The sequence below is a fragment of the Bacillus sp. z50 genome, assembly GCF_058313585.1.
Window position 1 is genome coordinate 1,038,088 of sequence record NZ_JBZFQL010000001.1, and the last position, 57,671, is coordinate 1,095,758.

Sequence of the window (57,671 nt, forward strand, 5' to 3'; positions counted from 1 at the left end):
ATACTCATACGGTAATTGTGGTAAAGAATAAGTCATAATTCTCTCCTCCTAATAATTGTAAGAATAAGTACTTTCGGGCAATTCTGTAAGTTCGTGTGTTACGAAAGTCTTTATCTTTAGATTAGCAATTGAAACCGTTTATTTCAACCTTTATGCCTTATCAAAGCACTCGGATAAAGAAATACACAATCATAATGGTCTGAATGATAAATTTGGTTATCACACTGCCGACAAATCCAACGACAGAACCCATACCAATTTTCACTGCATTTTTTAGCGACTGTTTATGTACCAACAATTCAGCTATGACTGCACCTAAAAACGGCCCCAGTATAATACCAAGAAAAGGAATAACAAACGGTCCAATCAGCAATCCTATCGTACTACCCCAAACACCTGCTTTTGAACCCCCAAATTTCTTAACACCAAAAAGATTAACCAAATAATCTGCACCAAACAAAAGTAAAACAAACATTCCCTGTACAATCCAAAAAAACCACGAAAACGGTTCAAATGAAAAGAATACCCCATATAAAAGCATTCCACCTACTATAAATAGAACGCTTGGAATAATAGGATATATCAATCCTACAAACCCAATAATAAATACCAGCCAAATAATAAGCCAATTCATCCAATCCATCTTCGACACTCCTCTCAAATACCCTAATTCAATACACACTTAACACTTTTTCGATTTGTTTCGCTATAATAAGCAGAACTTTCTTGTCTTATCGACATAAGCCAGATAGAATAAAGAATGAATTTAAAAAAAGGTGTTGTAGCCCATGAATATATTCTCACAATTTATTAAAAGTCTATACTCGCCAAAGCATATTGCGTCCTTTCGCTTTCAGGGTATAGGGAAAGCCATCCTCTATGCTTTTTTATTATCTCTAATAACTATTTTACCATCATCGATCTATCTTACAAATGCAATCCTAGATGGGGCAAATCATATGGCAAAAACATTAACAACAGATTTTCCTGAATTTGAAATTAAAGATGGCAGACTTCATTCAGATGAATCATTACCTGTCATTATTAATGATGATGTAGCTACGTTCCATTTTGACAGCACCGGTAGTTTGAATGCAAATGATATCACCAGCCCTACCGGAGTAGACTTTGGAATTCTAAAGGATGAATTTGTCATTGCTGCAGACGGGGAATCACAAACAATTCCTTATTCTATGATACCCGGTCTTGAATTAACCAATGAAAAGGCCAGCGATTATATTAAATCTGCAAAAACATCTTTATACATAATAATCGGTCTATGTATGTTAGTCATGTATCTATTTACAACAGCAATATTCTTCTTGGAGATTACACTTCTAGCCTACCTTACCGGCTTATTTGTAACTTCCATGAACAGAAAAGCTACTTTTGGACAGCAGTGGAGGATAGCCACTTACAGCTTTACATTAGCCGTAACGTTCTTTACGTTTATGAATTTTATTCAGGTTCCTGTAATAGGTGATGTTTATGTCAAATGGTTTATTACACTAATGATGATCTACCTGACTATTAAAGAAATGCCTATTCCAAAAAGTAAACAAAAGACCATACAATCATAAAGTGTAGCCCTTCCGAATTTCTGCGGAAGGGTTTATCTTTAGCCTCTAGTATTAAATGCGGGTCAACATTTCCTCTATTCTATCTAAACGTTAGCTCTAAAAAAATCCTTCAAAATCAATTCTATTATCTCTACTAACTTCATATACTCTAGTAAAAGATGGAGGGAGTGCTAAAAGAGATGAAAAGAATAATCCTGTTTATCGGCTTTTGTATAGTAGCTTACTCGATATATTTTGATATAAGTGTAGGCACCCTTCCTGCCTACTCCTCCGAGAATATGGATAAAATGAATGAAAACTACTATAATATAAAAGTAGAGCCGGGAGATACCGTTCTTTCTATAATAGAGAAAAATGAAGGTACTATCCCAGTACCGATTGATCAAATGATTGAAGACTTTTCTTTATTAAATAACGGAATGAAACCGGAAGAAATAGAAATCGGACAAACTTACCGATTTAAAAATTACTAAAGCCAATTCATAATCAACTTTATTGTTATTTTAGCTAAAACGCTGATACAATAATTTAGAAGATAATATATTTATTGGTATTGAGGCAAACAGCCTAAAAGGAGAGAATGACCAGTGAGTGAACTAATACATCGTACAAAAACCCGCCCCGTAAAAGTGGGACCACTGACTATCGGTGGCAACGATGAAGTTATAATACAAAGTATGACGACAACGAAGACACATGATGTAGAAGCAACAGTCGCGGAAATAAATCGTTTAGAAGAAGCGGGCTGCCAAATTGTACGTGTAGCTTGTCCTGATGAACGGGCTGCTCATGCAATTTCTGAAATAAAAAAACGCATTAATATACCTTTAGTAGTTGATATTCACTTTGACTATCGTCTTGCTTTAATCGCGATTGAAGGCGGAGCTGATAAAATCCGTATTAACCCGGGCAATATTGGCAGACGCGAAAAAGTGGAAGCCGTTGTAAAAGCAGCTAAAGCGAAAGGGATTCCAATTCGTATCGGGGTCAACGCAGGATCTTTAGAACGTAAAATCCTTGAAAAATACGGTTACCCAACTGCAGACGGTATGGTTGAGAGTGCTTTACATCATATAAAAATTCTAGAAGACTTAGACTTCCATGACATCATTGTATCAATGAAAGCATCTGATGTACGCTTGGCAATTGAAGCCTATGAAAAGGCAGCACAGGCCTTTGATTATCCACTTCACCTTGGAATCACAGAATCCGGCACGTTATTTTCAGGAACGATTAAGAGTTCTGCCGGCATAGGTGCCTTATTAAGTAAAGGTATTGGGAATACTTTGCGTATTTCTTTAAGTGCTGATCCGGTTGAAGAAGTCAAAGTAGCCAGAGAGCTGTTAAAAGTATTTGGTTTATCAGCCAATTCCGCTACCTTAATATCATGTCCGACGTGCGGACGTATAGAGATTGATTTAATTTCCATTGCTAACGAAGTGGATGAATATATTCAAAAAATTAAAGCTCCAATTAAAGTGGCGGTATTAGGATGTGCCGTTAACGGACCTGGCGAAGCAAGAGAAGCAGATATCGGCATTGCTGGTGCTCGCGGAGAAGGTCTATTGTTCCGCAAGGGTAAAATCGTTCGTAAAGTACCAGAAGAAATAATGGTTGAGGAACTAAAAAAAGAAATCGATATCCTTGCTGAAGAGTATTACGAAAAACAAAGAATTGAAAAAGAAAAAGCAAGCCTGTCTTAAATTAAGCAGAAGCAATTCAGGTTCGAACCAAAAACTTTAAACTTTATTAAAGGTATGAGAATTTATTCTTTTGCCTAGTATATGTAAACAAAGAACTTCAAAATAATAATTATTTTGAAGTTCTTTGTTTTATATCTGTTATTTATGATTGGAGGGATTGGATAAAAATCCAATCCCTAAACTATTTGAGATTTGAAAGCCCATAAACGATAGCAGGCCTACTGTATTAGAAAAAGGGATATACCAAAAGACCAGCAACAACAGAAAATACACCAATTACTATTGCTGCTATCCCCATCATACGCGATTCAGTTTTCATCGCAAAAATCCCTGCGACAATGCCAATTGTTCCAAAAATCACCGGCATAAAAAATAGAGAGGCAATTGACAAGGCTAACGCCACTATACCAAAGCTGCTAGCTTTAGAAGTGGTCTTATTATTATTTCCTGTTTGACTATGACGTCTGTATTCAGCAGAATCCATAAATTCTGCTCCGGTCTCCTCATGATAATTTAGCTTTTGACACACGACTTCATTTTTAAATTTATCTCTTTTATTTCTTGCATTCCAATGTCTTTTTGAGGCTGACAATAGCATTCCCTACCTTCCTTTATTGAAGCCTTCCTAGTTTGCTCCATAAAAGGCTTACTCATAAGCAGAGATTGTTGCATGAATCTACAAAATTTAGAAAAGCAATTTGTCGCATTTTGATGTAAACTACATACAAACATATTTTGGAGGAAATGCTTCATGTCAAAACCTAAACGTTTTGGAATAGATATTGATGGTACCATCACTACACAGGATTCCATGCTTCCTTATATCAACAAAGCCTTTCGCTTACAATTAACATTAGAGGATATTAACCAATATGAATTTTATCCGTTTGTAAATGTTCCAGAGCATGAATTTGATCTTTGGTTTCAAAAACACGAACCCATCATCTATTCTGAATCACCTATGGCAAAGGATGCCAAACGAGTTTTACAGGAATGGAAAGAAATATATGAACTGTTTTTCATCAGTGCCAGAAATCAAACTTTATTGCCGGTTACAAAGGAGTGGTTCAGTAAAAACGATTTACTGTATCACCACATCGAATTAATCGGTACGCATAATAAAATTTCAACGGTTAAAAAACACGAAATCGATCTTTTCTTTGAGGATAAGCACGATAACGCTGTTGCAATTGCTGAAGAATGTGAAATTCCAGTCATCTTATTTGACGCACCTTATAATCGAATGGCTATCCCAAACAATGTGATCAGGGTGGAAAATTGGGCAGAAGCCTATCAGTGGGTAAACCATTGGACTAAGGAAAATCGGTAATAAAAAGGAGCCACTCTCCAATCGCAGAATGGCTCCTTTCTAGTTACTTTGTTGTATATTCTCCTGCAAACAATCTGGACATCTTCCGTATATTTCAAATTTATGTCCTGAAATATCATATCCTTTAAAATCCTCTGTTATTTTTTCCATTGGACATAACTCTACATTACGAGTTTTTCCGCATTCCATACAAATGAAATGATGATGATGATGATTTCCAACACAAGCAAATCGGAATCTTTTTTCACCAGATAACTCAGTGGTTTCTAGAATCCCTAAGTTTGCATACAAGGATAAATTTCGGTATATCGTGTCATAGCTCATACCTGGGTACGAACTTTTCAATTTTTCAAGGACTTCTTTGGCTGTTAAATAACGATTGCTCTTCGAAAAAAGTTCAAGCATGTCTTCACGCTTCTCAGTGTATTTGTAGCCCTTATCTTTCAAGAGTTGTATTGCTTCTTTAACATCCATCTTCAGATACCTCCTTACGCAGTCATTCTCCATTTCTTGATAAAAATTGTGATTAAAAGAATGATAATTGCCAATACAACGATTGTACCACCCGGAGCAAGATTTAAGTAATAGGATGTGAATAATCCGCCTATTACAGCCAATTCTCCAAACAGAATGGAAATAAAAATGGTTTGTTTAAACCCCTTCGCCACTTTTAAGGCAGCCGCTACCGGTAAAGTCATTAATGAAGAAACAAGCAGGACACCCACAATTCTCATAGAAATGGCAATGACCAAAGCAACGAGCACGATAAAGATAAAGTGAATCGCTTTAGCCGGTATTCCGGAAGTTTTAGCATGCTCCTCATCAAAGGATAAAAGGAATAATTCTTTATATAAGAATATAACAATTGCGATAACAGCAATACTGATTGCCAAAACAATCCATAAGTCTGTCCGACTTACCGCACTGACACTCCCAAATAAATATCCAAATAAATCAGTCGTGAAGCCATTAGCGAGCGAGATAAAAATCGCTCCCAACCCTACTCCTCCGGAAAGAATGATTGGAATGGCAAGTTCCTGATAATGTTTATAGACTGAACGCAGTCGCTCTATAAAAAGCGATCCCGTTACCGAGAAGGCCATCCCCATATATAAAGGGTTGATAGGACCCAGTGCAGGCACTTCCTTACTTAGTAACAAACTGAATGCAATTCCAGTCAGGGTTACATGGCTAAGGGCATCTGCAATTAAGGAGAGTTTTCGAACTACAATAAATACACCCAACAGCGGAGCAATAATACCAATCACAATCCCCGCTAGAAAGGCATTTTGTAGAAATTCATACTGAAACATTGATAACATACTACTTCCTCCAAATTAATGATCATGTGTTAATGTATAAACATCATGGCCATAAAAAGCTGACATATCCTTATCATCTAAATGTTCATATTCACATGTATTCCCGTGAAAATGCAATTGTTTATTTAGACATGCAATATGAGTGACCTTTTCTGTAATGGTACCAGTATCGTGAGTAACCAAAATAAGTGTCAATCCAAGGTTACGGTTTAAATCGTAAAGCAGGTCATAAAAATTAGTAACATTCTTTACATCTACACCAACTGTAGGTTCATCCAGTATTAACATAGCAGGATCGCTGACCAGTGCTCTTGCAATGAATACCCGTTGTTGCTGACCGCCCGATAATTCTCCAATTGGTCTTTTGATGAAATCCTGCATTCCTACTTCTTTGAGCGCTTTCACCACTTTTTGGCGATGAGTTTTATTATAGAAACGAAAAAGTCCTATTTTCTTCGTTAATCCGCTTGCTACAACTTCTTCCACTGTAGCTGGGAAACCACTGTTAAAGGAATTGGCCTTTTGTGATACATAGCCAATTTTCTCCCAATGTTTAAATTTGTTTATTTTCTCACCGAATAAGAAAATTTCTCCTTGCTGTACTTTATTTAATCCAAGCATCAGCTTCAGCAATGTTGATTTGCCAGAACCATTCGGTCCGACAATAGCGAGGAAATCTCCATCCTTGACGGATAAATTAATATCTTCCAGAACGTTTTCTCTCTCATATTTATAAGTAACATGTTCAATTTTAATTAAGTCATTATTCATAATCGGCCACCTGTTAATAAGAATGATTACGATTTATCTCAAGTAGTATACAGGACAATTTCAGTAAAGTAAACACATTTACTTAATATTGTATAATTTAGTTCATTTTTTTCTGTCCTTTTCATATGGTAAACATGGGGTGGTAATTTGAAGCTATTTGAAAGCATTGTTAACTTAAAAATCAATCGTATCACTGCCAGTGAATTGCTTGATTTTGCCGGGCAGAATGGTTTAACTTTAACAAAAACGGAAGCTGAGGAAATAACCAAACTAATCCGGGGGAAATCCGTTAATATTTTTGATCAGACTGAACGAAAACAGCTTTTAAAAAATATCGAGAAAATTACTGGTGCTGAGAAAGCGCAGAGAATCGAGAAAATATTCTATAGCATGACCGGAATTTAAAAAGGAAGCAGTACATCTGTACTGCTTCCCCTTCTCTTTATACCGTTTGTCCAAGCATGGAAGCTTGAAAATCTACCCAAGCTCCATCTCTTAGCATATCAATTTCATGTTTATACGGTGCTTTTTTGTTTGTTTTATCCGTACCCACAAATGGAGTCTCCAATATTTTTGGTACAGAGCTTAATTGTGGATGATGGACAATGTAATGAAGAGGCTGAAAACCAATCTTTCCATACCCGATATTTTCATGTCGGTCTTTTCTCATTCCACATTCATTTTTACTGTCATTAATATGCAGCACTTTAATACGATCTGCACCGACAGTTTTATCAAAATGATTTAAAACGCCATCAAAATCATTCACAATATCATAACCCGCATCATGCGTATGACAAGTATCAAAGCAAACACTCAGCTTATCATTGTGTGTAACTCCATCGATAATCATCGCTAATTCTTCAAAGCTTCTTCCACACTCTGAGCCCTTGCCGGCCATCGTTTCTAATGCGATTTGGACTTTTTGATCAGGGGTAATGACTTCATTTAATCCCTCGATGATCTTTTTAATACCTACTTCTGAACCTTCTCCGACATGAGCACCTGGATGCAATACAATTTGGTAGGCCCCCAGAGCTTCCGTCCGTTCGATTTCCGAACGAAGAAAATCAACACCCAATTGGAAAGTAGCGGGATTTACTGCGTTACCGATATTGATAATATAAGGAGCATGGACAACGATATCGCTCATTCCATTTTCCTCCATATGCAATAGGCCTGCTGCAATATTTAAATCCTCGATTTTCTTTCTTCTTGTGTTTTGAGGAGCGCCTGTATAAATCATAAATGTATTGGCACCATAAGAAGCTGCTTCTTCACTTGCGCCTAAAAGCATTTTCTTTCCGCTCATGGAAACATGTGATCCAATTTTAAGCATCCATTTGCCCCCTTTTATCTTTTCTTTAAGCGTCTTTCTCTCTTTTTGATTTTTTCTACTTCTGCTTTAACTTTCTTTTTATAGCCAGGCTTTACTTTACGTAAATGCTTAGAGAATTTACCATAATTCTTTACCTCACCGGCTGCTTTAGGTGAATTTTTACGTTTTTTACGCTTATTGCGGTCATCAATTTCAACCCATTCACCTTTTACTACGTCACGGTTGCTGAATGTTACACCCATGGATTCGAGTTTATTCAGAGCTTGATCATCCTTCTCTTCATAAAGGGTAACAGCGACTCCGGACATACCTGCGCGCGCTGTACGGCCACAGCGATGGATATAGAAATCCAAGTCCTGAGGAAGTTCATAGTTAATCACATGACTTACACCTTCAATATCAATACCTCTTGCTGCTAGGTCTGTCGCTACAACATATTGATATTTAAGAGCATTAATCTCTTTCATAACCCTTTTTCTTTCTCTTGCCGGTAAGTTACCGTGTAGTCTTCCTACCTGCAATCCCTTTTCAAGGAGGGCATCTGCCAGCTCATCTGCGTTTTGCTTTGTGTTAGCAAAAATAAGCACAAGGAAAGGATTTTGAAGTTCAATAATTGACTTAACCAATTGAACCTTGTCTCGGTGTCTAACAGGAACGAGAATGTGCTCCAATTTTTCTACAGACACTTTTGTCGGATCCACATGGATATGTTTCGGATTGTTCATATACTTTTTCAAGAATGGCTGTAGCTTTTCTGGAATTGTCGCAGAAAATACTAGCATTTGCAGCTTAGGAGCCATCCTTGAAGCGATTTTATCCACATCTTCCATAAATCCTAAATCAATCATTAAATCAGCTTCATCAACTACTAAAATATCGGCAGAAAAAACACTCAACGCATTTTCTTCCGATAAATCTTTAATACGACCAGGTGTACCGATCACAAGCTGTGGTTGAACGGTGAGCTTGTCAATTGAACGTTGTTTATCTGTTCCACCTACATAGCTTTTTATATGAATTTGTTTATCTTCAGGAAATTTCTCATTCAAAGAAACAGCAGCTTTATAAATTTGGGCCGCTAATTCTCTCGTCGGTGCCGTAATTACAGCCTGTACTTCCATCTTTTCCTGATTGATTTTAGCCATGATCGGCAATAGAAAAGAATGGGTTTTTCCAGTGCCAGTTTGTGACTGCCCTATAATACTCTTACCGCTAAATACAGCTGGAATGACTCTTTCCTGTATGATTGTCGGCTCCTTAAATCCTACCTTCTCAACAGCTTCCAATACATATTCGGGTAACTTAAACATTTTAAATGAACTCATTTTTTACCAACTTTCTGACATGCTTACAAGCTTTTTAGCAACTATCCTTCTCATATTACCTTATGTGAAGGACTAATAACAAGTTTTTGTAGATTAAAAGCCTATTCTTTCATATATTCGCACTTTACCGTCCCTAACTGACATATTCTATTATGGGAACTTAAGTAAAATATTGAATAGAAAGGAGGGTTAAATATGCCGCCTATGAGACCACCCATTTTCGGCCCGCCACGAGGACCAGGCTTTATCAGAGGTTCTGCCCCACCACAATTTAATACAAGAGGATTATTCGGTCCACCTATGCCAAGGAGAGGAATTCCTTTTGGAGCAGCAAGTGCTCCCAAGCAAGGAGGAGGATTTCTGGCTTCTTTGTTTGGCAGAGGAGGAGGTTCCGGCTTGGCACAGGGTGCCGGTACAGCTGCTAAAGCTGCCGGAGGAGGTTCCACTTTAACAAATTTTATGAACAGTACGCAAAAGGTGTTAGCAGCAGGGGAACGTGTGGTACCAATGGTTCGCCAAGTTCAGCAATATGGACCTTTAATTAAAAATTTACCATCCATGTGGAAAATTTATCGGGGATTAAATGCAACTACAGCAGAAGATCAAGAAGAAGCTATCGATCAGGTCGACTCAAACATTTTGGAGTCATCCAACCATATAGAATCTTCAGCTTCTCTTAAAAGCTCTAAAAAGGAAAAGAATGAATCTAGCGAAATAGACTATTCACACGAGCTTCCTGGAAGCACAATAATAAAATCGAAACCTCAAAATGTGAAACCATCCCTGCCAAAGCTTTTCATCTAACTATACAGCGCCCCTAAAAGGAGCGCTTTTCTACATATGCAATATCTCCCGAAGGATTTCTTTTTGTAAGTTTTTAATCACTCGCTTATAATATAAGAAACACTCCATCTGTCAAACAGACATGGAGCAAGGAGGTTTTTTTGAATTAATGAAAGTAGTTAAAATTTCCCCAAGAGGATATTGTTACGGCGTTGTTGATGCGATGGTTATCGCCAGAAATGCCGCTTTAGATAAAACTTTGCCACGCCCTATTTATATTCTGGGTATGATTGTTCATAATCAGCATGTAACGGAAGCGTTTGAACAAGATGGGATTATCACCCTCGACGGCAAAGACCGTAAAGAAATAATCGAGAAGGTTGATTCCGGCACTGTCATCTTTACTGCTCACGGTATCTCACCTGAAGTAAGAGAAATTGCCAAACAAAAGGGGCTTGTAACGATTGACGCAACCTGTCCGGATGTAACAGCAACTCATAATTTAATTGAAGCAAAAGAAAAAGAAGGATATGATATCATTTATATCGGTAAGAAAGGCCACCCTGAACCTGAAGGCGCCGTTGGTGTAGCCCCGGATATCGTCCATCTCGTTGAGTCCAAACAAGATATTGATGACCTCACAATTGAAAACGAGAAAATCATTGTGACCAACCAAACAACTATGAGTCAGTGGGATGTTGCCGACTTAATAGATGAAGTTAAGAAAAAATATCCTGCAGCAGAAATTCATAAAGAAATTTGCATGGCTACTCAAGTCCGTCAGGAAGCTGTTGCTGAGCAAGCAAAAGACCTTGACGTTCTTATTGTAGTTGGAGATCCTAAGAGTAATAACTCAAACAGATTGGCACAGGTATCGGAAGAAATCGCCCATACAAAAGCCTATCGAATTGCTGATGTCAGCGAGTTGGAAATAGAATGGATTAAAGATGCTCAAGTAGTTGGTGTAACAGCTGGAGCATCCACACCAACACCTATTACCAAAGAAGTCATTACATTCTTGGAACAGTTCGACCCGGCTGATTCATCGACATGGAAAACGGAAAAGAAAGTACCTCTTTCCAAAATATTACCTAAAGTGAAAGTGAAATAATGCAATAGCTACAAAGAAAAAAGGACCCAGGGGTCCTTTTTTCTTTTTATTACTCTATCTTCAGGCCTTAACCGCTCGAGTCATCATAAGACAGGACGTTTTGGTCACAAAGACGTGGCCACACAACGTGGCGTTCTTAGTCTTTGTTCCTCAACCAATCGTCTCAACTTTTTAGTCAATCCAGCTTCGACGGCTAGAAGCTCAGGACATAAGCATGACCTCTACAGGAGGAAAGAACACCTCCTTCCGAGCCCCTGTCTTATGCTCCTCGCGGGCCTACAGGATGTAGGTCATGAAGACGTTGCCACAGGACGTGGCGCTTTTAGTCTTCGTTCCTTTTACAGCCCTTCAGCCTTTTATGTAATCCAGCTTCAGGGCCTAACCGCTCGAGTCATAAGTGTAGCTGCTGCGGGAGAAAAAAGCGTTCTCCCTACGCACCTCCTCTTATGCTTGTCGCGGCTGAGCAAGGCCCTTCAGCCTTTTATGTAATCCAGCTTCGACGGCTAGAAGCTCAGGACATAAGCATGACCTCTACAGGAGGAAAGAACACCTCCTTCCGAGCCCCTGTCTTATGCTCCTCGCTTCTGGGCAAGCCGCCTCAGCTTTTTAGATTACCTGGAATGGGTTTGTGTCTATTTGAGATGCTATGAATTCTATTTCATAGCCGGAGTTTTTGCATAGGGATGTCATTTTTTTAGCGACGCCCTGTTTCATAATTTTTTCAACATTATGGCCAGGGTCAATGATATTCATGCCTTCTTGTTTAAAATCAACGGCTGTATGGTAATAAATATCTCCAGTAATAAATACGTCAGCACCAGCAAATTGAGCTGTTCTTACAAATTTATCACCGTCTCCACCTAAAACAGCTACCTTCTTCACTATCGCGTCCAGATTCCCGATTACACGAACAGAAGTTACATCCAGTGCCTGTTTGACATGCTCTGCATATTCTCTTAAAGACATAGCCTCTGAGATAGCACCTACTCGACCTAAACCAAATTCCTTACCTGACTCGTTTTCAAGAACATACAAATCGTAAGCGACTTCTTCGTAAGGATGAGCTTTGAGCATTGCTTTTACGACTTTGTTTGTAATAGATTCCGGAACAATTACTTCTATTTTTACTTCTTCTACGTGTTCAAACTCGCCAGAAGACCCAATATACGGATCTGCCTCTTGATTTGGCTTAAATCTACCCGTGCCTGATAGGGTAAAACTGCAATGACTGTAATTGCCCAAATTGCCTGCACCAGCTTTTCCTAATGCTTCACGCACTTCAGTTTCAGCTGAAGTAGGCGTATATACGGCTAATTTGTAAAGTTTTTCTCGATGGGTAACCTTCAAAACAGAAGTATTCTCTAGTCCCAATGCATCAGCAAGCATATCATTGACCCCGCCCTCCGCGATGTCAAGATTCGTATGCGCTGCATACAGAGCAATATCATTTTTAATTAATTTTTCAATCGTTCTCCCTGCAGGCTGATCAGGGATGATTTTTTTTAATGGCCGAAAAATTAACGGGTGATGTGCAATTATTAAATCTACACCTTGATTTACAGCTTCATCAACCACTTCTTCCGTTACATCCAATGCCACAATAACTTTCTTTACTTTTTTAGCAAGACTACCTACCTGCAATCCAATTGGATCTCCATCCTCAGCTAAATATTTGGGAGAAAAGCTTTCAAAAAGCTGGATGACTTCATAACCATTCGGTGTTTTCATTATTGAAGCGCCTCCTCTACCAACTCTATGGATTTTTGGATTTCTTCTTTCTTTTCCTGAGTCCGTTCGTTTTCACTGGACTCTATTTGTTTCAAAATCTTATTCCAATGCTTTAACTCCATTGTCCACTTTTTCATAAAGATAGGATTCTTTTCTTTCAATAAAAATGGCCCCATTAATTCTGCTGCTTCAAAAGGTAATTCTCGATAAGACTTCAATGGCTCTCCTTTTTCCGCTACTAAAATTTCATATATTTTTTCGTCCTCTTCCAGGATTTCTTCCGCTTTCAATTCCCAACCCTCGGCAATCAGCCATTTCCGGATAAACTGAGCACCAATATTGGGTTGAAGAATTAAGGTCTCCCGTCCTGATAGTTTAGATTTTCCGTTTTCTAAAATACTCGTTATTAAAGACCCACCCATACCGCATATTGTAATGGATGTTACTTCTCCATGAGATATGACTTCCAGCCCATTTCCTTTACGAACGGATATAGAGTCTTCTAGCTTAGATTCCCTCACCTGGCTTAACGCAGATTGAAACGGACCTTCCACTACTTCTCCTGCAATAGCTTTTTGCACGATGCCTTCTTTAACTGCATAGCAAGGCAAATAAGCATGGTCAGATCCAATATCAGCCAAAACACTGCCCTTTGGCACATAGGAGGTTACTCGCGTTAATCTTTTTGATAATTTATCTACATTCATTACTTCATACTCCACTCTTAATAGGAATTCATTTATTTCTTTAGTATAAGAAAACTCATCCCCTATTGCAAAGGACTTTCTTCAGAACATATTTTTCAGCCAAAATATTCCTCCTTGTTTCAATATTTTGGTTTAATAGAGATAGGAACGTGAAAACTGAAACTATATCAACATCCAAACTATAGTAAAGCAGGTGCGTAAATGAGAAAAAGGTGGGTAACCGGTACAATCCTTATCATTAGTTTACTGACAACGTTTCTATTACTCGTTGGCTTTATTCAGGGTACCAGGGCAGTTATAAACCCTAAGGAGATTAATCAGTATAAAACGGTAAAAGAGAAAGAGCCGCTTACTAAAAAAGACACCACAAAATTGTCTATTGTTGCTCTTGGCGATTCTTTAACTCGAGGTGTTGGCGATGATAGCGGAGATGGATATGTAAAAAGATTAAGCACCAAATTAACAGAGGACTATAATCAGAAGATTAGCTTGTCCAACCTCTCAATCAGCGGAGCTAAAACAACCGATTTACTAACCCTTCTTGATACTTCAGGCACCAAGCATACTCTTAAGAATGCTGATTTAATAGTTATGACAATTGGAGGAAATGATCTCTTTCCCGGTGTCGAAACATTAACAACCAACCTCGCTGAATATATACCAGATACAAATACTTTTGTTAATAACAGCAAGAAAATTATCGAGATAATCCGGTCAAATAATGCGGATGCACCTATCTATTGGATCAGCCTGTACAATCCCTTTGAAGAATTCAAGGAATTAGGGGACACGTCTAAGTTTGTTATTGACTGGAATCACCAGCTGCAAACATTAGCTACCCAATACCCCGAATTACATATCATTCCGGTATTTGACTTATTTCAGGGTCAAGGAAAAAACTTTTTGTACACGGATCATTTTCATCCAAATAAAAAAGGCTACGAGGCTATATCAGAACGATTAATCCAGTCCATCGCAAGCCAACAACAGTTGGGAGGGGATTGATTAATGAGTCAATCTGTATTAAAAGTAGATCATTTAACCAAAGTCATTAAGGGAAATCACCTTGTTGAAGATATCAGCTTTGAAGTGAAGCATGGAGAAGTTTTTGGTTTTTTAGGGCCTAACGGTGCAGGTAAGACAACTACCATCCGAATGCTGGTCGGTTTAATTAAACCAACAAAAGGAACCATTACAATTGCTGGTTACAACCTGCGAACATCATTTAAGCAAGCCATGCGCCAGGTAGGCTCGATTGTAGAAAACCCCGAGCTCTATACGTATCTGACAGGCTGGGAAAATCTCAAACAGTTTGCCCGGATGCTCGGAGATGTCCCGGATAACAGAATCGAGGATATTATAAGGCAGGTAAATCTTGAAAGCAGAATACACGACAAAGTTAAAACTTATTCTCTTGGGATGAAGCAACGCCTTGGAATTGCCCAAGCGTTACTAGGAAATCCGCAATTATTAATATTAGATGAACCTACTAATGGCCTTGATCCATCGGGAATACGGGAATTACGTGAATTTGTCCGTTATTTAGTTGAAACAGAAGGTATCAGCGTATTTATATCCAGTCACTTATTAAGTGAAATCCAATTAATGTGTGACCGGGTAGCCATTATCAATAAAGGAAAAATGATTACCGTTTCTACGGTTAAGGATTTACTTGATCATTCCAGAGACAGGGTCGAGTGGAAGGTCACTCCTATAAGAGAAGCATATGACCTATTGAAAACAAAAGAAAACATACAAGATCTACAAATAAAAGATAATCTGCTGATTTGCAGTTTACAATCGGATTTAATCAGTACATACAATCGATTATTGATTGAAAATGGGATTAACGTACATTCTGTTTATGAAAAGACATTAACCTTAGAGGATCTATTTATGGAGCTGACAGGGGGAATCAATCATGATTGAGTTCGGTAAACTCGTATTTAACGAAGCAGAAAAAATAATTAAAAAGCGGCGTATTGCGGTTATCATCCTAATCCTGTTAGTTCTGATTCCAATTTTCCTTTATGCTCAAAACCAACAGACAAAAGAAACTGAGAAACGGATGGGTACAGATGACTGGCGCGTTGTTCTTCAGCAGAGAATTGTCGAAGGTCAGAACCGCCTTAGCAGTACCGGGATATCAGAAGAGTGGAAACATTATTTAAGCATTCAGGTTAAACAGCAACAATACTATTTGGAGCATGATATTAATCCAAGCTCTCCGGGTGCTCCAACATTTGTAAGGGAGTTCCTAAAGCAGGGAATCGGCATGTTTATACCTTTACTCGTGATGATAGTGGCGATTGATATAATCAGCGGAGAGCGCAGTGACGGCACAATAAAATTATTGCTAACCCGACCTGTGAAAAGGTGGAAGATTCTTTTAAGCAAATATGTGACACTGCTCCTATTTATTTCATTAATTGTTTTAATTGTTATAGCTATGGCTTATTTGTTAGCTGGAATATTCTTTAATTTTTCGGGCTGGAAATTACCGATAGCGACAGGGTTCGAATATGCTAATGGCAACTTGATTACTGATTCCATCCGGCTCATTCCACAGTGGCAATATATTTTAATGTCAGCAGGACTCGTTTGGTATGTCAGCGTTATCGTAGGTACAATCGCTCTTATGGTCTCTATACTGATTCGTAACACGCCTGGTGGTATGGGGGTTATGTTTGCTTCCCTTATTGCAGGCGCTATTTTAAAAGGATTTGCAACGGCCTGGGATGGGGCAAAATATATTTACAGTGTGAATATGGAATTAATCGACTATCTATCAGGTAGTATGCCCATGGTTGATGGAATGACTTTACCTTTCTCCTTGTCCATTTTAGCAATATGGGGACTTGGCGCCCTGCTTGTTTCCTTTATTGTATTTACCCGACAGGATATGCTTAGCTAATGTAAAGAACTTTCCACTTAAGCAAGCTTATTCTCAAATAACAGAAAAAGACAAAAACAGGCTAAGGAAAACGAAATCGTTTCCTTAACCTGTTTTTAAAATAGGGAACCTCTTTTAGAGTCCCGCTCGTATACTTATTTTAAGCCAGCTATAAACTCAACCATATCGTCAACTTTGTCTTCTGGGACAAGTCCGCCAGGCATCATGCCTTTACCATTTACGATACGATCTTTAATAAGCTCTTTATCCGTAACCCCAGTTAGCTTCGGACCTGCTCCACCTTCATAATTACCGCCATGACAAGATAAGCATTGTGCTTTATAAATGTCTTCAGGTTTATCAGCACTTGCTGTTTCTTCTGTTTTTCCACCTTCTTCTTTCTCCTTGGCCATTTTATCAGCATCCCCAAGGCCCTTAATGGATAAGAAAAAGACTAGTGTAAGACCAATCACCATAATTAAAATGTATGGCATAAATGCATTGTTTTTCATAGTAGTTCCCCTCCCCTATGTAAATACTAATTAACCATCAACTTACATTTACCCTTCTTTATTTTACTGTAAAAACCAATTTTGGAAAAGTTATAACTTGCATTTTCTTCAAAGTTTTCCATAGTTTCTACAATTCAAATCAATTTTCGGGATAACATTCCCAGTCAATGACATGGTATTTCTCTATATTCCACCCCACTGAAAACTCTTTACATACACTCCCCTAAGCCAGTTTATTGATTTCAAACAACATTAATATGTACTGATAAACCGAACCACTCGAGGTCAAAATGAATAGGTCTACTTTATTACAATAAAGGCTCTGTTAAAGGTAAATGTTGATATTTGAAACCTTACCGAAAAGTTTGTATAATTACCATTAGAACAAACATTCGGGAGGCGACAAGGTTGAGCAAAGCGTTCAGTAATCTATTAAAACATATCGGCAATTTGTCACATACAGAAAAAGAACGAGTGTTTCAATGGGTAAAACGCTACGTTGAACCTTCTTCCTCTGTCGGTGGTCGCCTAATCAATGAAATGCGAGAAACTCGTTTTAAAGAAGGCTTTCAATGCCCTCATTGTGCATCTGAACATATTGTTCGATTTGGAAAACACAATGGTCGTCAACGCTATCGTTGCAAGTGTTGTAGTAAAACATTTACTGATACAACAAACACTGTTCTATATCGTACTCGTAAAGGTGATGAATGGATTACGTTTGTTGACTGTATGTTTAAAGGCTATTCTCTGCGAAAATCTGCCGAAATTGTAGGGGTTACTTGGGTTACACTTTTTTATTGGAGACACAAATTGTTAAGTGCATTAAAACAATTGGATTTTGAGCAATTCGAAGGTATTGTCGAAGTTGACGAGACCTATTTCCTATACTCTCAAAAAGGACAACGTGGCATTACAGAACGAAAACCTCGTAAGCGAGGTGGCAAATCTAAGCATAGAGGAATAAGCCACGAACAAGTTTGTGTTCTTGTCGCAAGAGACCGCACCAAAGCAACTGTATCAAAAGTAGCTTGTATGGGGCGTGTTGTTAAAACCAAGGTAGAAAATATGATAGGTTCTAAACTGACACCGAATAATGTACTTGTTACAGACGCTTGGAGAGCCTACAAAACCTATGCTAAAGAGAAAGGAATTGAACATTACAGAATTAAATCAAACGATGGTAAGCACGTTATCAAGGGCTTGTATCACATTCAAAATGTAAATGGTCTCCATTCTCGTATGAAACAATGGATAGACCGATTTAAAGGTGTGGCTACAAAGTATTTAGATAACTACCTTGCGTGGTTCTTGTTTGTAGATAGCAGGAGTAACGAAAGCACAAAACACAACATTAAAGAGTTCTTACTCACATCATTTGTATTTGAAATGACTGATACTTATGATAGTTTACGTTTATCAAAATTCAGAGCTTAGTTTCTTCTCTATTTTGAAAAACCTGTTTATTTAGCACAGCTATCTGAAAGGGAGAATTAACTTATGGAAAGAGAAGAAAGAAAAAGGCGTTTGGAAGAAATACTGAGAGAAAGAAAAAAGAATGAAGAAAAATTAGAAACCGAACGACGAATTACGGAGATGTTAGAACTATTCCCTGATAAAGATAAAGTGGAAATATTAGATGAAAAAGAAAGTGATAAGGTTGAAACTGAAATGACAGAATGCTTTCCGATTGCGTGGTACGGAAGAATTGATTGGGATAAGTTGAGTAACAAAATAGTTATCCCGAACGAAGATATTTCAAATATACCGTTTTTCCTATCACAACAAAGTTTGGAAAATACGTTACCAGTCTATATAATTGTCGGATTATACAAATACCCTGTGGTCAAGACTTCATTAACGACAGCTTTGGACAATATTGAAGAGATTATGAGTATGGGACCAGACCAGTGGATTTACTGCCCTTTATCAAAATATGTGATTGAGTTTTTCCACGATGACATAATATCTGTGGGTTGGTTGTAAAATCGTTCGTGATAAACAGATGGTGGGAAACCTTATTGATAAGGTTTCCCTTTAATCTCACCTAATATCAACATTGAAATTTAACACAGCCACAATAAAAAAACAGCTCTACTTAGAAAATCCAGTAGAGCTGTTTTATTTTCAAACCAATTTATGGTATATTCTATTCTAAGAAATCCTTAAGACGTTTACTGCGACTCGGATGGCGTAATTTACGAAGAGCTTTCGCTTCGATTTGTCGAATACGCTCACGTGTTACACCAAATACTTTACCAACCTCTTCCAATGTACGGGTTCTGCCATCATCTAACCCAAAACGTAAACGAAGAACATTCTCTTCACGGTCTGTTAAAGTATCCAATACATCTTCCAGCTGTTCTTTCAATAATTCATATGCTGCATGATCAGAAGGAGATGTGGCATCCTGGTCTTCAATGAAATCTCCCAGGTGAGAGTCATCTTCTTCACCAATTGGTGTTTCTAATGATACAGGTTCTTGAGCAATTTTTAAAATCTCGCGAACTTTTTCCGGTGTTAAGTCCATTTCTTCAGCTATCTCTTCTGGAGAAGGCTCGCGTCCTAAATCTTGAAGGAGCTGTCTTTGGACCCGGATTAGTTTATTAATGGTTTCTACCATATGCACCGGAATACGGATTGTTCTGGCTTGGTCAGCAATAGCACGAGTGATAGCTTGTCTGATCCACCATGTTGCATACGTACTGAATTTGAAACCTTTACGGTAGTCAAATTTCTCAACTGCTTTAATTAACCCCATATTACCTTCCTGAATCAAATCAAGGAACAACATGCCGCGTCCTACGTATCTTTTCGCAATGCTGACAACGAGACGAAGGTTAGCTTCCGCCAGACGTCTTTTCGCTTCTTCATCGCCTTCTTCTATACGCTCTGCCAAAACAATTTCTTCTTCAGCAGATAATAGATCAACACGACCAATTTCCTTTAGGTACATGCGTACAGGGTCATTAATTTTTACACCTGGAGGAACACTTAGATCATTTAAATCAAACTCTTCTTCTTTTTCAAGTTCTTGAGTCCCTGGATTATCATCAGCATCACTTTCATTCACTATATCAATACCCTGTTCTCCAAGATATTCATAAAATTCATCCATTTGTTCTGAATCAAGCACGAAGCTGGAAAGTCTCTCTGCTACATCCTCATAGGTAAGGCGGTTTCGCTTTTTCCCTAGCTCTGTAATAAATTCTTTTACCTGATCTAATGTCATTTCTGTGTTGTTATCTACTTCTTTTTCTTTGGAACGTGCTGACTTTTCAGCCATTTGTTCCCCTCCTTCTCAATCCACTTCTTATTTAAAGTCATAAAGAATTTCTTAACGAGATGAGCTCGATTCCTAATTCGACAGCACGGCTTGTGTCCTGTCTTCTTGTGGCCTCAAGTAGCTCTGCCTCTTTTTCCTTAATGACTAATAATTTTTGATATTTAGTGATTTGGTGGACATAATCATTTAATTCCTGTTCACTCGGATCGTGATTATAGGTCATCATTTCGATTTCTGTTACAATCTTACGTAAATTTGGATCCGGAAGAAAATGCAGAAACAAACTTGTATCAGCTTCGTGGTCTTCTTCATAAAAAGCAAATAAATACGTAATAATGGCCTGGTGATCATCCACTATCATCTGATTTTCTCCAAGCATTTTTTGAATACGAAATGCAAGTTCACGATCATGGAGCATTAAAGCCAGCAAAGTCTCCTCTGCTTTTATATAAGCAGGTTTCATCCGATTATCCCTACGCACAGTAGTAAATGCTTGCATTTGGTTATTCGGATTAGGAGAGTTTTTTGCCTTCTTATTATGTTTACCCACTTTGCTCTGTTGATTAAGCAAAGAATCAAGAGAAAGTGTGAATTCTGTAGCAATTTGCCTCAAATAAAATTCTCTTTCCACTTCACTATCAAGCTTTGCTGTTTCACGAAGGACTTGATCGATGTAGTCCATCTTATCTCCTTCGTTTGCAAAGTTCTTCCCTCTTTTATGGTAAATCATTTTAAAAGAGATATACGTATGAGCGGCCCCTATTATATCATTTTGGAATTTTTCTTCTCCAAATTCCTTGATATAGTCATCGGGATCATACCCATTAGGCATGACTGCAATTTTCACCTGACAGCCGCTCTCCCGGATCAAATCAGCCGTTTTATTTGCTGCCTCTATCCCCGGGACATCCGAATCATAACAGATGATAATGGTATCTGTACTTCGTTTAAGCAATTGAAGGTGCTGTTCCGTTAATGCTGTACCCATCGTTGCAACACCATTGTGTACCTCTGCACGATCTGCAGATATACAATCAGCAAATCCTTCAAACAAGATAGCTGCGCCTTTTTTTCTTATAAACGGGCGAGCCAGATGATAGTTATATACTATTTTGCTCTTGTTAAATAGAGGTGTCTCAGGACTATTTAAATACTTTGGTTCATCACCGGCTGCAAGCGCTCTTCCAGAAAAAGCAATTGTTTTACCTTGCCTGTCAAAGATCGGAAACATAATTCTATTTCGGAATCGATCGAAATAATTCTGTCCGTCTTCCCGTTTAACCAGCAAACCTGCTTTTTCCATACGTTCGATTGAAAAGTTTCGCTTCTTTAGGAAATTATGCACATAATCCCAGGAATCCAATGAGTACCCTATCTGAAATTTTTCTATGGATTCCATTGTAAATCCACGACTCAGCAGATATTCCAGGGCGTCCTGACCCTGTTTTGTATTTACAAGCAAATGATGGTAAAATTTTCTTAACAGCTCATGTGCTTCCTTCATATCATCGAGTTCATGACGGGGCTTTGTCCCATCCGAAGATTCATTTTCATGAATATCTAATGGTATATTGGCCCTCTCAGCCAAACTTTTTGCAGCTTCTGTGAAGGAATATCCTTCTATGTCCATTAAAAATGTAAATACATTCCCTCCGGCACCACATCCAAAACAATGGAAGATTTGTTTATCAGGGGCTACAGAAAATGATGGACTGTTTTCATTATGAAATGGACATAGACCAAAGTAATTTCGACCTTGTTTTTTTAGCTGAACATATTCACCAACGACATCAGCGATATCATTTTTATTGCGAATTGCGTTCACTGTTTCTTCTGGTATTAATTGGTTTTTCAAATTTTAACACCTGTTTCATAATAAGCATGAATAACTTAATTCTATATCGGTCCCTGAAATCCTTCAATTTTCGACAATATTTTTTGTAATGCTTCCGAAAATTTATTTTTATCAAGGTCCTTTATTTTCCTTGGCCCTTTTTCATACTTGCCGGATCTCCTTGCTTTTGCATTCAAATGCCTGGTTTCAAGAAATGAATCAATTTCATTATCTGTTATCTCTTTACCTCTTGATGTTAAGACGTAAGCATGTTTAGCAAGACATCCTGCAGCCAATCCTATATCTTCAGTAATTACAATATCATGCCGCTTTAAATGATTTAATATATATAAATCTGCCGCATCTCTTCCCGGTTCTACCCATTTCCAGGTAACATCAGGATAACGGTCGGTAGTATTGGTATAGGCTGCCACAAAGTTAATATCTACTTCATATGGTTTGCATACGCTCAAAACCTCTTCTTTAACCGGGCAGGCATCCGCATCTACAAAAACCGTTAAACGACTCTTCCTTTGTATTTCTACATCTCTCATCTTAATCCTTCTTTTTTCCAGGCTGATTATCCATTTGTCGAATTATTTTTTTTAGGACTTCTTGACTTTTTGTTTTTTAAAAGCTTATTCTAGTTTATTCCTTTATAAATAACTCTAAACCTGATGAAAGGTATTTTATCACGATTTTTTATTATAAAATAAATCTTGTCAAATTGCCACACTTTTCACTCGTATAACATAATCCTATATTTTACATGTAAAAAACATGCTTCCGCATGCCTTTTTTATTGTTGTTTATTTACGATATTAACAATAATATTTGCAGTTTCTTCTACGGCCTTATTAGTTACATCAATAACTGGGCAATTTAATTTATTAACAATTGCTTCAAAGTAAGCTAATTCTTCTTTTATGCGATCCATATTTGCATAAACCGCACTATCATTCAATCCAAGAGACTTTAAACGTTCTTTTCTGATATTGTTTAATTTTTCACTGCTAATCGCCAATCCAATGCACTTATTAGGATTTATCTTGAATAATTCTTCAGGAGGTTCAACTTCTGGAACAAGCGGGACATTCGCCACCTTAAATCGTTTATGTGCCAAAAATTGAGATAAAGGAGTTTTTGAGGTACGTGATACACCCAATAGTACAATATCAGCCTTGACAATTCCTTTTGGATCTCTTCCATCATCATATTTCACTGCAAATTCAATTGCCTCAACACGCTTAAAATAATTTTCATCCAGCTTTCTAACCAATCCAGGTTCATTTAAAGCTTGTTCTCCAAACTTATTTTCAAGCGTATCGATGAAAGGTCCAATTATATCAAAGGATACGATCTCTTTTTCTGCAGCTTTTTTAGCCATATACTCGCGTATTTCCGGCTTTACCAATGTATAAGCAATAATTGCATTATCCATTTCAGCTAAGCTCAATACCTCATCAATGGTCGATATATCTTCCACGAATGGTATTCGCTTAAGCGTGATATTATGATTACTAAATTGACTCACTGCTGCCTTTGTCACAAGGTCAGCTGTTTCACCCACTGAATCCGAAACCACATATATGATAGATTGATTCATTGTCTCCTCCAGTAATGAATAATTTCTCTTTTATCTAAAATTGGTTAATGGTCGTCTCTCGCCAAACCAACAAACGCCTTTGTAATGTTTGTTTTAGTTAACCGGCCTGTGACTTCAAAGCCTTTTGGACTCTTTTTAACAACCGGTAGGGCATCAATCTGCTTATCGATTAATTTCTCTGCCACATCAATCAGCAAATCTTCTTTCGTACATATCGTAATATTAGGCATCCTTGTCATAATAATATGTACCGGAATACTGCTTAATTCCTGTTGACCGAGACTAGCTCTTAACAGATCTTTCCTGGAAAGAACACCAACAAGAAGCGACTCTTTATCCACAACAAATAAAGTACCCACATCTTCCAAAAACATGGTGCATATTGCATCATAAACAGATACACCTTCACTGACAACAATCGGTATAGACTGATAATCTCCGACCAATAGCTTTTTAAGATTATCCGTGAGCAATTGGGTTTCCGTCCTGCCTGTGTAGAAATACCCTACACGCGGCCTTGCATCCAAATAACCAGCCATTGTCAGAATCGCTAAGTCTGGGCGCAATGTTGCACGTGTTAAATTTAATTGTTCGGCAATATTTTCGCCTGTAATCGGCCCATTATCTTTAACAATTTGAAGGATCTGTTCTTGTCTTTTGCTTAGTTCGATCTTACTCACCACCCTAAAGTGCCCATATACTTAAATTATATAATTTAATTATAAACTATTTATCCATGAAGTGTAATAAATCCACTTAATTTAAAATAAGCCTGCCCAATAAGGGGACATCGCATTCCTTATTGAGCAAGCTTTACCTTAAAATTTAATTTTTGCTTGTAAAAAGGCTGGAAGTTCTTCGATACTGATACGAGTTTGCTCCATTGTATCACGGTCACGTACAGTTACTTGCTTATCCTCAACTGAATCAAAATCATATGTGATACAGAAAGGTGTTCCAATTTCATCATGACGACGATATCGTTTACCGATAGAACCAGCTTCATCATAGTCTACCATAAAGTCCTCTGACAGTTTGGCAAATACTTCTTTTGCCCCCTCAGAAAGCTTTTTGGACAACGGCAATACTGCAGCTTTGTATGGCGCCAGTGCCGGATGAAGATGCATTACCGTACGGGAAGTACCATCTTCAAGCTGTTCTTCTTCATATGCATCAATTAAGTAAGCCAATGTAACGCGGTCTGCTCCCAGAGATGGCTCAATACAATAAGGAATATACTTTTCGTTTGTCTCAGGATCCAAGTAGTTGAAGTCTTCTCCTGAATACTCCATATGTCTCTTTAAATCAAAGTCTGTACGAGAAGCAATCCCCCAAAGCTCTCCCCAGCCAAATGGGAATTTATATTCAAAATCAGTGGTTGCATTACTGTAATGAGATAGTTCTTCCTCCTCATGGTCACGAAGGCGGAAGTTTTCCTTTTTCATACCTAATGATAACAGCCAATTTTCAGCATAATCTTTCCAATATTGGAACCATTCCAGTTCAGAACCTGGTTTGCAGAAGAATTCCAATTCCATTTGTTCAAATTCACGTGTACGGAATGTAAAGTTACCTGGTGTAATCTCGTTACGGAAGCTCTTACCAACCTGAGCAATACCAAAAGGCAATTTCTTTCTCATTGTACGCTGTACGTTTTTAAAATTAACAAAAATACCTTGTGCTGTTTCAGGACGAAGGAAGATTTCATTTGTACTTGTTTCAGTAACACCCTGGAATGTTTTAAACATTAGGTTAAATTGTCTAATTTCCGTAAAATCCTTTGCTCCACAATCTGGACATGCAATATCATTCTCTTGAATCAATTCTTGCATTTTATCAAAAGATAAGCCATCCACGATCATTTCTGTACCTTTAGCTTGCAATGCATCCTCAATCAATTTATCCGCACGATGACGAGCTTTACATTTCTTACAATCAATCATTGGATCATTAAAGTTTCCGATATGACCGGAAGCCTCCCACGTACGTGGATTCATTAATATTGCAGAATCAAGGCCCACATTGTATGGTGATTCTTGAATAAACTTCTTCCACCATGCTTTTTTAATATTGTTTTTTACCTCTACGCCAAGAGGGCCATAATCCCACGTATTCGCAAGTCCTCCGTAGATTTCGGAGCCGGGAAAAATAAATCCTCTATGTTTCGCGTGTGACACAATTTGATCCATTGATACTGTCATATTCGTTCTCTCCTTTGTACAAATTAAAAAAACTCTCGTCTCTATGCTTTTTAAGAGCATAGGGACGAGAGTTAACCCGCGGTTCCACCCTATTTGCCGGTTTTCCGGCCACTTTGTATGCGTTACTCCAGACTGCCTTCTTTGGTTGATATGTTCCGGCTTACACCAGCCCCGGACTCGCTTGGCATATCGTAATCCAAATACTACTTTCCTTCACTGTAACTACATATTAATTTATCTCACATTCTATACAATAACGACCTACATTGTCAATACAATCATATAAAGGAAATGATTAAAAATTCCCTTTAAATTTATTCATTTGATTTAAAAAACGCTTTGCCTTTAATTCTACACCTAAGTACTCGCCATAGTACGCATCCAGGACTTTTCGGATTTCCTGTTTGGTCTCATCTTTAATAGATATGGTACCAAGGCGATTTAAGTCCATGTAATACAAGATACGCAAAATCCTAACGACAGCCGGTGATATCTTAATTTTATAAGGATCAATATGCTCGCATCGATGACATAATAACCCGCCTTCTCTTACAGAAAAGGAAAATGTACCGTCCTGTGCTCCACAATTCACGCATCGGCTTAACTCAGGTCCGAATCCAAAAACGTTTAACATCTTCAATTCGACTATATTCATAATGACTTCCGGATCATATTCCTCATTGATATAATGGAGCGATAAATAAATTAGGTCATATAAGGATGGGTGAGGTTTTCTCTCCTCTGTTCCTTTATCCAGTAATTCAGCGATAAAGGCAGCATAGGCAGTTAAGAAAATATCCTCACGAATGGAACGGAAGGATTCTTTGGTCTCCGCTTGCTGTAATTGACCCAGCCCACGGCTCGCCTGAAATAAATATGTACCATAATGAAACAACTGAGTGACAGCTGAGAAGCGGCTGTTTGGCTTTTTCGCTCCTCTAGCCATCACTCCAATTTTTCCAAATTCTCTGGTATATAACGTAATAATTTTATTTGTTTCACCATAGTCAGTACTGCGAATGACAATTCCTTCGCACTTTGTTAGCACGTCACTCACTCCAATATGACGGCAAGATTATTAAATTATAGGGATTTCCATTTCTTCGTGATCCTCTTTAATCACATCAGGTTGGCCTTCATTCTGTCTTTCAAGTTCCTTAAAAAGAAGATAAGTATCCACACTGCCGGTTTGTCTAAAAACATTCCAGGTAAAGCTAATCATACTTATTCCACCTTTCGTTCATAGAAACGCTAATTGTCTCCCCTTACCTAACATTAGCTTCACCAACCTGAAAAAAATCATGTGATTAAAAATTTACTAATTCCGTTTCCCTATATTGCCGAATAAAATTATTTTTCAATGGAAAAGCCTGAAGGAAGCAGGTTATGAAGACTTGGCCACAGGATGTGGCGTTTTTAGTCTTTGATCCTTGATTCAGACCCTACGTCCTGCTTTTTACGCAATTGAGCTTCGACTCCTAACTCCTCGAGTCATAAGTGTAGCCACTGCGGAGGCCTACACGATGTTGGTCACAAAGACGTTGCCACACGATGTGGCGTTCTTAGTCTTTGATCCTTGATTCAGCTCCTACGTCCTGCTTTTTATGCAATCCGAGCTTCAGGGCCTAGGAGCTCGAGTCATAAGCAAATACTCTACGGGAGAAAAATCCTCCCTCCGAGTATTCGTCTTATGCTTGTCGCGGGCCTATAGGAAGTAGGTCATGAAGACGTTGCCACAGGACGTGGCGTTTTTAGTCTTCGTTCCTTAATTGAGCCCTTCAGCATCTTGGTTAAAATCGAGCTTCGACGGCTAGGAGCTCAGGACATAAGCATAGCCACTGTGGGGGAGAACCTTCCCCTTCGTGCCTCTGTCTTATGCTCCTCGCTCCTGACCAAGCCGTCTCAGCATCTTAATAATCATCTTCCCTAAATCCAATGTCCCTTAGGTGGGAGGCTTTGTTTCTCCAGTCTTTTTGGACTTTTACCCATAGTTCTAGGAATACTTTGGAGCCTAGTAGGTTTTCGATGTCTGTGCGGGCGCGCTGTCCTATTTCTTTTAGCATCGCGCCTTTTTTTCCAATAATGATTCCTTTTTGGGAATCACGTTCTACAATCACCGTTGCCATAATGTGGACGGTCTCTGATTTTTCTTTTCGCTCAATTTTATCAATCACTACTGCAAGGGAATGTGGGACTTCTTCTCTTGTTAAATGCAGCGCTTTTTCACGAATCATCTCTGAAATAATAAAACGTTCTGGGTGATCTGTTATTTGATCAGCTGGATAATATTGCGGCCCCTCTGGCAAATAAGCATTAATTTGCTTTAATAAAGTTTCTATGTTATTTCCTTCAAGAGCAGAAATAGGAACAATTTCAGCAAAATCGTATTTCTCTTTATACGTATCTATGATGCTGAATAATTCATCGGGATGAATCTGGTCAATTTTATTAATGACAAGGAAAACAGGTGTCTTACATGTTTTTAACTTTTCAACAATAAATTCCTCACCGCGCCCAAAGCCCTCCTCGGCGTTTACCATAAAGAGAATAGCATCAACTTCCTGCAACGCAGTTGAAGCCACTTTCATCATAAAATCACCAAGCTTGTGCTTTGGTTTATGAATTCCCGGTGTATCAATAAAAATGATTTGACTTTCATTTGTTGTTAATACGCCTTGAACTTTATTACGTGTGGTTTGCGGTTTATCGCTCATAATGGCAATTTTTTGCCCAATAACTCGGTTGATAAAAGTCGATTTACCCACATTTGGTCTTCCAATAATAGATACAAATCCTGATTTAAATGGTTTATTAGTTTGATTAGTCATGCATTTCCTCCGGTGTAAGGCTCCGGATAACAGCTCCTGATCTTTCGAATCCTCTTTTGTCACACCTTGTATTAGCTTAAAATTACCTACCGGCAGCTCCACAAGAAGTAACAGGATGATCAGTATCAGCTGCTATCGCCAATTTTTTTATATTTGGTTAATCCATGAGAAAAAGACTGAAAAAATGCTTCTTGCACAGCCATACATAGAATAAGCTGCACTTTTATGTAACAGCAATGAATCAGTCACCTTTTCCGGCATCTGCTTCCAATAGGGTTAGTGCATATATCTTACCGCGCTTTTTACTCAATAATTAAACCTTGATTATCCATATCTTACTTTCTCTTCTTCAATTAAACAAGCATGCTCCAGATCTTAGGCAGAAAAATTATAAAACCGATAATAGCCGAAAGAATAGCATACACCAATACTGCTCCGGCAGCTAAATCTTTTGCTGCCTTTGCTAGCGGATGATATTCTCCTGTTACTAGATCCACCACTTTTTCTATCGCTGAATTAATAAGCTCTAACGTCAGCATACCGCCAATCGCAATAAGGACAAATAACCATTCTATTTTTGTAATAGAGAAGTAAGAAGCCGCTATACAAACAACTATAGCGGCAGTCAAATGGAACTTGAAATTTGCTTCTTTTTTTGCTCCATAGAGGATTCCCTGCCAAGCATAATAAAATCCTTTAAAAAAACGGTACAATGGTTTCTTATCTTGTGAGTCCATACTGTTCCAACAATTCTCTTTGTCGTGAAAACATTACTTTTTCGTCCTCTTCATTCATATGGTCATAGCCCAGCAAGTGAAGGAATCCGTGGATTGCTAAAAAACCAAGTTCACGTTCATAAGAATGGCCATATTCTTCAGCCTGTTCCTTCGTACGGTCAATAGAAATAATAATATCCCCTAAGACTGCCGGAACGTCCTCTCCGATAATTTCAATTTCTCCCTCTCCCATTTCTTCCATAGCAAATGAGATAACATCGGTTGGCGCATCTTTTTGACGGTACTCTTTATTAATTTCATGAATACGTTCGTTATTTACAAAAGTTAGAGAAACTTCGCTGCCTTCTGTCACCTTTTCCTGAATAGCTGCAAATTCAAGCAATTTTGTGACGAGCTCCTGTTGTTCTGGAGTTACTTGCTCCGTTTCATCTAAGATATCAATGGTTAAACTCATTTCTTTCACCTACTCTATTCTTTTTCTAATTCTGGATATTCAATGCGATTATGAAATATACCAGCTAACGTTTCACACAAAGACTGACTTACTTTATTCAATTCCTTAAACGTTAAATCGCACTCATTCAACTGTCCATCATTTAGTCTATCAGCAATTATGGACTTTACAAGCTTTTCGATTGTAGCCTGCGTAGGAGACTTTAAGGATCGCACAGCTGCTTCTACACTATCCGCTATCCCAATAATTGCTGCTTCCTTCGTTTGTGCTTTCGGCCCTGGATATCGGAAGTTTTCTTCCTTAACCTCGCCCCCTGCTTCACATGCTTTGTGGTAAAAGAACTTTAGTAGGGTTGTCCCGTGATGCTGCTCAACAATATCGACAATCTCTTTCGGCATTTTATATTTTTTCACCAACTCAGCACCATCAGTCACATGGGAAACAATAATTTTTGTACTTTTCTCCGGTGATAGATGATCATGCGGATTTTCAATATTGACCTGATTCTCGATAAAATAATACGGTCTCTTCGTTTTCCCTATATCATGATAGTAACATCCAACCCTCGCAAGCAATCCATTGGCTCCAATCGCTTCACAAGCTGCTTCAGCAAGATTAGCAACCATCACACTATGATGATAGGTACCGGGAGCCTCCGTTAATATTTTTCGCAAAAGCGGATGATTCGGATTTGATAATTCAATCATCCTCATAGAAGAGAAAATACCAAACCCTGTTTCAATAAAAGGAAGAATTCCAATCGTAAAGACAGCAGAGATGACCCCTGAGGCAATCGCCGCGACAAGAATCATAATGTGATTAATACCGTTTCCGCCGATCCAGATCAGGCCTAATACCACTATCAAATTAATAATTGCATTAATCATACCTGCTCTTAATATGCTAGTACGCGCTATCCCTTGTTTTAATAGAAGGATTCCCGAGATGCCGCTTACAAGAATATAAATCCCCATCGTCACATGTACAGTTCCCGCTAATTCCTCTTTAAACATTATACTGCCGATAACGGAAAGGACAATAGTTATTCCCACAGCATAGCGCTCTCTCATGAGGATTGTTACAAGCATTGCCGCCATCGCTGCGGGAAAGAAATAAGCGATTGATTCCTGGCTTAACCCAACAAATATATGAATTATCTTCATAAGTAGTAATGCCAGCAGATAAACAATACTGAAGATGAATAGATTATCCCGATAGTCTTCATGTTCTTCGTTTCTGATTGTATTACCAAACATTACATAGACACCAGCAAAAACTAACACAATGACTGCAGCCAATCCAACATACGGAAGAAGGGAATCCTCACTTTTCAGAAGACCAACCAGCTTTAATTGGCGATAAACATCTGCGTCAATTAAATATCCTTCCTCGGCAATGATCTGTCCCTGAAGAATCCTGACAGGTTCAACGGATTCACTTGCATTTTCCCTTGCTCTCTCTGTTGACTCAGGATCAAAAAACACGTTTTGAATGATTGCATACCTTCCTAAATCAATCGAAGCAGATTTTAATCGAACAGGGAGACTTGAGTATTTTATCCCCTCTTCGACCTTCATCTTGGCATTTTCCACCTCATTTGCCCTTATGCCATCCTTCATGGTTTCATTAATGCTGGTCATCGTAATATCCTTAGCTATCGATAAGTCAGATAAGGATGATCCCAGTAGATTAATCAATGTTTCATCAGTTAGATCTTTATTAACATTATCAGATAATTTCCCTCTTAAATCAGATACATAATCTGATGGCTTCAAGAGTGTTTGTGCCGTATTTTTCTCATCTTTCTCCACCTCTTGATTTTTCAAACCGGCACTAACCACACTCTCTGCCGATGTATAGATTTCATTTATTAAATTAACTCTCTTTTTCACATATTCTTTATTAACTGTATAAACATCCTCAACACTATTAACTGCTTTTTGCTGCTTTTCTTTTGTTTCGACTGGATCTTCTATTGTCTTCGGAGACCGAATTGTCGTTTCAGCAACATTGTAAAGTTCAACATTAAGTTTTTCCGGTTTAACACTGTCAAACAAAAAAATAAAGGAAATGAACGCCATTAATAAAAGAACACCTATCTGCGAAACTGGTTTGGATACCCAATTTTTAAAAGAGCTGCCTATGGTTTTGAATTTCATACGTTTCCCTTTCCGGCGGAGGATTTTATTTATATATAATTTTCTAACACTTTCTGTAATAATAACAGGTTTTATTGTTCCTTTCACTTACAATTGTAAGAATAACAAATTTATAATAAAAAAAGCCACAGTTGATTCTGTGGCATGTTTCTTAACTTTATTATCACTGTTGAGTTGGTCCAAAATTTTCATATGCCTGAATGATTTTTGCAACAAGCGGATGCCTGACCACATCAGTTTGATCTAGGTGGATAAACTTAATGCCTGAAACATCTTTTAATATTCGTTCAGCTGCCCTTAACCCTGATTGGACACCACGTGGCAGATCTATTTGTGAAGTATCACCCGTAACAACTATTTTAGAGCCAAATCCCAGTCGAGTTAAAAACATTTTCATTTGGGCCTGTGTTGTATTTTGAGCTTCGTCCAGGATTACAAATGCATCATCAAGCGTTCTTCCCCGCATATAGGCTAAGGGAGCTATTTCGATTGTGCCACGCTCAATCAGCCTGGTTGTTTGTTCTAATCCTAAGATGTCATGAAGAGCATCATAAAGAGGTCGTAAATATGGATCCACTTTTTCTTTTAGATCTCCCGGTAAAAAGCCCAAGCTTTCACCTGCTTCGACAGCTGGCCTTGTTAAAATAATTCGTTTAACATGTCCATTTTTCAACGCAGTCACAGCCATAACAACAGCTAAATACGTTTTTCCTGTTCCGGCAGGTCCAATTCCAAATACTAGATCTTTTGCTCTAATAGCAGAGATGTATTCTTTCTGGCCCAATGTTTTTACACGAATTGATTTACCTTTAGCGCTTCTGGCAATTTCCTCATCATATAAATCAGAAAAATACTCCAATGTACCGCTATTGGATAAATTTATGGCATAAACAACCTCACGAGGTCCGATTTTAATTCCTTTTCGTATAATGACTAAAAGCGTTTGCAGAATCTCATCCGCTTTTTCTAAGTTCTCAGGATTACCGGACACACTTATTGTTTCGCCCCTGGAAACAATACTGACTCCAAGCTCGCTTTCCAATATCTTCAGATTACTATCATGTACACCAAATAGTTCAACTGCCTCATTTGGTGATTCCAATTGTAAATTAATCAATTTAGACTTCTCTGACATTCCTTAGTCTCCTTGAATCATCGGTTGTCCGATTGCAATATTTTCTAAAACTTTATAATGTATAGTCATTTTAACTTTACCATTGTCAAGCTGGTTTTTCAAAATTTTTTCATTCAAAATAGTTGCATCATCAGGGGCATTCTTTAGAACATCCTTTTTCCCCATATTCATCGCCTGCTTCTCCGCCTCGATTTTTGTATAGATCCGTGTCACCTTTTCTTTACTGCGATAGATCTTTTTATGAAAGGCAATAGGAACCTCCCACTTCAAAAATTTAAATGTTTTTTCATCCTCTTCCACTTCATATTCTTTGAAGTTATGTTCACCAAATCCCCATATCGGCACATGGGCATTTCCAAAACTTAGACTGTATTTATTTTTAGCATCACCATTAAACACATATAAATTCGTTTCGAGCGGAACCTCCACGCTTGTTTTATACCAGGCTTCACCCATGACCTTTCCTTTAGCTCCTACAAATTTTTGATTATCCTCTTTACCAATAAAACCGCTAACCAGGATTTGCCCCTTGCTGACAACCTGATGCTTTTCTACTAAGCCTTGTCCTCTTTCAACCATCGTTTGGACAATGGTCGCTTTTTTTGCGGAAATGAGATTCACATATAAATCAGCAGAATTCTTTTTAGGCTGCTTTTTTTCAACAACCTGAAAATGAAAGGTCGTCCCTTCCAGCTGTACGCCAATCCAGGTAATGGACGGTACCCGTTCACTGAGCTCCTTTTGTATATCTTCCATATCCCCAACAGCAAACTGGAGCTTCCCAACTTTTATATTCATATCATCCAATTCTTTACTGATTTGATGTTCAATTGCCGGACTGGCTCCTTCTATTTTTATCCCCCAAATCATATTGGATAGAATAAAAATGATCATAAAAAACATCATCACACCGACCACGAGACCACTGTACCTTTTCAGCTTTAAGGCAAAAAAAGGCCCTCCTCTTCTTTCTAAAAAAGAGACCTTACAGCCGCTGTTTCTTACTGCCTTCCTCAATTGAGGAACGTCAGATAGCTTCATATAAAAAACAACTGTTTCTGTGCCCATATTTTTCGCATCCCAAACTTGAATACCCTCTTTAAGCATTCTGTTTATAAATCGTTCTGTACCTTGTCCCTTTATTTTCACTTTAATATAGCCAGTAATAGTATTCGTCCATTGGTTTTTCATAAGAACCTCCTATTAGGTTATTCTTCGAGGAATATAACTTGATCAATTTTCCCTTCAAGTAAGATTTCTTCCGGAAGAATAGTTTTTAATACAAAAGCCTGACCTTTGACAAGGAGTTGTCCGTTCTTAAGCAGCAATCTTAATTCCTGGTCTGAAAATGTAAGTAAGCCTTTATGATTCTCTATGTAAATATGAATTTGACCCACCATCGTAATCCTTGGCAAATCCATCATGATATCCTGGGGCAGGTCCATTGCGGCCGTGACCCACCTCTTCAAACGATACCCCCATGCACGAGCCATAAGGAAACCTCCCTTTCCGCCGGTTAATATCTTCGTAATCGTTACAGGCTGTTCTGTAAAATCACCTCATAATCATACTTATTCGTTAAGAGGTCATTAAATGCTTAATTAAAACGTTCCGTTATCAATAATCTGACGGAGAGAAGACGTTGTTATCATTTATAATCCGATGTACATTCTAACGTTTACTTGATTAGCAAATAGTGTTGTAGAGTTTGATTGGTCAGATTTCATCTGTTTAAATCAATCAAGTAAAAGCTATGACCAATTACCATAGAAAGAATTGGGATTAAATGTTAAAATATTTTGTAAAAGTTAATTCAGACTATTCAATTAAATAACCTAAATCATGTAAAAGTGGACTTTCAACTATATAATTGAGGGTAAATAAAGGAGCTGACCGGAATGCCAAAATCTAATGCAAGACCTAAAATACACATACCGAAAACAAAAAGTGAGAGGATATGGGATACTATTGGTTATTCATGTTATATTGGATCTTTACTTTTTTTAATCTATATTTGGGGTGAACTTCCAGATAAAGTACCAGCTCATTTTAATGCTAAGGGCGAAGTTGATCGTTGGGGTTCAAAACTAGAACTTCTTATTTTGCCTATTATAGGTGCATTTCTTGCTGTATCAATGCATTTTGTCGAGAAATTTCCAGAATCACATAATTATCCTCAACGATTAAACAAAGAGAACGCTAAAGAATTTTATTTAAATAGCAGAAAAATAACAAATCAATTAAAAGCTATTTGTCTCATTATTTTTACATTAATTATTATTGAATCCGTTTCAATCGCGTTAGAATGGGGCGGCGGACTTGGAGCATGGTTCTTACCAGTATTAATAGTGGGTGTTTCTATCCCCATCATATTAGGCATAATTAAACAAAGTAAGATTAGATAGCCAAATTCTCGATTTCCCTTATTCTTGATAGACGCCAAACTCTCTGCGTTGATCTATGTAATTCTGGAAAAATTTCATTTTTAACAATAAAAAAACTGCAGACGAAAACTTCAAAAAGTTTCTGTCTGCAGGCACTATAAGTAACTTTTATCTAATCTGTTTCCTTTTTGAACGGGGAGGACCCAATATTTCTGACATAACAAACGCTTCCTGCAGGTTGATATTCCGTACATCAAATCCCTGTTTAGAAGGCTTAACATGTCTTTCTGTTGCTTGTTTTACTGCTTTTTGAACTATTGGCTTGAATTCCCTCGGGACAATTACATCAACCGGGGTTTCCTTTATAACAACCGGCTTCTCAGCTTGCTGTACTTTCTTCTTCTGAGCTTCGTACTGCTCCTTTATTGTTTGAGCAAGAGAGGTTGCTTCTCTTTGCAAATCAGGATGCCCGCTTAATTTCTTTTTAATTTCTCTTTCGCGTTCCTGGATTTTTTTCCGGATATCATCATCCTGTTTCCCCCCAATAGGTTGTGATTGTCCCTTAACAGGTTCACTTTTGTTTATTGGAGGAGATGTATATTTTCTATTTTGCGTTTCATCAGGCTTCTCTGTACCTTTATCCCTTTGAAAGAACCAGCTTATTAAAGTTATAATCAAAAACAGGATAATGGGATTATCCCATATAGCTCCCATACTCATGGGCAGGACCTCCTTTCCCAGCAATCAGATAGGGAAATTATTCATCATCTGTATTTCGATCATCCTTGTTGGCTTTGCTTATGGATTCTCTCATATGTGTATCAGATGCAAGGTTTTGATAGTTCATATAATCCATAACGCCCATATTCCCCGCTTTGAAAGCTTGAGCCATTGCAAGCGGTACTTCGGCTTCAGACTCAACAACTTTTGCACGCATTTCTTCTACTCTTGCTTTCATCTCTTGTTCTTGTGCAATCGCCATAGCACGGCGCTCTTCAGCTTTTGCTTGCGCAATTTTTTTATCTGCTTCTGCTTGTTCTGTTTGCAGCTCTGCACCAATATTTTTGCCGATATCCACATCAGCTATATCAATAGATAAAATCTCAAATGCTGTTCCGGCATCTAGACCTTTACTTAAGACAGTTTGAGAGATACGTTCCGGATTTTCCAACACAGTTGTATGACTTTCACTGGAACCAATGGTGGAGATTACACCCTCACCAACCCTCGCGATAACAGTCTCTTCACCTGCACCCCCAACCAAACGCTCAATATTGGCACGTACAGTGATTCTAGCCTTTGCTTTAACCTCAATCCCATTAATAGCAACACCCGCAATAAACGGCGTTTCTATGACTTTAGGGTTAACACTCATTTGTACAGCTTCCAGCACATCACGTCCTGCAAGGTCAATAGCTGCACAACGTTCAAATGTCAAATCAATATTGGCACGATGAGCCGCAATTAGCGCATTAACAACCCGATCTACATTACCACCGGCTAGATAATGACTTTCCAGTTGATTCGTTGTTACATTTAGACCTGCTTTTGACGCTTTAATTAAAGGATTGATAACACGGCTTGGAGATACTCGACGCAATCTCATCCCAATCAATGTAAAGATGCTTACTCTCACTCCTGAAGCGATCGCTGAAATCCAAAGCATAACTGGTACAAAAGTGAATAGTACTGCCAATAAAATGATAACTAAAGCAATGCCCACAAGAGCAAAAATAGATGCTGATGTTAATACCATTTGTTTATAACTCCCTTCATACTTCTAATTATTATGAATCTAATGGTCGTACTACTATACGGGAACCTTCTGTTTTAATTACTTTGACATGCGTTCCCTTCGTTACAAAACTACCTTCACTTACCACGTCAATTCTTTCCCCTTCAAGCGAGAGTGTTCCAGAAGGACGCAGGTCAGTGACAAGAACACCTACTTTTCCAACTAAATCATGACGATTAATATTGGAAACATATCCACTCTCCGTATTCGTAGAATCTGTGAGTATAATCCTATTAAAGGCTGTCATTTTCTTTCCAAATACTTTAATTAATATCACACTTGCTATAAATCCTGCAATCAATGCAATTAATATTGCGATTGCCATATGCTCCACATCCCCCGCAGCAAGAAAGAAGCTTGCTATAATTGCCATAAAACCAATAATTCCTACAATACCGCCAGGAAGGAATAATTCCAGTAATAGGAATGCTATTCCAACTATAAATAAGATTAACGGTTCATATCCGGCCAGACCTGATACCATATGTCCATAAAAAAACAATAACAGAGACGTAATACCGGCAAAACCAGGTAAGCCAAAACCAGGTGAATAAAGCTCAACGACAAGACCTATTGTGCCAATCGACAATAAAATAGGAATCACAATAGGATTCGTAAGGAAACGGGCTACTTTATCAGCAAAGCTTTCACCAAATTGAATTAATTCAGCTTTTTCATATCCCAGCGTTTTTAATAATTCCTTTTGATTTTCAACTGTACCTTCACTATAACCAACCTTTACAGCCTGGTTTGCTGTCAGCGTAAGCAGCTCTCCTTTTTCCGCTCCATACTCTGGCAAATCAATATCCTCATCAGCCATTGCTTTAGCATATAACGGATCTCTTCCACTTGATTCAGCAGCCTTTTGCATATTTGCAAGCCAATAGGATTGCGCTTTTTTATCAGCTGCATTACCATCAGATGTTATGACAGCAGCTGCACCCATTGTTGCACCGGGTACCATATAGATCTCATCAGCATTTAAAGAAATAAATGCACCGGCAGATAGGGCTCGGTTATTAACAAAGGCTATTGTTTTTAATTTAGTATTTGCAAATGTTTCACCGATCTCATCTGCTGCATCTACCGCCCCGCCAGGTGTATTAATATCGAATATAATCGCTTCTGCCCCATCTTTCTCAGCGGTTGCTATTGCTCTTTTCAGGAAGTTAGATAGACCTTTTTCCACCTCATTTTGCAGAGGGACTATGTATACTTTATCAGTATTCGCATTTCCTGACGGCGGACCTGCAATTCCAATTAAAAAAAATGCAAAGATGATCATAATTGACCACCATCTTTTCCTCATACCTGTTCACCCCTCCTTTCTTCTCCATTTTTGACGTCTTAATTCATTATACGTTATTTACATGCATAAGTTTCACAATACTTTGATATTCATCATATAATTAATTTACGGGATATAAAAAACCCGCAATTAAAATTGCGGGTTTTAAACGTCTTATTTTGTAAGATTTTGCAGTACAAGTTTATTGACTAAAGATCCATCAGCTTTACCCTTCACTTTTGGCATGACTGCGGACATTACTTTGCCCATGTCAGCCTTGGAAGTGGCATTCGTCTCGGCAATCGCTTGAGTAACAATCGCATTTAACTCATCCTCGGATAATTGCTGTGGCAAATATGCCTCGACAATCTCGATTTCTGATTGAAGCTTTTCGACCAAATCTTGGCGTCCTGCTTTATCAAATTCCTGGAGGGAGTCTTTGCGTTGCTTTAATTCGCGAGAAAGTACGGTTAACTCTTCATCTTCGGATAATTCTTGTTTACCAAGCTTTATTCCTTCATTTTGAAGAGAAGCCTTCACCATTCGGATGACGGAGAGCTTGTCTTTTTCTCTGTTCTTCATAGCTTGTTTCATATCGCTGTTTAAACGCTCAACAAGACTCATTTAAGGGCACCTCTTTTAGAACTTGCGTTTTCTCGCAGCTTCAGACTTTTTCTTACGTTTTACACTAGGTTTTTCATAGAATTCGCGCTTTCTTACTTCCTGCATAGTACCTTGCTTGGAAACTGTGCGTTTGAAGCGTCGAAGAGCATCTTCAAGCGATTCGTTTTTCTTAACGACTGTTTTAGACATCTCTTTCCCTCCCTCCGAGCACAACAACTCTAATTTCCTACACATAGAAGGAAACCATGTACCTTCAAATTATAATATATGTGTCGTTCAAGGTCAACTGTTATTCCTATAATCGTGTAGGTTAATTGAATGATATTTATAATTGAGATTTAAACTCTCCAATCTTCCTATCTATATATACCTCATTTTAAAAAAATAAAAACGGGCTGACGCAATCTGCACCAGCCCCACTGCCTAATATTATGAATTAACTACAGCTTGTTCGACCATATCATCCATCACACGGACAAATTGTCCTTCATTGTATGGATATCCGGCTTTTGTAATTTTTACTTTCACAATCTTTCCAACCATATCTTCCGTTGCAGGGAACACGACTTTCAAATAGTTATCTGAATATCCTTGATAGAGTCCTTTTGTCTTTCCATCTTCATATAGTTCCTCTGGAATCACTTCTAGAACTTCATTTTCATAGCTGGAAGCATATTCTTTCGCAATTTGCTCAGATAGTGAAATCAAGCGATGCACTCGATCGTTTTTAACATCCTCATCCACTTGATCTTCCATGCGGGCAGCTGGTGTACCAGTACGTTTGGAATAAGGGAATACATGCAGTTCAGAGAAACGATGATCTTTAATGAAATTATATGTTTCCATAAACTCTTCCTCTGTTTCACCAGGGAACCCAACAATCACATCTGATGTAACCGCTAAGTCAGGAAGTACTTCACGCAATCTTTCCAGTCTTTCTGCAAAGAATTCAGTAGAATACTTACGACGCATACGTTTAAGGACCGTATTAGAAGCTGATTGTATCGGAATATGCAAGTGAGGCACTACTTTATCAGACTCACGCAATACTTCAATCACTTCATCTGTTATTTGAGAGGCTTCAATGGATGAAATACGAATTCGTTTCAAACCTGCCACTTTTTGATCGAGTTCTCTCAATAGCATAGCGAGATTATAATCCTTCAAGTCTTCACCATAACCACCTGTATGAATACCTGTCAGGACAATTTCTTTATAGCCCGCTGCGACAAGCTGCTGAGCTTGACGAATAACTTCCTGCGGATCACGGGAGCGCAGCAATCCGCGCGCCCAAGGAATAATACAGAATGTACAGAAGTTATTACATCCTTCCTGAATTTTCAGGGAAGCACGCGTACGATCTGTAAAAGCAGGTACATCCATTTCTTCATAAACTCTCGTTTTCATGATATTTCTTACGCCATTAATAGGCTGTCTTTCAGTTAAATACGTATCGATATAACCTATTAATTTATCACGGTCCTGCGTTCCAACAACTATGTCCACTCCTGGAATCGCCATAATTTCTGCCGGTGAGGTTTGTGCATAACAACCCGTTACACAAATAACAGCATCAGGATTCTTACGCACTGCCCTGCGAATAATCTGCCGGCTTTTTTTATCTCCTGTATTCGTAACAGTACATGTATTAATAACATAAACATCCGAGCGTTGTTCAAAATCGACTCTTTCATATCCTGAAGCTTGAAACAGCTGCCATATCGCTTCTGTCTCATAATGATTCACTTTACATCCTAATGTATGGAACGCTACAGTTGCCATTCCCTTCACCTCGCTAATTCTAATTGATAAGATATGGCTGACAATGCGTATAAAGGAGCAGTCTCTGTACGTAAAATACGCGGTCCAAGACTGCATGTTTGAAAGCCATTTTCTAAAAGTTGATTCACTTCCGCGGTATCCAAGCCGCCTTCAGGGCCAAATACCATTAAAAGAGACTGCCCTGGTACCATCCCTCTAATTGTTTTCGCCAATTGCGAAGATTCCCCTTGCTTAGCGTCTTCTTCATAAGCAACTAGCTTATAATCATAGCTTTCAGCAAGATCTAACAATCTGCGAATATCTACAGGATCGTAAACACTGGGTATTTCAGTACGATGGGATTGTTCTGCAGCTTCCTTCGCTATTTTCCGAAGCCGTTCTGTTTTCTTTGTAGCTTTTTTAGAATCCCATTTTACAATAGAACGAGTTGCATTAAAAGGGATAAAGGTATTTGCACCCAATTCTGTCCCTTTTTGGATAATCAATTCTAGTTTATCCCCTTTAGGCAAACCGTTCACAATGGTAACTTGAATGGGCAGTTCTTTTGTTCCTTCTATCCAATCAATAATGCGGCCAGTCAGAGCTTTATCTTGAATGGATTCAATTTTGACGATCGCCGTTTTTTTATCAATAACTCCATAAAATGTATCACCTGGATTCATTCGCATGACCCGGGTCATATGGTGAAAATCATCTCCGGTTATCGTTACTTCAAATTGATTTTCTAATTTCTCAATAAAATATCTCTGCATGGCCTGCACCTTTCTATCCTTAAAATCAATAACGCCTAAAGCATTATTGCGGCGGAAAAACGTTTAGGCTCCTGCCTAATAATCCCTTACGAAATTCCGGTCTTCCGCTAGAGTCCTTAACTTAAGTATAGTGGGAGTTTGAACTCCCACTATACTCTAACATCCACCTTGATGTGGTGATTTCACTTAAAACAAGTAATACTTATAATTTACGAGCTGTAATGGAGACCCAGTCTTCCATTGTCATGACATCCTCAATTACAAGTCCGGCTTTCTGAATAGCTTCTTCCACTTCCCGGCGTTTTTGCTGGATGATGCCGGAAGATATAAAGGTTCCGCCTGGTTTAAGCACTCTGGCTACATCTTCTGTACAACGTACAATAATTTCAGCCAATATATTAGCTACCACTATATCTGCTTCAAATTCAATTCCTTTTAAAAGGTCATTTTGTTTAATTGTAACTTTATCATGTACCTTATTTAATTTACAATTCACCCTGGCACTGTTCACAGCTACCTCATCCAGATCAAGCGCCAAAATAGACTCGGCGCCAAATTTAGCAGCAGTGATTGTAAGTACCCCTGAACCAGTCCCTACATCAATGACCTTCATCCCAGGTTTGACTGTTTTCTCAAGTGCTTGAATACAAAGTACAGTTGTAGGATGTGTACCTGTGCCGAATGCCATGCCTGGATCCAATTCAATAATTTTTTCGTCTGTATGAACCGGAGTGTATTCCTCCCACGTCGGAACGATTGTGACTTGTTCCGAAATCTTGACTGGATGGTAATACTTTTTCCATGCAGTGGACCATTCTTCCTCATTAACCTCACTGATGGTTACTTTATTATGACCTAGATCGATATCATATTTTATTAGATTATTGATAAGGTCCTTAATGCCATCTACTGTGTCACCAAGGAAACTTGTGACAGGGAGATAAGCTTTAATAAGTACGCCTTCTTCAGGAAAATCAGCAGGATTAAGTTGATAGATTTCTCCGAATACATTCTCCCTTTCACGAACCAATTCAAGCGGATCTTCAATCACTACCCCGCTTGCACCAGCCTCATGTAATATATTCGATATTGGTTCGATCGCTTCATTCGTTGTATGAATACATAATTCGGACCATTTCATTTTCTACCAACTCCTACCTGTTTATTCACCTTTGATTGCTCTTTTAACTTTCGAAAAAAAACCTTCATCATGTTCATCTAATTGTCCTTGACCACTGATTTCAGCAAATTCGCGAATTAATTCTTTTTGTTTATCGGATAATTTGGTTGGCGTTACAACTAAAATACGGATGTGCTGATCACCTTGACCATATCCTCTAACGTTAGGAACACCTTTTCCTTTTAAGCGGAAGCGAGTACCTGTTTGTGTTCCAGCCGGCACTTTCAGTTTCACTTTACCATGCATGGTTGGAACTTCAATTTCATCACCCAATGCAGCCTGTGCAAAGGTAATAGGCATTTCACAGTAAATATCGTCACCATCACGCTCAAAGAATTCATGCGGTCTGATTTGGAACACAACAAACAAGTCTCCCGGAGGGCCGCCATTAATACCAGGTTCACCTTTACCAGGAACACGTAATTGTTGACCATCATCAACACCTGCAGGTACTTTGATTTGAATTTTATTCCGTTTTTTCACAGAACCTTTACCGTGACAGGTAGCACATTTCTGCTTAATAATTTTTCCTGTACCACTGCAATGTTGACATACTCTGCGGTTCACAATTCGTCCGAATGGAGTATTTTGTTCTACATTTAATTGGCCTGTACCATTACAGTGAGAACATGTTTCCGGTTTTGTGCCAGGTTTTGCTCCTGACCCTTTACATGTATCACACTCTTCCTCTTTCGGTATTTCAATGGTCGTTTCTGTACCAAATACAGCTTCATCAAATGATAATGTCATTGTATATTGCAGGTCTGCACCTTGACGGGGAGCATTTGGATCTCTTCTTCCCCCTCCGCCAAAGAAAGAATTGAATATATCTTCAAAACCACCGAAGCCTTCGAAACCAGCTCCGCCTCCACCAAATCCCTGTGTTGGATCTTCGTGGCCAAATTGATCATATCTCGCTTTCTTTTGATCATCGCTTAACACTTCATAAGCTTCCTGGATCTCTTTAAATTTTTCCGTAGCATCTGCTGCTTTATTGAGGTCAGGATGATATTGCTTGGAAAGGCGGCGATATGCTTTTTTTATCTCATCCTTCGAGGCATTTTTGCCAACCCCCAACACCTCATAATAATCCCGTTTGCTCATTCCTCACACTCCTGATTCTATATAATCCGTCGTTTCACATAAAAATCATTGTACCACTTGACTAAGCTGCGGCGCAATATAAACAGAAAATGTCCAATTTGTTAAAAAAAGTCAAAGTCAAGGAGATCCTGACTTTGACTTTTTTACGTTCAATCATTATTTTTTGTCGTCGTCAACTTCAGTAAATTCTGCATCTACGACATCATCAGCCTTGCCCGCACCATCTTGACCTGGTTGTTGTTGCGCAGCTTGAGCAGCTTGCTCATAAAGTTTCACGCTAAGAGCTTGCACAATTTCCTGCAATGCTTCTTTTTTCTCTTTCATTTCAGCAAGATCATTCTTCTCAATTGCTGCTTTTAAAGCATCTTTAGCTTCTGTTGCTTTTTGAACTTCAGCTTCTTCTACTTTACCTTCAAGATCTTTTAATGTTTTTTCTGTTTGGAATACTAAAGCATCAGATTCGTTACGTAATTCAGCTTCTTCCTTACGTTTTTTATCTGCTTCTGCATTTTCTTCCGCTTCTTTAACCATGCGATCGATTTCTTCATCGCTTAAGCTTGTAGCTGATTGAATCGTAATCGCCTGCTCTTTATTTGTACCAAGATCTTTTGCACGTACATTAACGATACCGTTATTATCAATATCGAACGTTACTTCAATTTGCGGGATTCCGCGTGGTGCCGGTGGAATATCAGTCAATTGGAAGCGACCAAGCGTTTTGTTATCTGCTGCCATTTGACGTTCCCCTTGAAGAACATGGATATCTACTGCTGTTTGGTTATCAGCTGCTGTAGAGAAAATTTGAGATTTGCTAGTTGGGATTGTTGTATTACGGTCGATTAAACGAGTAAATACTCCACCCATTGTTTCAATACCAAGAGATAAAGAAGTTACATCAAGTAATACAACATCTTTAACGTCACCGGAGATAACTCCACCTTGGATTGCTGCACCCATAGCAACAACTTCATCAGGGTTTACCCCTTTATGAGGCTCTTTACCAGTTTCTTTTTTAATTGCTTCCTGAACAGCAGGAATACGAGTAGAACCACCAACTAAGATAACTTTATCAATCTCAGCCGGAGACAAGCCTGCATCACGAAGAGCTTGGCGAGTAGGTCCCATTGTTCTTTCTACTAAAGAAGCAGTGATTTCATCGAATTTCGCGCGTGTTAATGTTAAATCCATGTGCAATGGACCTGCTTCACCCGCAGTGATGAACGGCAAGGAAATTTGTGTAGATGTTACACCTGACAAATCTTTTTTCGCTTTTTCAGCAGCGTCTTTCAAACGTTGAAGAGCCATTTTATCTTTAGATAGATCGATTCCATTTTCTTTGCGGAATTCTTCGATTAAATATTCCATTACTGCGTTATCGAAGTCATCTCCACCCAAACGTGCGTCACCAGCTGTTGAGCGTACTTCGAATACACCGTCACCTAGCTCAAGGATGGATACGTCAAATGTACCGCCGCCAAGGTCGAATACAAGGATTTTTTGATCTTCTTCAGTTTTATCCAAACCATACGCTAATGCAGCAGCAGTTGGTTCGTTGATAATACGTTCTACTTCTAAACCAGCGATACGGCCAGCATCTTTTGTTGCTTGACGTTCAGCATCGTTAAAGTAAGCAGGTACTGTAATAACAGCTTTTGTTACTTTTTCTCCCAGGTATTCTTCAGCATAGGATTTTAAATATTGAAGAATAATCGCAGATACTTCTTGTGGAGAGTAATCTTTTCCTTCGATATTTACTGAGTAATCTGTACCCATATGGCGTTTGATGGAGCTGATCGTATTCAGGTTTGTGATAGCTTGGCGTTTCGCTACTTCCCCAACTTGACGTTCTCCGTTTTTAAATGCAACAACAGATGGAGTGGTTCTATTACCTTCTGGATTTGGAATAACTTTTGGTTCTCCGCCTTCTAATACGGATACACAAGAGTTGGTAGTTCCTAAGTCAATACCAATAATTTTACTCATTTACTTTTTACCTCCCATTAATTATGTAGCCTATGTGTTTGATTACTGATTCACTTTAACCATTGATGGTCGAATAACCCGGTCTTTTAATTTATAACCCTTTTGGAATTCTTCCACAATGATATTTGAACCGTATTCTTCGTTATTGTCCTGCATAATCGCTTGATGAACATGAGGGTCGAATTCTTGACCTACTGATTCGATTACCTCTACACCTTCTTCTTTCAAGGCAGATAAAATACTTGTTAAAACCATATTCATTCCTTGAAGAAGCGGTTTTGTTTCATCTGTTTCAGTTGTACTATTTATCGCCCTATCAAAATTATCTAAAGCAGGCAAAAGATTTGTTACAAGAGATTGAGCTCTATATTTTTGCGCTGCTTCAGCATCCAATTTAACACGGCGGCGATAGTTATCAAAATCTGCATAAAGACGAACATATTTTGCTTCAGCTTCCTGCAATTTCTTTTCTAGTTCAGCTACTTTGCTATCCCCATCATTTTCGGAAGCTTCCTCAACAGGTTCACTTGTTTCAGTGGTTTCCTCAGAGGCTGTATCATTCATTTTATTTTCTTCTGCTTCATCAAATATTTCTTCAATATTATCTTGATTTTTTTCAGACACTGCTTCTCACCTCCCTGAAAGTGTTGTTCTATATACGTTAAAGCAGTATTACTACTATTACCGTTACTTTTTATTTTGATACTGTTTTGTCAGCATCTCAGTTAAGTCATTCGCAAAAAATGACAATAAACTCATCACTCTGGAATAATCCATCCGAGTAGGTCCAAGAATAGCTATAGTTCCAAGATTCTCGTCTCCAATGGAGTAGGTAGTGCTGATAATACTGCAGTTTTCAAGCGCCATATTATTATTTTCGGTGCCTATTTTCACATTGATTCCTTCATGTGTTTTACTGACCAACTCATACAAGTCTCTTCCCTGTTCCATGATTTTAAAAATTGCCTTTACTTTTTCAATATCATGAAATTCAGGCTGGCTTAGCATATTCGCCTTACCGCCAAAGAAAAGTTTCTCGTTCTCCGGCAATTGCAGAGATGTTGCTAGCATTTGCAGAACCATATCATAATTTGTAATATGCTGTTTTAATAATACAGCTACTTCCCTGAAAATCTTATCTTTAAGCTGCACCAATGGTACACCGCTCAAGCGATCATTCAGGATATTTACCACTCTCTCCATTTCATTCATATCAAATCCTGGAGGAAGATAAATCATTTTATTTTCAACATGACCAGTATCCGTCACGATGATAGCAATTGCCTTATTTGTATCAAGCGGTACAATTTGGATTCGACGTAAGTGATTTTCTAAAACAGCAGGTCCAAGCATAATCGCCGTATAATTCGTAATTTCGGATAGTATGCCGGCAGAACGTTGCACTATCTTCTCTAACTCAAATAATCTCTCTTTAAAAACAGATTTAAGCTTAAGAACATCATCCTTTTGCAGCTGCTGAGGTGAAACAAGATGATCCACATAGTACCGATACCCTTTTTCAGAGGGAATACGCCCTGAAGAGGTATGTGTTTTTTCGAGATACCCCATTTCCTCTAAATCAGCCATTTCATTTCTGATTGTGGCAGAACTTAGCGAAATGCCTTCTTTTTTGGAAATATTTCTGGACCCCACAGGTTGGGCGGTAGAAATAAAATCATCGATGATCACCTGTAAAATTGCCAGTTGTCTATTTGTTAACATCGATAATCACCCCTGTTAGCACTCTTTACTACTGAGTGCTAAGTCTATAAATAAAGTAACAAAACCGTCGTTATGTGTCAACGGTTATGATTATGTTTTCTCTCTCATTTTTAAACTATAATAAAAATGCCTGGAACACTTCGTTCCCCATTAATTTACCCGGATGTGTCAGTCGGACTCTTCCGTTTACCAACTCCAATAACCCCTCTGAAACCATTCTTTTTATTGTTTCCCCAAATACGTCATTTATGTTTACAGAAAATCTCTTTTGGAAATGTTCCAGAGAAACTCCCTCCATTTTTCTAAGCCCCAAAAACATCTCTTCTTCCATTTGTTCCTTTCGCGTAACGGTTGCTTGCTCAACGATCGGCTTCCTGCCATCCTGAATAGCATTCATATATTTCTTCAAGGGTCCATGATTATGATAACGGACAGCATCGAGGTATCCATGAGCACCAGCACCAAGACCATAGTATTCTTCATTGTTCCAATATACGAGGTTATGCCTGCTTTCAAATCCTTTTTTTGCAAAATTTGAAATCTCATATTGATTGTAGCCCACTTCTACTAAACGTTCCATGACATATTCATACATAGTAGCCTCAGCATCCTCACCCGGTAAGGATAATTTACCTTTATTGAGCATGATATAAAACACAGTCTTCGGTTCAATAATTAAAGAGTAAGCTGAAAAATGCGGAAGATTTAATTGTAAAGCGCGATCTACTGTATCCTCTAAATCACTGAGTGTTTGACCGGGCAAGGAATAAATCAAGTCAATGCTAATGTTGTCAAAACCTTCTTCTCTTGCCATATCAATGGTCTCATACACATCTTTGACATTGTGCGCACGGCCAATCTTTTTCAATAGTTCTTCGTTGAATGATTGAACACCCAGACTTAATCGGTTGACGCCTGCTTCCTTCATAATTCTCAATTTATCCTTTGACAAATCACCTGGATTGGCCTCAACTGTGTATTCATACCCTGGCGCAAGCGTAACTTTTTCTTTCATGGAAAATAACAATTGTTCCAGCTGCAGAGGTTCTAAAGCAGATGGAGTACCTCCCCCAATAAAAACAGTGGATAAGGGTTCATTTTGAGACAGATTATATAAATCCATCTCAGTCAATAATGTTTGGATATATTCATCCACCGGCTGGTTCTGAATAAAAAATTTATTAAAATCACAGTAGTGACATATTTGTGTACAAAATGGAATGTGGATATATAAACTTTTAACCAATTCCAACACCCCTTTCTAAGATCGAAAAAAAACGTTATATCTATCATAATAAAATAGAGGCCAGAACAAAAATGTCTGGCCTGCTTTTCTTACTATTTTATTTTTTTGAATTGGAGTCATCCATCTTCAGAACTGCCATAAACGCTTCTTGCGGAACTTCTACAGAACCAACTTGTTTCATGCGTTTTTTACCTTCTTTTTGTTTCTCTAATAGTTTACGTTTACGTGAAATATCTCCACCGTAACATTTTGCAAGTACATTCTTCCTCATTGCTTTAATCGAAGAACGTGCAATGATTTTATTGCCGATTGCTGCCTGTATAGGCACCTCAAATTGTTGTCGAGGAATAAGCTCCTTCAACTTTTCTACAATAATTTTTCCACGCTCATATGCAAAGTCTCTATGAACGATAAAGCTCAATGCATCAACGGTTTCACCGTTTAATAAGATGTCCATTTTAACCAGTTTAGATTCTTGGTAGCCAATTAACTCATAGTCAAAAGATGCATATCCTTTTGTATTTGATTTTAATTGGTCAAAGAAATCATAAACAATTTCGGATAATGGCAGTTCATAAATGATAGTTACGCGGTTCTCATCAGCATATTGCATATCGATGAAATTCCCACGCTTCATTTGACAAAGCTCCATAATTGCACCGACAAAATCATTTGGTGCCATCAAGGTAGCTTTTACATATGGCTCCTCAATACTTTCAATCTTTTGCGGGTCAGGCATGTTAGATGGATTATCGATATTAATCTCACTGCCATCTGTCATCTTAACCTTATAAATTACGCTTGGTGCCGTTGTAATCAAATCAATATTAAATTCACGTTCAATTCTTTCCTGGATAATTTCCATATGCAATAATCCAAGGAATCCGCAACGGAAACCAAATCCAAGCGCCTGAGAGGTTTCTGGTTCATATTGCAAGGAAGAATCGTTTAGCTCCAGTTTTTCAAGTGCTTCACGTAAATCGTTAAATTTTGCTGTATCAATTGGATATAGACCGCAATAAACCATCGGATTCATACGGCGATACCCCGGTAATGGTTCTGTTGCTCCATTTTTAGCATTGGTGATTGTGTCCCCGACTTGTGTATCGCCGACATTTTTAATGGCAGCTGTCAGGAATCCAACATCTCCTACTGTTAGTTCATCGCATAGAGTTGCTTTTGGAGTATGGACACCCACCTCGAGAACTTCAAATTCCTTACCTGTCGCCATCATTCTGATCTTATCACCCGGTTTTACCGTACCCTCCATCACTCGAATGGATACGATGACTCCACGATATGCATCATAGATTGAATCAAAAATCAATGCTTTCAGAGGAGCTTCGGGATCTCCAGTTGGAGCAGGTACTTTTTCCGCAATTTGTTCGAGGATTTCTTCAATCCCGATACCAGCTTTAGCAGAGGCAAGAACAGCTTCAGATGCATCCAGCCCAATTACATCTTCAATCTCACCACGAACGCGTTCCGGGTCAGCACTAGGCAAATCTATTTTATTAATGATTGGCAAGATCTCCAAATCATTGTCTAATGCCAAATAAACATTGGCCAAAGTTTGCGCTTCGATTCCCTGTGCAGCATCGACCACTAGCACAGCACCTTCACAAGCTGCCAAACTTCTGGATACTTCATACGTGAAATCCACGTGTCCCGGAGTATCAATTAAATGGAAAATATATTCCTCGCCGTCTTTCGCCTTATATTTCAATTGAACAGCATTCAATTTGATTGTTATTCCGCGCTCTCTTTCCAAATCCATGGAATCAAGAAGCTGGTCTTTCATCTCTCTGGAAGTAAGAGCATTCGTTTTTTCTAATATTCTGTCCGCTAATGTCGATTTCCCATGGTCAATATGAGCAATAATCGAAAAGTTACGGATTTTACTTTGTCGTTTTAGCCGTTCCTGATTATTCATTCTGTTCACTCCTGTTACTTTCAAAACACAGATATTACTGATTATAGCAGAAATAAATTCAAACCGTAAACGGTTTAGGAGAAATGAGGGAATTAAATAGATAAATAAAGAAAGCTCGCGGAGTTTTAATCAGCTCCGTACGAGCTCGCTTGGATTATATTATTCATCTGAAATCATTCCTGCCATCCCTTTAAATAAACTTGTTAAGGTATCAGATATGCCTTTCCCTGCACTGGATAAAACATTAAATGCCTTCCATTCTTCCATTTCCTTTTTCTTTTCCTCCAGGTCAGTTGTCGAAACCTGATTTCCGAGAACCGTAGCGTTAATGTCTCCGTCATCCTGTTTATCAATTGTAAAGGCTTCATACATTTTTGGATCATCATATCCCTGCATTTTTTTCATATTTTGATTGGCCAGCTGCATTCCCAGGATGACCCCAAAGAGAAGGAGGAAAAGAAGCATACTTATTTTTAAAATAAATTTACCCATCTTGGCATTCTCCTTTATTTATTTCTCACTCTGCAGCATTTCCCTGTACTGGCTCGGCATCCCAATAATGCTCAGCTAATACATCAGCTAACACTTCCATTGAAGCATTTAATTCGTCCAATGTATTATCCACACCGCCAGCTTCAACTAACATGGCATTTCCGGATAAATCTTGATTAAACTTCCCATTCGTCCCCGCACCTCTTTTTTCAAAGACACCGCGACTTAAACCAGGATATTTTTCTGAAATTTTCTTGTGCATCTCCTCTGCCAACTTTAAGTTCTGTTCATAATTTGGATTTTCACCACCAATAATGAAGCATAATCTAGCATAAGCTTTTCCGTTAATTGAAATAGTCGTCACTTTTTTTCGCTGCGAATCACGGTGAACATCAATAAAATATTTCAAGTTTTTATCGTTAGCCATAACCTCTTGGACAAGACTTCGCGATTGGCTGTATGAACTGCCATATTGCAGCCCTTTCTTGTTCAATATGGCATTAACATCTGTTTTATCTACCTTGGTCCCAATGCCTTTCGCTTCAAGCGACTTCTTGAGCTTCTCACCGACAAGCGTGACATTTGCTTTTGAATGAAAGGCAGAATTAGGATTTGTCACACCTTTTAATAAAGGAAGATACGATTCCCTTGTATGTGAGAAATAGATGTACATCACTTCTTCTTTCGTTTTCTGAGTACCAGCCTGTTCTGGTTTAACAGGTTCTTCTTCATCCACGATTTCCTCAGTCTCTGTATCTTTTTCCATAGCTTCCTCTGATGGAGGAGACTCAATTGGCATATTTGTGTAATTAGTACCCTCACCTGCCACTAAAATCTCCCCATCAAACAAGGAATATCCCGGTAGCTCATGTCCCAATAAACTCCGTGGATCATTTAATGAGATATTTGTCAGTGATTGGAAAATCTGCCTCGAAACAGACTCTGTCTCCTCTTCGGGGAATGATTGCAAAAAGTACTTATTCCCTTGCCCTAAATACTTATATAAAATTTTACCGGGAACTTGTCCAGTCGCTTCATTCACCGAATCTGAACTTGGTCGAAATTCTGGTTTAAGCGATGTCAATAATCCGGTTACCAAAAATATAAAAACCATCGTAACAAGTATAATCAGTATGAAACGAATGATGGTGGCTGCTTGAAGTGCAACTACGACAAAACTAGGTTTTTTTGCTTTCATGGTTCCACCCTTTCAGAAGCATTCTAGTAAAATGTATGCTTTGATAGAGTAACTAGAACCATACTCGGAGATTAATGTGTGTAATAGCCTGTATTATCTTGATTTATGGCCTCATGCAGAGCTGCATTCATACCATTGGCTATCAAGTTTGCCATTTCCTCTATGAATACATCCACTTCCTTAGGCGTAACCATCAAATTATGTCCCAAAGGAGCGAGCACTTCACGAATCAGCATTCTCTTTTCCTCATCGGATAGTGTGCCTACAATACCAAGAAATGTCTTTTTGTGCTCTTCTTCCGGTAAGTCTTCTTCTGTTAATTTACGTTTCTTTCCAAATGTCATCCCGGCCGGAGCAAGAGCTCGGCGAGGACGGTCTCCCTCTTTTAATTCACGTCCAAAATGCTTCAATATATAATCAATTGTATCAGAGGTAATCGATACAGCATCCACCACTGTTGGTACACCAATCGAGATAACTGGCACTCCCAATGTTTCCTTACTAAGTTCTTTCCGTTTATTGCCCACACCAGATCCAGGATGAATTCCGGTATCTGTAATTTGAATGGTAGTATTTACACGTTCAATAGAACGAGCTGCCAGTGCATCAATAGCAATGATGAAATCAGGATGAATATTGTCTACGATTCCTTTAATAATATCGCTGGTTTCAATTCCCGTCACACCCATAACCCCTGGTGAGATGGCACTGACCGGACGAAATCCTTCAGAAACAGATTCAGGCTGAAATTTAAACAGATGCCTAGTTACGATTAAATTATCCGTTACCGTAGGACCAAGAGCATCCGGTGTTACATGCCAATTTCCCAATCCTACAACAAGACAATGTGCATCTTTTTTTAATCCAACTCTGTCTATTAGATAGGCCAGTTGTTTAGCAAACACAACCTCGACTTTTTTTTGCAGCTCAGAATCCTGCTCACGAATTCCTTGAACTTCCAGTGTTATGTAAAAGCCAGGCTTTTTTCCTACCTGTTTTTCGCCTTCTTTCGTTATTTCAACATGCGATAATTTAATCCCATCCATCTCTCGCTCTTTAAAAATTACACCTTCGATATTCGATGTGTCCGGTGCGTCAGATAGCGGAATAGCCAGTTCCCTAGCCTCAATAGCCAAATCAGTCCTTATTTGATACTGACTCATATCTAAATCTTTATTCAAATGATTACCCCCATGAAATGATCTTTAGGAGCTATTTTCCCCGTATTTCTTTCTTCTCATTCTTTTAATATGTAAAGAGCTTTGTTTAAACAGAAAAAACTACTTATCACTATGGTTTTTTTTGATTTGATGCATCTGAGTATTGCATAAAGACATACATTTTGATAGAATATCATATGTTGTGAATGTTATTTGATTAGAATATCGAGTTGACATAATCTCGGTTCTTCTGGAGGTGAAAAGAATGGCTAATATCAAATCAGCTATTAAACGCGTTAAAACTAACGAAACTGCTAGAGCTAACAATATTGCTCAAAAATCTGCTGTACGTACAAACGTTAAAAAAGTAGAATCTGCAATTGCTCTTAACGATGCTACTGCTGCTAACGAATCTATCGTTGCTGCTGTTAAAGGACTAGATAAAGCTGCAACTAAAGGCTTAATCAGCAAAAATGCTGCTGCTCGTAAAAAATCTCGTCTTATGAAAAAAGTAAACAAGTTGAACGCTTAATGAAACGTACCCTCTAGAGGGTCGTTTTTTTTTGTGTGATTTATTATGAGAATATGGATTATTTCATTGATGGGAAATCACTTTAGAGATGATTACCAGTTGAATTTTGGGAGCTTGAACGAAATTAGTACACAACAGAAAGCTGCAGGAGCAGCATTGCAGCTTCCATTTTAACTTTTATAAAGACGAACCCTGTATAACACCCTCACTTTTTCAGGCCTAAAAAAAAGGAGCCTGATAGCTCCTTCCGATAAAAACTCTATTTAGCCTTCAACACTGTCTTCTACAGTATCTGTTTCCGGTTGCTTTGCCTGCATATATATTACTGTTGCACAAACTAGTAATAAGATTCCAATTAAGCTAAATTGCGTGGATATAGAAGCTGGTATTAATCCGAGACCTGATGATCCGGCAACAACCCCTAATGAAAATAACGCATAAAAATATCCATATGCCTTCCCGCGCATCCTTTTAGTAGTCGATTGAACCAATAATGAATTTACGGCAGGAAATAAGAAAGCAAACCCAATCCCGTATAAAACCATTATAGAATAAAGAACCATTAGCTCACTTGATTGCCCCAGTAAAACTTGGCTGATCCCCATACATGCTAATCCAATCGAAAAGCTAACCAAGGGCGGAATTCGATCAAAATATTTATTCGTCGGCAGAATAAATATAGCAACAGCAACCAATCCAAATATACTCATTAAAGTACCGCTTAATCTTGAACTATAACCTAATACATCAATGTGCAAGGGCAGCAAATACGCAAGTGCCCCTTGTGAAAACATTAAAAAGAATGCTCCGGTGTAGGCTTGGAGTATCCCTTTATTAAAGATAAGTTTTCCCCTCTTCTCCGTCTTATGCTGTTTCGATTCAGAATGAGTTCTCAAAAACAACAATGTTGCAAGCAAAAGAATAATTCCACACGCAGCAATGGTCGTAAAAACAAATGGCACAGATGTCCTGCTAGCCATAATACCACCATATGCAGGACCGCAAATAGCTGCGATTCCAATAAATGAACCTGTCACAGCACTTTGGCTGCCTTGCTTCTTACTATCCATTTGGTTAGCTAAGTACGTAAAAGCAGCAGGTACAATTAATCCACCAAGGAAGCCATGGAGGAAACGTACGATGATCAGTTCAGGTACATCATTTACAAAATTATAAAGCAGTAAAGAAATGCTCGTCATAAGCAAGCCTGTACAAAGTACAATAAAAGATCCATATTTATCCGTAAAAATCCCAGACAATATATTCCCAAAAGTATTCGTCAATGAATACATTCCCACAACAACCCCTGCAATCATTACACTTGCGCCAAGCGAAGTAGCATATGTACTCATAACTGGTAGCTGTGTAAATAAATCGATAAACGTAAACATGATAATGGCATATACAATCCACAGCTTCGGTAAGGGTTTTACATCGTACAATGATTGATGCTTTTTCAGCCACACATTAAAACAAAAATTACCGAATGGGATGAAAGCAACAAGGAAGGCTAACAGAGACCAGCCTATTTTCCACTGTATTCGAATTTGAGTATAAATAATGGAAGCTATATATCCAATAAATATCCCACCGTGGATTGAACCCGCAAGAGTAACGGCAAAGGGTAAATCTGCCCAGTATTTAAGCGGCATGGCTATGCCCAATAATAAAAGCAGTGAGATACCATCCAGTATTCCCGTAATCCGTAGTATGGTAATGGGATGCAATCCCTTATACTTCTTATTTAACACAATTTCACTCCTCTATGATGCAACAAACTTCACATTTAAATTATAGTCTATTTTTTATACCAAATTAATTCGAATAGCAAACTTCCATGTTCTAAATATGAACAAATAAAGAACTTTCTATTTTATCCTCTTGCATAGACCAATATCCATTTTGGTTATTCTTATTCCTTCCTCTACATACATTTAATATAATTAGCCACCGAAAGGAGAAAAGAAATGCAAATACATGTTGTCAGACAAGGAGAGAGTATCTATTCCATTGCGCAGACCTTTAATACTACTCCTGAACAAATTATCTCTTCAAATCAATTAGAAAATCCAAATGATTTGGTTATAGGTCAGGCACTTGTTATTCCGATTACAGGGAGTTATTACTTTGTGCAACCAGGAGATAGCCTATATACAATTGCCCGGAGGTTTGGTACGACTGCTCAACGACTGGCAGAAGTGAATAATATTTCATTAAATACATCATTAACTTTGGGATTAAGGCTGTATATTCCACCTATTCCAAGACGCGATGCTGAATTTAATGCCTATGTGGAACCAAGAGGAAATACTGTTTCTCCCAATCTGGAACGAGAAGCAAGAATTGCAGTACCTCACCTTACATACTTATCACCGTTCAGCTATCAAGTTCAACGCGACGGTACGCTAAAACCGCCTCTATTAGGTGAATTTCCGGCCATAGCCAGGAGCGCGAACAATGTACTGGTCATGGTTGTGACAAATTTAGAAAATGACGCATTCAGTAGTGAACTCGGGGAAGTTATTTTAAACAATACAGATATCCAAAATAAATTACTTACCAACATTGAAGATACTGCCAAAGCTCAAGGATTTAGAGATATTCATTTTGATTTTGAAAGTCTTAGAGGTGAAGATCGGGAAGCATATACAAACTTCTTAAGAAGGGCAAAGGAAAGATTTTCACCGCAGGGCTGGCAGGTATCAATCGCACTCGCTCCTAAAACCAGCGCTACTCAAACAGGTAAGTGGTATGAAGCACATGATTACAAAGCACAGGGTGCAGTTGTAGATTGGGCGCTCATAATGACGTACGAATGGGGATACAGCGGTGGGCCAGCTCAGGCTGTATCTCCTATAGGACCTGTTCGCCAGGTGCTTACCTATGCGATTTCAGAGATTCCATCACGTAAAATTATGATGGGGCAAAATCTGTATGGCTATGATTGGACACTCCCCTTCGTACAGGGTACTACAGCCAGAGCGCTCTCCCCTCAGCAGGCCATTGATCTGGCACGACGTAATAACGTACCAATTCTTTATGACAATAATGCTCAGGCACCCTATTTTAGATACAGGGATGCCGAAGGAAGAGAACACGAGGTATGGTTTGAGGATGCTCGCTCCATACAGGCAAAATTTAATCTACTAAAG

General features: G+C 38.4%; 59 protein-coding genes (2 of these 59 only partly in view). 15 read left to right on the top strand and 44 right to left on the bottom strand.

Annotated elements, in window-relative coordinates; all coding sequences use genetic code 11:
• Together AC4G3N_RS04930 and AC4G3N_RS04935 are read right to left on the bottom strand one after the other, a co-directional pair.
• A protein-coding gene (locus AC4G3N_RS04930) for a superoxide dismutase (RefSeq protein ID WP_140462014.1) crosses the window boundary here: on the bottom strand, positions 1 to 36 show its start. Its footprint begins 573 nt before the window's first position; only the first 36 of its 609 coding nucleotides appear in the window; the start codon lies at positions 34 to 36; its stop codon lies beyond the left edge, outside the window.
• Between the two features lie 124 nt (positions 37 to 160).
• A complete protein-coding gene (locus tag AC4G3N_RS04935) occupies positions 161 to 643 on the bottom strand; it encodes a DUF456 domain-containing protein (RefSeq protein ID WP_066105145.1) in 483 nt (160 codons plus the stop codon).
• Positions 644 to 788: 145 nt separating this feature from the next.
• Between AC4G3N_RS04935 and AC4G3N_RS04940 the strand changes: the two genes are divergently transcribed.
• The 3 genes from AC4G3N_RS04940 to ispG all read left to right on the top strand — a co-directional run bounded on the left by AC4G3N_RS04940 (position 789) and on the right by ispG (position 3,283).
• Positions 789 to 1,580, top strand: a complete 792-nt coding sequence (locus tag AC4G3N_RS04940; protein ID WP_491089835.1) for a DUF1189 domain-containing protein — start codon at positions 789 to 791, stop codon at positions 1,578 to 1,580.
• 179 nt (positions 1,581 to 1,759) lie between these two features.
• Positions 1,760 to 2,053: a hypothetical protein gene (locus AC4G3N_RS04945; RefSeq protein WP_066105152.1), complete on the top strand. Its 294-nt coding sequence runs from the start codon at positions 1,760 to 1,762 to the stop codon at positions 2,051 to 2,053.
• 114 nt (positions 2,054 to 2,167) lie between these two features.
• A complete protein-coding gene (gene ispG / locus AC4G3N_RS04950) occupies positions 2,168 to 3,283 on the top strand; it encodes a flavodoxin-dependent (E)-4-hydroxy-3-methylbut-2-enyl-diphosphate synthase (protein WP_139892578.1) in 1,116 nt (371 codons plus the stop codon).
• A 226-nt stretch (positions 3,284 to 3,509) separates the two neighbouring features.
• Here the strand turns inward: ispG and AC4G3N_RS04955 are convergent, their stop codons facing one another.
• Positions 3,510 to 3,881, bottom strand: coding sequence for a DUF308 domain-containing protein (locus AC4G3N_RS04955; RefSeq protein ID WP_066105160.1), 372 nt, complete (start codon positions 3,879 to 3,881; stop codon positions 3,510 to 3,512).
• A gap of 153 nt (positions 3,882 to 4,034) precedes the next feature.
• On the opposite strand from AC4G3N_RS04955, the gene AC4G3N_RS04960 reads away from it, so the two are divergent.
• Entirely contained in the window at positions 4,035 to 4,613 is a 579-nt protein-coding gene (locus tag AC4G3N_RS04960) for a 5' nucleotidase, NT5C type (protein ID WP_140462012.1), read from the top strand.
• A gap of 39 nt (positions 4,614 to 4,652) precedes the next feature.
• Here the strand turns inward: AC4G3N_RS04960 and AC4G3N_RS04965 are convergent, their stop codons facing one another.
• The 3 genes from AC4G3N_RS04965 to AC4G3N_RS04975 are packed head-to-tail and all read right to left on the bottom strand — an operon-like array spanning position 4,653 to position 6,706.
• Entirely contained in the window at positions 4,653 to 5,087 is a 435-nt protein-coding gene (locus tag AC4G3N_RS04965) for a Fur family transcriptional regulator (protein WP_066105166.1), read from the bottom strand.
• 14 nt (positions 5,088 to 5,101) lie between these two features.
• On the bottom strand, positions 5,102 to 5,935 hold the full coding sequence (locus AC4G3N_RS04970) for a metal ABC transporter permease (RefSeq protein WP_066105169.1): 834 nt from the start codon (positions 5,933 to 5,935) through the stop codon (positions 5,102 to 5,104).
• A 15-nt stretch (positions 5,936 to 5,950) separates the two neighbouring features.
• A complete protein-coding gene (locus AC4G3N_RS04975; protein WP_140462011.1) occupies positions 5,951 to 6,706 on the bottom strand; it encodes a metal ABC transporter ATP-binding protein in 756 nt (251 codons plus the stop codon).
• A 147-nt stretch (positions 6,707 to 6,853) separates the two neighbouring features.
• On the opposite strand from AC4G3N_RS04975, the gene AC4G3N_RS04980 reads away from it, so the two are divergent.
• On the top strand, positions 6,854 to 7,111 hold the full coding sequence (locus AC4G3N_RS04980; RefSeq protein ID WP_148630167.1) for a DUF2624 family protein: 258 nt from the start codon (positions 6,854 to 6,856) through the stop codon (positions 7,109 to 7,111).
• Between the two features lie 37 nt (positions 7,112 to 7,148).
• On the opposite strand, the gene AC4G3N_RS04985 is transcribed toward AC4G3N_RS04980, so the two are convergent.
• Both AC4G3N_RS04985 and AC4G3N_RS04990 read right to left on the bottom strand, forming a co-directional pair.
• Positions 7,149 to 8,045 carry a deoxyribonuclease IV gene (locus AC4G3N_RS04985; protein WP_148630169.1) on the bottom strand — a complete coding sequence of 299 codons (897 nt, stop codon included), beginning with the start codon at positions 8,043 to 8,045 and terminating at the stop codon, positions 7,149 to 7,151.
• Positions 8,046 to 8,059: 14 nt separating this feature from the next.
• Complete coding sequence (locus AC4G3N_RS04990; RefSeq protein ID WP_225983608.1) at positions 8,060 to 9,355, bottom strand: DEAD/DEAH box helicase; 1,296 nt, start codon at positions 9,353 to 9,355, stop codon at positions 8,060 to 8,062.
• Positions 9,356 to 9,565: 210 nt separating this feature from the next.
• On the opposite strand from AC4G3N_RS04990, the gene vrrA reads away from it, so the two are divergent.
• Together vrrA and AC4G3N_RS05000 are read left to right on the top strand one after the other, a co-directional pair.
• Positions 9,566 to 10,174, top strand: a complete 609-nt coding sequence (vrrA, locus tag AC4G3N_RS04995; RefSeq protein WP_139892582.1) for a VrrA/YqfQ family protein — start codon at positions 9,566 to 9,568, stop codon at positions 10,172 to 10,174.
• Positions 10,175 to 10,322: 148 nt separating this feature from the next.
• Positions 10,323 to 11,264, top strand: a complete 942-nt coding sequence (locus AC4G3N_RS05000; protein WP_066105183.1) for a 4-hydroxy-3-methylbut-2-enyl diphosphate reductase — start codon at positions 10,323 to 10,325, stop codon at positions 11,262 to 11,264.
• A 606-nt stretch (positions 11,265 to 11,870) separates the two neighbouring features.
• Here AC4G3N_RS05000 and AC4G3N_RS05005 read toward each other — a convergent pair.
• Entirely contained in the window at positions 11,871 to 12,992 is a 1,122-nt protein-coding gene (locus tag AC4G3N_RS05005; protein WP_491089837.1) for a Nif3-like dinuclear metal center hexameric protein, read from the bottom strand.
• The gene (locus AC4G3N_RS05010) at positions 12,992 to 13,699 is read right to left on the bottom strand and encodes a tRNA (adenine(22)-N(1))-methyltransferase (RefSeq protein ID WP_066105189.1); all 708 of its coding nucleotides are present in this window, start codon (positions 13,697 to 13,699) and stop codon (positions 12,992 to 12,994) included. Before AC4G3N_RS05010 ends, AC4G3N_RS05005 begins: the two co-directional genes overlap by 1 nt.
• Positions 13,700 to 13,900: 201 nt before the next feature.
• Here AC4G3N_RS05010 and AC4G3N_RS05015 point away from each other — a divergent pair, with 201 nt between their 5' ends.
• The 3 genes from AC4G3N_RS05015 to AC4G3N_RS05025 are packed head-to-tail and all read left to right on the top strand — an operon-like array spanning position 13,901 to position 16,613.
• Positions 13,901 to 14,704: a GDSL-type esterase/lipase family protein gene (locus AC4G3N_RS05015; protein ID WP_066105191.1), complete on the top strand. Its 804-nt coding sequence runs from the start codon at positions 13,901 to 13,903 to the stop codon at positions 14,702 to 14,704.
• 3 nt (positions 14,705 to 14,707) lie between these two features.
• Positions 14,708 to 15,628: an ABC transporter ATP-binding protein gene (locus AC4G3N_RS05020; protein WP_066105192.1), complete on the top strand. Its 921-nt coding sequence runs from the start codon at positions 14,708 to 14,710 to the stop codon at positions 15,626 to 15,628.
• Positions 15,621 to 16,613 (top strand): ABC transporter permease, encoded by a 993-nt coding sequence (locus AC4G3N_RS05025; RefSeq protein WP_066105195.1) that lies wholly within the window; start codon positions 15,621 to 15,623, stop codon positions 16,611 to 16,613. Before AC4G3N_RS05020 ends, AC4G3N_RS05025 begins: the two co-directional genes overlap by 8 nt.
• 134 nt (positions 16,614 to 16,747) lie before the next feature.
• Here the strand turns inward: AC4G3N_RS05025 and cccA are convergent, their stop codons facing one another.
• A complete protein-coding gene (gene cccA / locus AC4G3N_RS05030; protein ID WP_066105198.1) occupies positions 16,748 to 17,104 on the bottom strand; it encodes a cytochrome c550 in 357 nt (118 codons plus the stop codon).
• 408 nt (positions 17,105 to 17,512) lie between these two features.
• Between cccA and AC4G3N_RS05035 the strand changes: the two genes are divergently transcribed.
• Positions 17,513 to 18,541, top strand: coding sequence for an IS1595 family transposase (locus AC4G3N_RS05035; protein WP_148629618.1), 1,029 nt, complete (start codon positions 17,513 to 17,515; stop codon positions 18,539 to 18,541).
• A gap of 63 nt (positions 18,542 to 18,604) precedes the next feature.
• Positions 18,605 to 19,090, top strand: coding sequence for a CDI toxin immunity protein (locus tag AC4G3N_RS05040; RefSeq protein ID WP_077248052.1), 486 nt, complete (start codon positions 18,605 to 18,607; stop codon positions 19,088 to 19,090).
• A gap of 163 nt (positions 19,091 to 19,253) precedes the next feature.
• Here the strand turns inward: AC4G3N_RS05040 and rpoD are convergent, their stop codons facing one another.
• The 15 genes from rpoD to yqfC all read right to left on the bottom strand — a co-directional run bounded on the left by rpoD (position 19,254) and on the right by yqfC (position 34,837).
• Positions 19,254 to 20,390: an RNA polymerase sigma factor RpoD gene (gene rpoD / locus AC4G3N_RS05045; protein WP_066105200.1), complete on the bottom strand. Its 1,137-nt coding sequence runs from the start codon at positions 20,388 to 20,390 to the stop codon at positions 19,254 to 19,256.
• 37 nt (positions 20,391 to 20,427) lie between these two features.
• On the bottom strand, positions 20,428 to 22,245 hold the full coding sequence (dnaG, locus tag AC4G3N_RS05050; protein ID WP_140462006.1) for a DNA primase: 1,818 nt from the start codon (positions 22,243 to 22,245) through the stop codon (positions 20,428 to 20,430).
• Positions 22,246 to 22,286: 41 nt separating this feature from the next.
• Positions 22,287 to 22,778: a YaiI/YqxD family protein gene (locus AC4G3N_RS05055; RefSeq protein ID WP_066105206.1), complete on the bottom strand. Its 492-nt coding sequence runs from the start codon at positions 22,776 to 22,778 to the stop codon at positions 22,287 to 22,289.
• Positions 22,779 to 23,023: 245 nt separating this feature from the next.
• Positions 23,024 to 23,830, bottom strand: a complete 807-nt coding sequence (locus AC4G3N_RS05060; RefSeq protein WP_066105209.1) for a pyruvate, water dikinase regulatory protein — start codon at positions 23,828 to 23,830, stop codon at positions 23,024 to 23,026.
• A 44-nt stretch (positions 23,831 to 23,874) separates the two neighbouring features.
• The gene (gene ccpN, locus AC4G3N_RS05065; RefSeq protein WP_175354274.1) at positions 23,875 to 24,510 is read right to left on the bottom strand and encodes a transcriptional regulator CcpN; all 636 of its coding nucleotides are present in this window, start codon (positions 24,508 to 24,510) and stop codon (positions 23,875 to 23,877) included.
• Between the two features lie 138 nt (positions 24,511 to 24,648).
• Positions 24,649 to 26,031, bottom strand: coding sequence for a glycine--tRNA ligase (locus tag AC4G3N_RS05070; RefSeq protein WP_066105215.1), 1,383 nt, complete (start codon positions 26,029 to 26,031; stop codon positions 24,649 to 24,651).
• Between the two features lie 295 nt (positions 26,032 to 26,326).
• Positions 26,327 to 27,079, bottom strand: coding sequence for a DNA repair protein RecO (gene recO, locus AC4G3N_RS05075; protein ID WP_066105218.1), 753 nt, complete (start codon positions 27,077 to 27,079; stop codon positions 26,327 to 26,329).
• Positions 27,080 to 27,109: 30 nt separating this feature from the next.
• On the bottom strand, positions 27,110 to 27,253 hold the full coding sequence (locus AC4G3N_RS05080) for a YqzL family protein (RefSeq protein WP_066105219.1): 144 nt from the start codon (positions 27,251 to 27,253) through the stop codon (positions 27,110 to 27,112).
• A 688-nt stretch (positions 27,254 to 27,941) separates the two neighbouring features.
• On the bottom strand, positions 27,942 to 28,859 hold the full coding sequence (era, locus tag AC4G3N_RS05085) for a GTPase Era (RefSeq protein ID WP_066105222.1): 918 nt from the start codon (positions 28,857 to 28,859) through the stop codon (positions 27,942 to 27,944).
• A gap of 353 nt (positions 28,860 to 29,212) precedes the next feature.
• Positions 29,213 to 29,596, bottom strand: coding sequence for a diacylglycerol kinase family protein (locus AC4G3N_RS05090; RefSeq protein ID WP_066105225.1), 384 nt, complete (start codon positions 29,594 to 29,596; stop codon positions 29,213 to 29,215).
• Positions 29,580 to 30,050, bottom strand: coding sequence for an rRNA maturation RNase YbeY (gene ybeY, locus AC4G3N_RS05095; protein ID WP_066105227.1), 471 nt, complete (start codon positions 30,048 to 30,050; stop codon positions 29,580 to 29,582). The genes AC4G3N_RS05090 and ybeY overlap by 17 nt, the downstream gene beginning before the upstream one ends.
• 14 nt (positions 30,051 to 30,064) lie before the next feature.
• Positions 30,065 to 32,209: an HD family phosphohydrolase gene (locus tag AC4G3N_RS05100; RefSeq protein WP_491089838.1), complete on the bottom strand. Its 2,145-nt coding sequence runs from the start codon at positions 32,207 to 32,209 to the stop codon at positions 30,065 to 30,067.
• Between the two features lie 163 nt (positions 32,210 to 32,372).
• Positions 32,373 to 33,344 carry a PhoH family protein gene (locus tag AC4G3N_RS05105; RefSeq protein ID WP_066105233.1) on the bottom strand — a complete coding sequence of 324 codons (972 nt, stop codon included), beginning with the start codon at positions 33,342 to 33,344 and terminating at the stop codon, positions 32,373 to 32,375.
• A 3-nt stretch (positions 33,345 to 33,347) separates the two neighbouring features.
• Positions 33,348 to 34,535, bottom strand: coding sequence for a sporulation protein YqfD (gene yqfD, locus AC4G3N_RS05110; RefSeq protein ID WP_066105236.1), 1,188 nt, complete (start codon positions 34,533 to 34,535; stop codon positions 33,348 to 33,350).
• 17 nt (positions 34,536 to 34,552) lie between these two features.
• On the bottom strand, positions 34,553 to 34,837 hold the full coding sequence (gene yqfC, locus AC4G3N_RS05115; protein ID WP_066105239.1) for a sporulation protein YqfC: 285 nt from the start codon (positions 34,835 to 34,837) through the stop codon (positions 34,553 to 34,555).
• A gap of 405 nt (positions 34,838 to 35,242) precedes the next feature.
• Here yqfC and AC4G3N_RS05120 point away from each other — a divergent pair, with 405 nt between their 5' ends.
• Positions 35,243 to 35,749, top strand: a complete 507-nt coding sequence (locus AC4G3N_RS05120; protein WP_490551114.1) for a DUF1648 domain-containing protein — start codon at positions 35,243 to 35,245, stop codon at positions 35,747 to 35,749.
• A 147-nt stretch (positions 35,750 to 35,896) separates the two neighbouring features.
• Here AC4G3N_RS05120 and AC4G3N_RS05125 read toward each other — a convergent pair whose 3' ends face one another.
• The 17 genes from AC4G3N_RS05125 to gpr all read right to left on the bottom strand — a co-directional run bounded on the left by AC4G3N_RS05125 (position 35,897) and on the right by gpr (position 53,990).
• Positions 35,897 to 36,448 (bottom strand): YqfB family membrane protein, encoded by a 552-nt coding sequence (locus AC4G3N_RS05125; RefSeq protein ID WP_490551113.1) that lies wholly within the window; start codon positions 36,446 to 36,448, stop codon positions 35,897 to 35,899.
• 37 nt (positions 36,449 to 36,485) lie between these two features.
• On the bottom strand, positions 36,486 to 37,484 hold the full coding sequence (floA, locus tag AC4G3N_RS05130) for a flotillin-like protein FloA (RefSeq protein WP_066105247.1): 999 nt from the start codon (positions 37,482 to 37,484) through the stop codon (positions 36,486 to 36,488).
• Positions 37,485 to 37,515: 31 nt separating this feature from the next.
• Positions 37,516 to 38,832: an NfeD family protein gene (locus AC4G3N_RS05135; protein WP_490558388.1), complete on the bottom strand. Its 1,317-nt coding sequence runs from the start codon at positions 38,830 to 38,832 to the stop codon at positions 37,516 to 37,518.
• 153 nt (positions 38,833 to 38,985) lie between these two features.
• Positions 38,986 to 39,435, bottom strand: coding sequence for a GatB/YqeY domain-containing protein (locus AC4G3N_RS05140; RefSeq protein WP_066105252.1), 450 nt, complete (start codon positions 39,433 to 39,435; stop codon positions 38,986 to 38,988).
• 15 nt (positions 39,436 to 39,450) lie between these two features.
• Positions 39,451 to 39,624: a 30S ribosomal protein S21 gene (gene rpsU, locus AC4G3N_RS05145; RefSeq protein WP_066105253.1), complete on the bottom strand. Its 174-nt coding sequence runs from the start codon at positions 39,622 to 39,624 to the stop codon at positions 39,451 to 39,453.
• Between the two features lie 240 nt (positions 39,625 to 39,864).
• Entirely contained in the window at positions 39,865 to 41,217 is a 1,353-nt protein-coding gene (mtaB, locus tag AC4G3N_RS05150; protein ID WP_148630182.1) for a tRNA (N(6)-L-threonylcarbamoyladenosine(37)-C(2))-methylthiotransferase MtaB, read from the bottom strand.
• Between the two features lie 5 nt (positions 41,218 to 41,222).
• Positions 41,223 to 41,969, bottom strand: a complete 747-nt coding sequence (locus tag AC4G3N_RS05155) for a 16S rRNA (uracil(1498)-N(3))-methyltransferase (protein WP_491089840.1) — start codon at positions 41,967 to 41,969, stop codon at positions 41,223 to 41,225.
• 202 nt (positions 41,970 to 42,171) lie between these two features.
• Positions 42,172 to 43,110: a 50S ribosomal protein L11 methyltransferase gene (prmA, locus tag AC4G3N_RS05160; RefSeq protein ID WP_066105262.1), complete on the bottom strand. Its 939-nt coding sequence runs from the start codon at positions 43,108 to 43,110 to the stop codon at positions 42,172 to 42,174.
• 21 nt (positions 43,111 to 43,131) lie between these two features.
• Positions 43,132 to 44,253 (bottom strand): molecular chaperone DnaJ, encoded by a 1,122-nt coding sequence (gene dnaJ / locus AC4G3N_RS05165; RefSeq protein WP_066105265.1) that lies wholly within the window; start codon positions 44,251 to 44,253, stop codon positions 43,132 to 43,134.
• 156 nt (positions 44,254 to 44,409) lie between these two features.
• A complete protein-coding gene (gene dnaK / locus AC4G3N_RS05170) occupies positions 44,410 to 46,236 on the bottom strand; it encodes a molecular chaperone DnaK (RefSeq protein ID WP_066105268.1) in 1,827 nt (608 codons plus the stop codon).
• A 42-nt stretch (positions 46,237 to 46,278) separates the two neighbouring features.
• The gene (gene grpE, locus AC4G3N_RS05175) at positions 46,279 to 46,860 is read right to left on the bottom strand and encodes a nucleotide exchange factor GrpE (protein WP_066105271.1); all 582 of its coding nucleotides are present in this window, start codon (positions 46,858 to 46,860) and stop codon (positions 46,279 to 46,281) included.
• 63 nt (positions 46,861 to 46,923) lie between these two features.
• Positions 46,924 to 47,958 (bottom strand): heat-inducible transcriptional repressor HrcA, encoded by a 1,035-nt coding sequence (hrcA, locus tag AC4G3N_RS05180; RefSeq protein WP_066105273.1) that lies wholly within the window; start codon positions 47,956 to 47,958, stop codon positions 46,924 to 46,926.
• A 115-nt stretch (positions 47,959 to 48,073) separates the two neighbouring features.
• Complete coding sequence (hemW, locus tag AC4G3N_RS05185; RefSeq protein ID WP_066105276.1) at positions 48,074 to 49,204, bottom strand: radical SAM family heme chaperone HemW; 1,131 nt, start codon at positions 49,202 to 49,204, stop codon at positions 48,074 to 48,076.
• Between the two features lie 97 nt (positions 49,205 to 49,301).
• Complete coding sequence (lepA, locus tag AC4G3N_RS05190; protein WP_066105279.1) at positions 49,302 to 51,137, bottom strand: translation elongation factor 4; 1,836 nt, start codon at positions 51,135 to 51,137, stop codon at positions 49,302 to 49,304.
• Positions 51,138 to 51,296: 159 nt separating this feature from the next.
• Positions 51,297 to 51,629 (bottom strand): DUF3679 domain-containing protein, encoded by a 333-nt coding sequence (locus AC4G3N_RS05195; RefSeq protein ID WP_066105283.1) that lies wholly within the window; start codon positions 51,627 to 51,629, stop codon positions 51,297 to 51,299.
• 25 nt (positions 51,630 to 51,654) lie between these two features.
• Positions 51,655 to 52,827, bottom strand: coding sequence for a stage II sporulation protein P (gene spoIIP / locus AC4G3N_RS05200; RefSeq protein ID WP_140462001.1), 1,173 nt, complete (start codon positions 52,825 to 52,827; stop codon positions 51,655 to 51,657).
• A 71-nt stretch (positions 52,828 to 52,898) separates the two neighbouring features.
• The gene (gpr, locus tag AC4G3N_RS05205; RefSeq protein WP_175354282.1) at positions 52,899 to 53,990 is read right to left on the bottom strand and encodes a GPR endopeptidase; all 1,092 of its coding nucleotides are present in this window, start codon (positions 53,988 to 53,990) and stop codon (positions 52,899 to 52,901) included.
• Between the two features lie 262 nt (positions 53,991 to 54,252).
• On the opposite strand from gpr, the gene rpsT reads away from it, so the two are divergent.
• Positions 54,253 to 54,519, top strand: coding sequence for a 30S ribosomal protein S20 (gene rpsT, locus AC4G3N_RS05210; protein WP_066105290.1), 267 nt, complete (start codon positions 54,253 to 54,255; stop codon positions 54,517 to 54,519).
• Between the two features lie 263 nt (positions 54,520 to 54,782).
• On the opposite strand, the gene AC4G3N_RS05215 is transcribed toward rpsT, so the two are convergent.
• Positions 54,783 to 56,270 (bottom strand): MFS transporter, encoded by a 1,488-nt coding sequence (locus AC4G3N_RS05215; RefSeq protein WP_491089841.1) that lies wholly within the window; start codon positions 56,268 to 56,270, stop codon positions 54,783 to 54,785.
• Between the two features lie 216 nt (positions 56,271 to 56,486).
• Here AC4G3N_RS05215 and AC4G3N_RS05220 point away from each other — a divergent pair, with 216 nt between their 5' ends.
• Positions 56,487 to 57,671: the 5' portion of a glycoside hydrolase family 18 protein gene (locus tag AC4G3N_RS05220; protein ID WP_491089842.1), read on the top strand. It continues 99 nt past the right edge of the window; the window shows 1,185 of its 1,284 coding nt (coding positions 1–1,185); it begins with the start codon at positions 56,487 to 56,489; its stop codon lies off the right edge, out of view.

Excerpts from the sequence above, each read along its gene's own strand:
- AC4G3N_RS04935 (WP_066105145.1), bottom strand. The coding sequence starts at position 643 with ATGGATTGGATGAATTGGCTTATTATTTGGCTGGTATTTATTATTGGG.
- AC4G3N_RS04940 (WP_491089835.1), top strand. The coding sequence starts at position 789 with ATGAATATATTCTCACAATTTATTAAAAGTCTATACTCGCCAAAGCAT.
- AC4G3N_RS04945 (WP_066105152.1), top strand. The coding sequence starts at position 1,760 with ATGAAAAGAATAATCCTGTTTATCGGCTTTTGTATAGTAGCTTACTCG.
- AC4G3N_RS04955 (WP_066105160.1), bottom strand. The coding sequence starts at position 3,881 with ATGCTATTGTCAGCCTCAAAAAGACATTGGAATGCAAGAAATAAAAGA.
- AC4G3N_RS04960 (WP_140462012.1), top strand. The coding sequence starts at position 4,035 with ATGTCAAAACCTAAACGTTTTGGAATAGATATTGATGGTACCATCACT.
- AC4G3N_RS04965 (WP_066105166.1), bottom strand. The coding sequence starts at position 5,087 with ATGGATGTTAAAGAAGCAATACAACTCTTGAAAGATAAGGGCTACAAA.
- AC4G3N_RS04970 (WP_066105169.1), bottom strand. The coding sequence starts at position 5,935 with ATGTTATCAATGTTTCAGTATGAATTTCTACAAAATGCCTTTCTAGCG.
- AC4G3N_RS04975 (WP_140462011.1), bottom strand. The coding sequence starts at position 6,706 with ATGAATAATGACTTAATTAAAATTGAACATGTTACTTATAAATATGAG.
- AC4G3N_RS04985 (WP_148630169.1), bottom strand. The coding sequence starts at position 8,045 with ATGCTTAAAATTGGATCACATGTTTCCATGAGCGGAAAGAAAATGCTT.
- AC4G3N_RS04990 (WP_225983608.1), bottom strand. The coding sequence starts at position 9,355 with ATGTTTAAGTTACCCGAATATGTATTGGAAGCTGTTGAGAAGGTAGGA.
- vrrA (WP_139892582.1), top strand. The coding sequence starts at position 9,566 with ATGCCGCCTATGAGACCACCCATTTTCGGCCCGCCACGAGGACCAGGC.
- AC4G3N_RS05000 (WP_066105183.1), top strand. The coding sequence starts at position 10,323 with ATGAAAGTAGTTAAAATTTCCCCAAGAGGATATTGTTACGGCGTTGTT.
- AC4G3N_RS05005 (WP_491089837.1), bottom strand. The coding sequence starts at position 12,992 with ATGAAAACACCGAATGGTTATGAAGTCATCCAGCTTTTTGAAAGCTTT.
- AC4G3N_RS05010 (WP_066105189.1), bottom strand. The coding sequence starts at position 13,699 with ATGAATGTAGATAAATTATCAAAAAGATTAACGCGAGTAACCTCCTAT.
- AC4G3N_RS05015 (WP_066105191.1), top strand. The coding sequence starts at position 13,901 with ATGAGAAAAAGGTGGGTAACCGGTACAATCCTTATCATTAGTTTACTG.
- AC4G3N_RS05020 (WP_066105192.1), top strand. The coding sequence starts at position 14,708 with ATGAGTCAATCTGTATTAAAAGTAGATCATTTAACCAAAGTCATTAAG.
- AC4G3N_RS05025 (WP_066105195.1), top strand. The coding sequence starts at position 15,621 with ATGATTGAGTTCGGTAAACTCGTATTTAACGAAGCAGAAAAAATAATT.
- cccA (WP_066105198.1), bottom strand. The coding sequence starts at position 17,104 with ATGAAAAACAATGCATTTATGCCATACATTTTAATTATGGTGATTGGT.
- AC4G3N_RS05040 (WP_077248052.1), top strand. The coding sequence starts at position 18,605 with ATGGAAAGAGAAGAAAGAAAAAGGCGTTTGGAAGAAATACTGAGAGAA.
- rpoD (WP_066105200.1), bottom strand. The coding sequence starts at position 20,390 with ATGGCTGAAAAGTCAGCACGTTCCAAAGAAAAAGAAGTAGATAACAAC.
- AC4G3N_RS05055 (WP_066105206.1), bottom strand. The coding sequence starts at position 22,778 with ATGAGAGATGTAGAAATACAAAGGAAGAGTCGTTTAACGGTTTTTGTA.
- AC4G3N_RS05060 (WP_066105209.1), bottom strand. The coding sequence starts at position 23,830 with ATGAATCAATCTATCATATATGTGGTTTCGGATTCAGTGGGTGAAACA.
- AC4G3N_RS05070 (WP_066105215.1), bottom strand. The coding sequence starts at position 26,031 with ATGACAGTATCAATGGATCAAATTGTGTCACACGCGAAACATAGAGGA.
- AC4G3N_RS05080 (WP_066105219.1), bottom strand. The coding sequence starts at position 27,253 with ATGATTAGCTTTACCTGGAATGTTTTTAGACAAACCGGCAGTGTGGAT.
- era (WP_066105222.1), bottom strand. The coding sequence starts at position 28,859 with ATGACTAATCAAACTAATAAACCATTTAAATCAGGATTTGTATCTATT.
- AC4G3N_RS05090 (WP_066105225.1), bottom strand. The coding sequence starts at position 29,596 with ATGGACTCACAAGATAAGAAACCATTGTACCGTTTTTTTAAAGGATTT.
- ybeY (WP_066105227.1), bottom strand. The coding sequence starts at position 30,050 with ATGAGTTTAACCATTGATATCTTAGATGAAACGGAGCAAGTAACTCCA.
- AC4G3N_RS05100 (WP_491089838.1), bottom strand. The coding sequence starts at position 32,209 with ATGAAATTCAAAACCATAGGCAGCTCTTTTAAAAATTGGGTATCCAAA.
- AC4G3N_RS05105 (WP_066105233.1), bottom strand. The coding sequence starts at position 33,344 with ATGTCAGAGAAGTCTAAATTGATTAATTTACAATTGGAATCACCAAAT.
- yqfD (WP_066105236.1), bottom strand. The coding sequence starts at position 34,535 with ATGAAAAACCAATGGACGAATACTATTACTGGCTATATTAAAGTGAAA.
- yqfC (WP_066105239.1), bottom strand. The coding sequence starts at position 34,837 with ATGGCTCGTGCATGGGGGTATCGTTTGAAGAGGTGGGTCACGGCCGCA.
- AC4G3N_RS05120 (WP_490551114.1), top strand. The coding sequence starts at position 35,243 with ATGCCAAAATCTAATGCAAGACCTAAAATACACATACCGAAAACAAAA.
- AC4G3N_RS05125 (WP_490551113.1), bottom strand. The coding sequence starts at position 36,448 with ATGAGTATGGGAGCTATATGGGATAATCCCATTATCCTGTTTTTGATT.
- floA (WP_066105247.1), bottom strand. The coding sequence starts at position 37,484 with ATGGTATTAACATCAGCATCTATTTTTGCTCTTGTGGGCATTGCTTTA.
- AC4G3N_RS05135 (WP_490558388.1), bottom strand. The coding sequence starts at position 38,832 with ATGAGGAAAAGATGGTGGTCAATTATGATCATCTTTGCATTTTTTTTA.
- AC4G3N_RS05140 (WP_066105252.1), bottom strand. The coding sequence starts at position 39,435 with ATGAGTCTTGTTGAGCGTTTAAACAGCGATATGAAACAAGCTATGAAG.
- rpsU (WP_066105253.1), bottom strand. The coding sequence starts at position 39,624 with ATGTCTAAAACAGTCGTTAAGAAAAACGAATCGCTTGAAGATGCTCTT.
- mtaB (WP_148630182.1), bottom strand. The coding sequence starts at position 41,217 with ATGGCAACTGTAGCGTTCCATACATTAGGATGTAAAGTGAATCATTAT.
- AC4G3N_RS05155 (WP_491089840.1), bottom strand. The coding sequence starts at position 41,969 with ATGCAGAGATATTTTATTGAGAAATTAGAAAATCAATTTGAAGTAACG.
- prmA (WP_066105262.1), bottom strand. The coding sequence starts at position 43,110 with ATGAAATGGTCCGAATTATGTATTCATACAACGAATGAAGCGATCGAA.
- dnaJ (WP_066105265.1), bottom strand. The coding sequence starts at position 44,253 with ATGAGCAAACGGGATTATTATGAGGTGTTGGGGGTTGGCAAAAATGCC.
- dnaK (WP_066105268.1), bottom strand. The coding sequence starts at position 46,236 with ATGAGTAAAATTATTGGTATTGACTTAGGAACTACCAACTCTTGTGTA.
- hrcA (WP_066105273.1), bottom strand. The coding sequence starts at position 47,958 with ATGTTAACAAATAGACAACTGGCAATTTTACAGGTGATCATCGATGAT.
- lepA (WP_066105279.1), bottom strand. The coding sequence starts at position 51,137 with ATGAATAATCAGGAACGGCTAAAACGACAAAGTAAAATCCGTAACTTT.
- AC4G3N_RS05195 (WP_066105283.1), bottom strand. The coding sequence starts at position 51,629 with ATGGGTAAATTTATTTTAAAAATAAGTATGCTTCTTTTCCTCCTTCTC.
- spoIIP (WP_140462001.1), bottom strand. The coding sequence starts at position 52,827 with ATGAAAGCAAAAAAACCTAGTTTTGTCGTAGTTGCACTTCAAGCAGCC.
- gpr (WP_175354282.1), bottom strand. The coding sequence starts at position 53,990 with ATGAGTCAGTATCAAATAAGGACTGATTTGGCTATTGAGGCTAGGGAA.
- rpsT (WP_066105290.1), top strand. The coding sequence starts at position 54,253 with ATGGCTAATATCAAATCAGCTATTAAACGCGTTAAAACTAACGAAACT.